We start from the raw sequence: 57,671 nt of genomic DNA, 5'->3' as shown, positions 1-57,671 counted from the left end.
TGCGCTTTAGTTAATTTTGAACCTGCTTTTTCACCTGCTACTAGTGCATCTGTTTTAGCCGATACACTACCCGATACTTTGGCGCCTAGTTGCTGTAAGCGTGCTTTAGCATCATTACGATTAAGTGTATTAAGCGTACCTGTAAGTACATAAGTAAGCCCTGCTAGCGGCTGTTCTTCCTCAGAAGGTGCACTTAGTGCTGGCCAATTTACGCCTTGCTCTATAAGCGCATTAACAACTGCTAAATTATGCTCTTCATCAAAAAAGCCACGAACATGAGCAGCTACTATTTCGCCTACATCGCTCACCTGCGTTAAACTATCAATGCTGGCATTTATTACATTTTCAAGGGATAGGAAGTGATTTGCTAAATTTTGTGCTGTTGCTTCACCGGCTTCACGAATACCCAAAGAGTATAAAAACTTAGCAAGCGTAGTGCCTTTAGCCTCTTCAAGCGCTGTTACCAAATTTTTAGCCGACTTAGGTCCCATGCGCTCAAGAGATTCAAAATGCCCTTGTTTTAATATAAACAAATCAGCCGGTGTTTTTATAAGCTCTCTATCGACTAGCTGATCAACAATTTTATCGCCAAGGCCATCTATATCTAGTGCCTTGCGCGAAGCAAAATGCTTAATAGCCTGCTTACGCTGCGCAGGACATACAAGCCCGCCAGTACAACGAGCTACAGCTTCGCCTTCTACTTTTTCAACATGGGAGTCACAAATTGGGCACGTTACAGGAAACTCTATATCGCGTGCATTATCAGGGCGGCGTTCAAGCACAACTTGAGTTATTTGCGGGATCACGTCTCCTGCGCGGCGAATAATAACTGTATCGCCCACTTTTACACCTAAACGAGCAATTTCATCGCCATTATGAAGTGTTGCATTTGATACTGTTACGCCACCTACAAAAACAGGCTCTAAGCGTGCAACCGGTGTAATAGCACCCGTACGTCCAACTTGAAATTCAACATCAAGTAATTGTGTTATTTCTTCTTGCGCTGGGAATTTATACGCAATAGCCCAGCGAGGAGCACGCGCTACAAAGCCTAAACGCTCTTGTAAGGTCTTTTGATTTATTTTTATTACTACGCCATCAATTTCATATTTAAGCTCACCACGGCGCGTTAAAATATCGCTGTAATACTCAAGCGCTGCTTGTGGGCCTTCGACTAGTTTTGTTTCAGGGCAAAGCGGTAACCCCCAATCAGTCAACTTTTCTAATTGCTGATAATGATCCTCAGGGATATTGCCATCAGCAACAAGCCCGGTACTGTAAGCGTAAAACATAAGTGGCCGTTTGGCGGTGATTTTAGAGTCGAGCTGACGTAAGCTACCCGCTGCGGCATTACGTGGGTTAACAAATACTTTTTCACCGCGTTTTTCTGCCTCAGTATTCAATTTATCAAAGCCAGCGCTGTCCATAAATACTTCGCCGCGAACTTCAAGCTCTTTTGGGTAATCACCACGTAGCTTGAGCGGTACATTACGAATAGTTTTAACATTTTGAGTAATGTTTTCACCAGTAAAACCATCACCTCGCGTAGCCGCTTGTACAAGCACACCATCTCGATAAATAATCGATACGGCTAATCCATCAAGTTTTGGCTCACAACAAAAAGTAAGCTCATCACTACTCATTAAACGCTCTTTTATACGGCGATTAAACGCAGTGAATTCTTCTTCACTAAACGCATTATCAAGCGATAACATGGGTACTTGGTGCGCTACTTGCTCAAATTTACTAAGTGCTGCACCGCCTACTTTTTGAGTAGGAGAATCAGCGGTTAAAAATTCTGGGTGCTGTGTTTCTAGTGCGCTTAGTTCGCGTAATAACCTATCGTATTCAGAATCAGGAATACTAGGGGTGTCGAGCACATAATAATTATAGTTGTGTTGCTCTAATGTAGTACGAAGATGATTAACTTGCTCACTAATGCTGCTAGACATTTAAACCTCAATAAACATAAAAAAAGCCACTTTGACGATTCACCGTCCAGTGGCTTATAAAAATATAATGTATGCGTTATTTACGCTGAAAAAGAACGGACCTGCTCAACATATTGTCTTACGCGATCTACCGTCATTTCATTTCGCTCAGCATCTAAAATTTGTGCACCAAATTCATCCGCTAATTTTTTAGCTGCGCTGTGCAACATATTAAATGCAGCTAAGCCATCGCCGTCGCAAGGTAATGTCATAAATAAGCTTACCCCAGCGGTACTAAATTGTTCCATATTATCAATATCGAACGTACCTGGGTTGTACATATTTACTAATCTAAATAAAACAGGGCCTTGACCAGCCGGATCTAAGTGGCGATTAAAAAAGCCTTCCTCAGAATATTTAAAACCTAAAGTGTTAACTGCTGGCAATAATTTACTACCTTGCATGCTAAGCTCTTCTGGCATTTGAATATGCACAATAACAAAGTCAGATATTTGGGCAGATGCTTCTTCAGCGCTTTGCTCTTTTGCTTCTAGGTCATCAACTATTTCTAAGTCATCTTCAATAGGAACTTCTGGGACACTCGTATCAATTTGCGGCTCATTTTCATCAAAGTTAAGCTCACCAAATTGCGGCTCGTCACGTTCGTTTTGCATAAGCTCTTTTGGCTCAGCCTCAGTACGAAACGGTTTAGATGAAGCTGGTGCGCTCTCTTGCAATGGCTCAACCCGTTCATTATCCGATATTTCTGGGCGGTCTTTTTTTCTAACAGACCACAATCCATGTATTAATAAACCACCAATGACAACTACACTGATAACGATTAAAACCCATCTTAATTGTTCGGCCATCCCCTCACCTTTTATTATTTGATATGCCTAAAGCCTGTATATTAATTAAAAACTAATACACTTGTTATAAAAATTTATACGTGTGCAAGTTGCACAGCTTGTTCTATATCTACAGCAACCATACGCGATACGCCAGGTTCTGCCATAGTAACACCCGTTAATCTACCTGCCATTTCCATCGCAATTTTATTATGACTAATATAAATAAACTGCACAGATTGTGACATTTCTTCAACCAAACGACAAAAACGCACAACGTTGGCATCATCTAATGGTGCATCTACTTCGTCCAGCATACAGAAAGGAGCTGGATTGAGCCTGAATATAGAAAACACTAATGATAATGCGGTCAGCGCTTTTTCTCCACCACTTAACAAATGAATTGTTGAATTTTTCTTTCCAGGTGGTCGTGCCATTATACTAACACCACTTTCGAGTAAATCGTCACTGGTTAATTCTAAATACGCGCTCCCGCCACCAAAAACTTTAGGAAAAAGCTCTGCAAAGTCTTCGTTAACTTGATCGAACGTCGCTTTAAAGCGTGTTTTAGTCTCACTATCAATTTTACGAATAGCCCCTTCAAGAGTACTTAACGCTTTGGTTAAGTCATCTAATTGATTATCAAGATAATCACTACGGGCTTTAGCTAAATCAAACTCTTCTATTGCCGCTAAATTTACCGCGCCTAATTTTTCTAACTGATTAGTAAATCCGGCTAACTGATTTTGCGCTGCACTTAAGTTCAATGAATCAGGTAATTCATCGAGTATTGCTTTTAAACTTTGCTTTAAATCTTCTAATGGTTCGAGGGCAAGCTGCGCTTTTATAAGTAAACTTTGTTCTTCAATTGTTAGCTTTTGATGTTGCTCTTGCAAGCCCACCAGCTCACCTTGTGAATTTTTAAGGCTTGCTTGCTTAGTGTTTAAGCTTTCTTTGGCTTGAACTAATTCTTTTTGAAGTAATACCAGCGCCTGTTCACCTTTTTGATGCTGCGCTAAAAGCTGCGTTATTTTATCGCTAAGCGCTTGCTCGGGTATAAGTAGTTCTTCTATTTCATTAAGTAATTCTTGTGCGCCTTCAGAGGCACTAACATGCTCTTGCTCTGCATGGCTGAGTTTAGTTTGGCTTAACTGCCATTCACTGCGTGCCTTTTGCTCAGTGAGCGTTGCCTTATGCGCTTGCGTTTTATATTGCTCAAGCATGCTTAATGCTTCGCTATAATTTTTATCACTTTGTGAGCGCAGGCTATTCGCAGCGTCTACCTCATCCGTTAAGCTAAGTTGTTGCTTATTTAAGACTTCAAATTGCGTAGTTTGTTCATCAAGCACGGTATTTAATTGCAAATGCTGAGTGGTTAACTGCTGCTTTTGCTGCTGTATTTTTTCAAGCTGCAGCTTAAATTGCGCTACTTGCTGCACAAGCATATCGCTTCGCGTACTACCTACCGCTATATTTTGCGCAAGTTCATGTATCGCTTCTTTTAGCTCGCTCTGCTCGTTAGTTAACTTTACTTGCTTGGCTGTATGTTCATCACGAGTCGATGTTATGTGCTTTAGCTCATCCTCGGCACTAGTTAACTGCTGAGCTTTATCCTGTAATTGCTTATGCTTTAAAAGTAATGAGTTTTCGGCATTGCGATCGGCGCTTACATGCCAATTTCGACCATATAATGCACCACTTTTATCCATAACGGCTGTATAAAAATCATCTTTTAGCAGGGTTAAATCACCGCTCTCGCTATAAGCAATACGCGTTAAATGTTCTGGATACACGCCGCTTGTTATGAATGCCGCTAAGCTATTTTCAGCAATGTGCTTAGTACTAATTGGCCACACACTATTATCAGCTTGCTGCTCACTTACATTTAAATGCTCTAGCGATTTAAGTGCTTGCTCTATTAAGGGCTCAAAGCCTTCTTCAACACTTAGCTGATTAAACAACACATTAATTTTTTCATTTTCTTCATCAAGCCCTAATGTACTTTTAAGCCCAGTTATACTGGCTTTTAACTCATTTATTGCTTGAGTAAGTGCTGAGTATTGCTTTTGTGAGTTATTAACACGCTCATTTTGTAATTCAAGCTTAGCACTGCACTGTGTATGCGCTGTTTGTTTAGCGGCCAGTTCTTGAGTTAATGTTTGTGTTTGCTGTGTTTGCTGCGTTAATTGTTGTTCTACATCGCTACTTTGTAAGTCAGTAAGCTGCGCATTTAACTGATCAATTTGCTCGTTAACGTGGCTTATTTGCTGCTGAGTTTGTTTAATGTGACTGCTATGCAGTTGCGCATTATTATTGAGTTGTTGCTGTTGCTCACACAAAGCTTGCCAGTGAGTGTTACGGCGCTGCTTCAGTGCTAATAATTCCTCAAGCTCATGCGTTAACTTCCTAACTTGCTCTTCGCACACTAGGCTGTTTTCACTTGCCTCTTGCAGGGCTTCATTTAGTTGCTCGCACACAATTTGCTGCTGCGTTTTAACTTCAGTGCTATGGGTTTGGCGTTGCTGTAATTTAATTAAATTTTGTTTAAGCGTTTGAGTTTGTTGCTTTACATTTATTTGCTGTTGCTCAGCGCGGGTAAGCTCGGTGTGTATTACATGTTGCTGATGTTGTGCATCGCTTAGTTTATCTTGCTGAGCTTGTACTTGCCCTTCTAAGCTTGCAAGTACATCGTCATGCCCTGAGTTAGCTGTTTTAAAAAACGAAATCTGATCGTTCAGCTTTTTAATTTGGACACTTTTTTCAAGCTGCTGCTGATGTAACTTTTGCCATTTTAAAACCGCAATTTGCCCTTTTAACGTTCGCTCTTGCGCTTTTAACTCGCGGTATTTTTTTGCATCAACTGACTGCACAGCGAGTTTATCTAACTGGCTTTGCAGCTCTTTACGCACATCGAGTAAACGTTCAAGGTTTTCGCGGGTGCTTTTTATACGAGTTTGTGTTTCGCGGCGGCGCTCTTTGTATTTAGAAACGCCAGCGGCTTCTTCTAAAAATACGCGCAGCTCTTGTGGTTTGCTTTCTATTAAGCGCGAGATCATGCCTTGTTCAATAATCGCGTAGCTTCGCGGACCAAGGCCAGTACCTAAAAATATATCGGTAATATCGCGCTTACGGCATTTACTACCATTTAAAAAATATAGTGACTGCCCGTCGCGCGTTACTAAACGCTTAATGGCAATTTGGTTTCTGTCGGCAAATGTATTTGAAGGATTACCTTTGTCGTTATCAAAAACAAGCTCTACGGAGGCCTGCGATATGGCTTTACGATTAGTTGAGCCATTAAAAATAACGTCGGTCATGGCATCGCCACGCAGATTTTTAGCAGAGCTTTCACCTAGCACCCATCGCACTGCATCAATAACGTTCGATTTGCCACAGCCATTAGGGCCTACAACACACGTCATTTGATCAGGAAATGGAATTTTAGTGGGCTCTACAAACGATTTAAAGCCCGCTAATTTAATAGTGCTTAAGCGCATCTTATTGTTATTACCAATTTATTATTGTTATTTGTCATAAACAATTTAACCCATAATTTACTAATAGATTAAGCTTGTCGTTTGAAGTTATCTAAAATAATACCGGTTGCCATTGCAACATTAAGCGACTCTGCTCCACCAAAAGCGGGAATGGTGATTTTATTGGTCACTAAATTTGCACATTCCTCGCGTATACCATGCGACTCACTGCCCATTAGTAAAACGCCTGAGCCCGTAAATTGGGTTTTATGTACACTTTGCCCATCTAAAAAAGCACCATAAACAGGTAGGTTTAAAGACTGTAAATACTCAGGTAAATCAACTTGGCTTACCGACACCCTTACAAATGAGCCCATTGTGGCGCTAATTGTTTTAGGGTTGTAAGCGTCAGCGCTGTCGGTGCTAGTTACTATATGTTTAATGCCGTACCAATCAGCCACTCTAATTATAGTGCCTAAATTACCTGGGTCTGACACGCCATCAAGCGCGAGTATTAAGCCATTGGCTTTAGGTAGCTCTGCATTTGGCATATCAACAATAGCAATAGCTGCATTATTACTCACTAATGTACTGGCTTTAGTAAGAGACTCTTCATCCGCTTCAATAAAATTAGCGTGCTGATATTTACCTTGGTACGTACTTATAAATTCATCAGTAGCAAAAATATTAACCGCATTTAATGGGCTGTTTAATAACTCAAGTACGTTTTTTTCACCCTGTACAAGGTATTGATTATATTGCTTTCGGTACTTTTTTTGGCCAAGTTGGCGAATAAGCTTGAGTTGGTTTTTTGAAATCATAACAGCCCCATAAAATTATCCGCCCAGTATAACAGATTTAGCAATCACTTCTGAACTTCAAAAATACAAAAGTGCTTATTAAGCGACATCTAAACTCGCTATTTTTTTAGCGCTTCTCTCAAAAGTGAGATTAATGCGCATAAACATCCCTTTAATGGTTTCTACTTGGCTACTTTCACCTGCTGCATCTACTAGCTCTGCGTATAAGGCGTCCGATTTATTTTTAAACTCATTACTACACTTACCTTTAGTAGCTAATAAAAAAGCATCTGCAAGGGATTGCTGCCAGCTAATAAGTTGCTTTAAATCCTTACCCGCTAGATTTGTACAAATTGACTGCAAGCGAATAGATGCATGCCCTACATTTAAAGCCGTTAAGGCTAAATCGGTAATAGCGCGTGAATGCGACCCTTGATCGTAGTTAGTTAAGCGCAGTAAGCGGTCAGACATTCTACGGTTATACCAAATAGCTGGTGTTCGCTGCTGATGTATTTGAAGCAAATCTTGATGAGTTGTTTTAAACACTCTATGCACAAGCAAGCGTACACTGGGCCCTGTTATTAAATGAAATACCCAAAACAAAATACTCACACCTGTAAAAATAGCCATGGCAGCGCTTAATGTATAGTCGATAGAAAACGCTAAGCTCATATCGGTGCTTGGACGCACTAAAATAGAAAACGGAATACAAAACCCTAAACCGTAAGGTAGTGTAGCTCTATCGCCAAGCAGTAGTAATCCTAAAAAGTAAGGGCCTGCTAGCACTAAAATTAAAATCTCTAATTGCCCACCACTTTGCGATAATAAATTAAGCGCGTAAAAAATAGTTACAATTGATGCGACCACTATGCCAATAAGTAGGCGCTTTATTACCACCTTTAACATGGCAAGCGGAATACGCGCTAACATGATTGAAAAAATTACCGGTAAAATCATGATCATTAATGCAGCTGACGAGCCTGTACTTATCCAAATGCATGCGCCAATAACAAAAACGAGACTCGTTCTAAGCCCTACAAAAATACCTGCTAGCGGGTCGCGATAAGTAAGCATACTTGGGGCATTTAGTAAGCTTTTGTCTCGCTCCTCAAGTGCCTTATAAGCTTTTAGTAAAACGGTTAACTCTGAGGCCACTTCTAACGCGAGTGACAGCATATGAGATTCAAAGGGAGAGTCTGTTTGGTTATCAGCTTTAAGGGCTGTTAAGTTTTTTCTGTATGTTTTTACTTCACCCGCGCAATACTCAAAACAATCTGACTTTGCAATATTGCATAAAACATCACTTAAGTTTTGCATTAGCTTGGTTAAGTCGGGGGTGATTAGCTCAGTGTGGCTGCGCTGTAAACGACCAAATATTTGTATTAAAGCAAGTAACGAGAGCACTTTTTGCGAAACTTGGTTAGCAGCGCGCGAACGACCAGGGCCTTTCGGGCCTTCGTACCTTACAGCACTTGAGTCTTCGTTTATTACGCCCAGTGTGGCCATAATTCCATCGATTTGCTGATGACGTTTTTCGTGGGTGCCTTTTGTGTCTATTTCGGTAACTAGGTAGTTAAGTGCTTGGTTAATAACAGAGCGAGCTTGAACCTGTAATGTCTCTTTAACTTTAACTGGCCAAAATAAATGGCTAACTAACCCCGCACAAATAGACCCAACCACTATCTCGCTCATACGCGATTGTGCTATATCAAACACAGCTTGGCTGCTTACTGTTGTTGGGTTTGCCATAACTAAAAGTACTATAATTTCGGCCGTTACAGCTGCCATTGCAAAAGCATAAACAAAATTAGCTTGGCGCACCATTGCCGAAAGCGCTGAATTTAACCCAAGCCACAATGCTAAAGTCCCAAGCGCTAAATAAGGGTAAGGCATAAGCTGAGTAAGCAGCAATATACCAAATAAGCCACCAATAATAGTGCCTACAATTTGGCAAATTGCTTTTTCTACAACTAAACCGCTTTCTGGCCGTAACTGCAAAAATATAGCTGATACTAGTGCCCAATAAGGCCTATCAAGATTGAGATACATAGCAACGCTTAACGACATTGCCATAGCAATAACGCCTTTTGTTGCAAAAATAATGGCCTGTTTTTTAGGAAAAAACAAATTCCTCAATACATCACCCAAGGCGTTCTCCCTACTGAGTATTGAGGTGTATTGTGGCGGTCATTCCGGCGCTAAGCTGAATATCCTCAGGCACCGAATCTAGTTTTATATCAACAGGAATTCGCTGTGATAAACGCACCCAGTTAAATGTTTGCTGTACCACGGGTAAAAGCTGTGTATTACTTTGCGTGTTTGTATTCGCAATGGCTTTACCCACACTAATTACATGCCCGGTTAAAGCCTTGCCACCGCTTAACAGTGATATTTTAGCTTTTTGATTGTCATGGATTAAAGGAATTTTAGTTTCTTCAAAGTAACCCGTAACGTAAAACGAATCTGATTTTACAATGGCAAATACCGATGTGCCTTGAGCTACGTAATTACCTTGGCGTAAGTTTAAGTTAATAATTTGTCCACTAACGGGGGCATACACTTTTGTTCTATCAAAGTTAAGTTGAGCTAATGCTTGATCTGTTTTTGCAAGCTCATAATTGGCTTTTGCTATTTTTGAATTAATGCGTGTTGACTCAAGCCCTTCTTCACTAATTGCTTGCTGAGTGTTTAAACCTTTTCGGCGAGCTAGTTTATGTTTTGCCAACTCCCAAGTGTATAAAGCATTTTCAGTAGTCGCTTTACTCCTATCAAGTGCCGCTTGGTAGCGTTTGTTGTCAACACTAAAAAGTAAGTCACCTTTTTTTATATTTTGACCATCTTTAATGTTTAGCCCAGTTACCCACCCCGACACATCGGGCGAAACGGTGACTATTTCAGCTCGAATACGGCCGTCTCGAGTCCAAGGAGTATGCATGTAATCAGTCCATACCCATCGTCCTGCAAATACAGCGGCTATAACAACGATTATGGTTAAAAGTATACGTAGATATTTTGTCATCTAATTTATCTTCCACTGAGTAGGTAAACGGTTAAGGCCAAATAACAAATAAATAAAGACACCTCAAACCAGGCCACCTTCCAAATACGGTCGTGCCAATCTAAACGATGTAATATAAAACGTGTAATGGCTGTTAAAATAAAAGCGATAGGAAAGTAAATAATCAAAGGGCTAAACTCTACCCCGCCTAAAACAACAGCTTGCAGCATAATAAAAATCCATATGTGTTTAAAAACGGTTAAAAGTTGAGTGCGATAAAGCAGATATCTAATTATATTAATTTTGTGCTTAATTTAAAATTAATAGTCACACAGTTTTAAGCCTACTGCTATTACTTATAGTCTTTTAATCAGCTACTTGCAAAACTGTGGTGTTATTATAAACATTGAATTTTGCACCAAATTTAGGTAAATTAACAAAAAAACAACATGGATATAATTTTAATGGAATCAATACACCCTACTACCCCCGAAGCAAACCCACCAGTAAATGAGCCAGCTGAACCCATTTTTAGCGGAAAAGTGCAGTTTAGTGGTAAAGGCGGTGAGTTTTTTGGCATTTGGATTGTAAATATATTACTGAGTGTTATTACCCTCGGCATATACTCAGCGTGGGCTAAAGTACGTACACATCGCTACTTTTACGGTCATACTCGCATAGATGGTCATAGCTTTGACTACCTAGCAACGCCAATTCAAATTTTAAAAGGCCGGATTTTAGCGGTTATTGTGTTTTTTATTTATACATTCTCTATTAGCTTTATGCCTATACTTGGCCTGTTTATTGCTATTGGTTTTATCTTTTTAATGCCATGGATTATTAACCAAGGTTTACGTTTTAATTTGCGTATGACGCGCCATCGTAATGTTCGCTTTGCTTTTAAAGGCAGTTATGGCGAAGCCTTTGTTAACTTTATACTGTTACCTATAGCAAGCATATTTACGCTTTATTTATTAATGCCTTATGTTATAAAGCGTATTGATAGCTATATCCATAGCAACATTAGTTACGGCGACAAACCACTTACTGTAAATCTAAAAGGCGAAACCTATTACCTAACAGCGCTAATTTGTTTTGTGGTCAGCTCTATCACCATGGTGGTATTTATGGGGATTTTAGGATTATTTGGCCTCAACTTATTAGATGTTGAAAATGCACAAAACTTAGAAAACTCCCCTGCTATGGTTATGCTTCCTATATTTATGATGATTGCCTACGTACTGATGATTGCAATAGTTTCAGCTGTATGGCACGCCGCTATTCGTAATCACATTTTCGATAACAGCCACTTTGAAGGCGTTGCTACATTTAAATCAGAGCTAAAACCAGTTCCTTTCGCTGTTTTACTACTCACTAATATGTTGGCTATTGTATTTTCTTTAGGGCTTGCATACCCATGGACAAAAGTACGTACATCAAAAATGCTTGCCGATGTAACTAACGTCACTATTTATCCTGGTGCATTGAATCTGATTGATACCGCGCAGGATCAGCAATCATCATTTGCTGAAGAAGCTGCAAACGTATTCGATATTGACCTTTCTTTAACTTAAGAGCTCACTATGCATGTAAAGGGACATTTTTTCCCCAAAGCATCGAGTAACTATCAAGTGTGTGTTGCAACTATTAGCGACACACACATTGAAGTTATCAACGATGAACGCGTTATAGCTCGCCACGCAATCTCAAGTCTAAAATTAAGTTCGGGGATGGCAGGACTTGCTGACGAACTAAACTTTGAAGATGGTAGTCGTTTTATTCCACTAGATGTAAGTTACAGATGGCCATTTAAAGAAAATAACCATCACGTAATGGAGCGTCTTGAAAAAAGTAAATGGGCCATTTTAGCCGCCGTAATTTTTACGCCACTTTTTATGTGGTTAGTACTTTATAAAGCGGTACCGGCCATTGCTGTTTACAGTGTTGATACCCTGCCACGTAATGTTGTGGAACAAATGGGTGAGCAGAGTTTTACCCTTATTAAAAAAATTGCGCTTGACCCAAGTGAGCTGCCAGAAGAGCAGCAAGCTAAAGTACAAGCACACTTTAAAGATATGCTTAATGCGTTATCGCTTGATCAATCAGTTTATAGATTATCGTTTTATAAATCAGACAGCTTTGGCGCTAATGCATTCGCACTGCCCCATGGTCGCATAGTCGTCACCGATGAGTTAGCCAATTTACTTGCCGATAAACCCAATGCGCTAAAAGCGGTATTGCTACACGAAATGGGCCATGTAGTCCACCAGCATAGCGTTCGTATTACAGCGCAATCTGCCGCAAGTACGATTGTGTTAGCGGTTGTATTTGGTGATTTAGAAGGGGTTGCAGAGGTTGCATTAGGTACAGGTGCATCGTTTGCTCAGCAAGGGTTTTCACGTAATATGGAACGTGAAGCCGATAGCTTTGCACTCATACAACTTGAACACTTAGGATATTCGAGCAATGATTTTGCTGATGCAATTGAAGCACTGCAAAGTGCACATACTAGCGAAAACGAACATCTCGAAAAAGTGAATAACTTATTAGAGTATTTATCTAGCCACCCAAGTGCACAAGAGCGTATTGATAATGCTAGGAAATAAATATAAAAAAGGACACACGTAACGTGTGCCCTTTTACATTTAGCTTTATTAGTACTTATTTTTATGTGTCCACAAATGCAGTAATTCGCTCGCAATGGTTGCAGCGGCAATTGCGGTAAGCTCGCTTTGGTCATACGAAGGTGAAACTTCTACCACATCCATACCTACCATGTTTATGCCTTTAAGCGCACGCAGTACTTTAAGTACTTTATCTGACGTTAAACCACCACACACAGGAGTGCCTGTACCAGGCGCAAACGCAGGGTCTAAACAATCTATATCAAAGGTTAAGTAAACAGGTAGGTCACCTACTCGTTCGAGTATTTGCGCTGCAATATCATTTGCATGTAAATCGTTAGCTTGCATTGCATCAATTACAGCAAACTCGTGTTTACTTTGATCAAAGTCGGTACGAATACCTATTTGTATACTGTGCTCAACATCTATCAGCCCTTCCATTGGAGCATGATAAAACATAGTGCCGTGATCAAATCGCGAGCCATTGCTATAGGTATCGGTGTGCGCATCAAAATGTACTAACGCCATTTTGCCATGTATTTTTGCATGAGCACGTAATAGCGGAAGCGTCACAAAGTGATCGCCCCCTAAACCTAATAGCGTTTTACCTTGACGAAGTATTTGCTCAGCAGCCATTTCTAGTTGCGCAGTAAAATACTCAGGATCGCCAACAGGGTAAGTAAAGTCCCCTGCGTCTGCCACTTTTAAGCGTTCAAATAACGGAAACGTCCATGGGTACTTAGTGTATTCCCATGCTAAATGAACCGACGCTCTGCGAATTGCATCAGGGCCTAAACGTGCGCCAGGGCGACCCGATGTTGCTAAATCAAACGGTAAGCCTAAAACCACTACGTCTGCATCAATTGCATTAATATTTTGCACCATAGGACGACGTAAAAACGTCATCCCATTTGAGTACAATGAGTGATCTGCGTGACCAAACAAAGTCGACATTGCTTATAACTCTTCTAAATAAGTGTAGCCATCAAGGCCGCTTTGCAATTCGTCTAAAACGCTTTGCTGTTCGTGTTTTTCAAGTTTAGTGCTTACTAAGTGCTCGTATGATTGCTGAAAACTCTCAACATCTAAATGTACATAGCGCATCATATCGGCAACCGTATCGCCTTGGTTTATCTCGGTAATACTAGCAACTCCTTGCTCATCCATATTAACAATCGCGCTGTGCGTATCGCCAAATAAGTTATGCATATCACCTAAAATCTCTTGATAAGCACCCACCAAGAAAAAGCCCATTAAGTATGGTTTATCAGCACTAAACTCTGGTACTGGTAATGTACTTTCAATACCTTGTCCATCTACGTAATGCTCAAGTGCACCGTCTGAATCACAAGTTATATCAAGTAATACAGCACGTTTTTTTGGTGCTTCAGTTAAGCCACTTAATGGCAATACCGGAAACACCTGATCAATACCCCATGCATCTGGAAGCGATTGAAACAACGAGAAGTTTACAAAAAACTTATCGGCTAAACGTACGTTTAACTCGTCGATAATAGGACGATGAAAACGATTTTTATTATCCATGTGCTTGTTAAGTTCATAACAAATACGAATATTAATTTGCTCAGCCCATGCACGCTGCGATAAATCGAGTAAACCTAGTGCAAATTGGTTATGCGCTTCAGCTAAATCACCTTGGCTGTCGTGATAAATTTCAATTAATGCACGGTCATTTGTTAAGTCAGTTAACTGTACAAACGACGCCCACATGTTTTTTAATAAAAGTGGTGCATCTGCTACTGGCGCGATTAAATCTTCTGGCGTGTAACTCTCAGTACCAATAACATTAGAAATAAGCACAGCATGATGCGCTGTAAGCGCACGACCCGACTCAGAAATAATAGTCGGCATTGGTTGCTCATATTGCTTACATGTATCACCAATGGTGTACACAATGTTATTTGCATATTCAGCTAAGCTGTAATTCATAGAGTTATGCGATTGGCTACGTGTGCCGTCGTAATCAACAGCTAATCCACCACCTACATCAAGGCAATCAATTTCTGCGCCTAACTTACGTAGCTCACAGTAAAAACGCGCCGCTTCGCTTACACCTAAACGTACGTCACGAATGTTCGCCATTTGTGACCCTAAGTGAAAATGTACTAGCTGAAGTAAATCAAGCTGGTTTGCGTCTTTTAAACGATTAACTACATGTAAAACTTGCGATGCAGATAGACCAAATTTTGATTTTTCGCCGCCACTCGCTTGCCATTTACCTTTACCTTGCGATGCTAAACGTACACGAATACCAATGCGTGGTTTTACGTTAAGCTCTTTTGCTTGGCTAAGTACCATGTCTAGCTCAGAAAGCTTTTCAAGTACGATATACACTTTATGACCTAGCTTTTCGCCAATAAGTGCTAAACGTACGTATTCTTTATCTTTGTAGCCGTTACATACAATAACCGCGCTGGTTTTTTCAGCCAGTGCTAGTACCGTAAGTAGTTCAGGCTTGCTGCCTGCTTCTAAACCAAGTTGCTTTTTTTCTACTTGTGCTTGGCTTGCTACTATTTCTTCAACCACTTCACGTTGTTGGTTTACTTTTATTGGGTAAACTAATAGGTAGTCTTTAGGGTAACCATAGTTTTCGATCGCAGTATTAAATGCGCCGCATAAGCTGTGTACACGATGGTGTAAAATTTGCGGAAAACGAACTAAAGCCGGTAGGCTTAAACCTTTGTCTTGTAGTTGTTTTGCGATATCTGTTAATGCAATGGTTTGCTCTGGGGCATGTGCCTTTGGCGCCACATACACATCACCTTGATCATTAATACCAAAAAAACCTTGGCTCCAATGACGAACATTGTAGCTCGTACGAGCTTGTTCTAGTGATGTTGTTTCTTTCATTTATCTTTCTCTTTTATTTGATGAATGCCAATAGTGAGTATCGGCTGATTGCGCGCATTAAAAGAAAAATAGGGATTCAAGTCCAACAAGTATTTTTACTCGTAACGAGTAATTTTTAAGATTATAAATACCAGCTTTATTGTAAAACCAGTGAGCCCTTAATTAATAAGGCTTCGGTACTAATTAGCTTTATGATTAAACAGGGTATAGCGGGTCATGATGGTTAATTTTACTACCAGAAGTATATAAATTATTGCTTAATTGCTTGTTACTTTGGTTATTGAGTCTGCTTTTGAAGATGTAGATCCAAGTTTGCGCCATGCTTCGTACTGTTCACTTTTGAGCCATGTAATACCTATATACTCTTCCCAATTAACAAAATTAAGAGTTCTATAGCGCTCATCTGCGCAGCCACCAGCGCCAAAGGCTACTCTGCAAAGCGTCAATGTAAGATACATGCCATCGTATTTAAGCCGTTTATTACTTTGAGCTTCTGGGCAGCCAGACAATAACCGAGTAGGTATATTCAAAATAATGCTTGCTGTTTTTATACTGCCTTCACTAGCAACTCGAGTGATAGACGAGCAACCTTGTAAATAAAATTCATTGTTATTAATAACAACATCAGGCGTTAATGGCTCCCACCAAGGCGTAGGTATCGAGGTAATAACATTGGTTTTTAAAGGATTTTTACTACAAGCAGTTATCACAACAAGGTAGCCAAAGAGTAAAAACAGTGATTTGTAAATATTCATAGTTGGCTTCCTATCTCTGCAGTTTAATTTATTTGAGTATAGGATATTTTAACAAAAGGAAATTGGACGAGATTAAACACTTTTAGGTGCAAAAATAATAATGGCCATACCCAGTAAAGCAACAGCTCCACCAATAACATCCCACATAGTGAGTTTTACGCCATCAACAACCCATAACCATAATAGCGCAACGCAAATATATACGCCGCCATAAGCTGCATATACACGACCTGCTGCATCAGGGTGGAGAGATAATAACCAAGCAAATAAAGCTAAACTTAAAGCACCAGGAATTAAAAGTAATATACTTTTATCCTCTTTAAGCCAAAGATAAGGAAGGTAACAGCCAATAATTTCGGCAAGAGCAGTTATGACAAATAGCGCGATAGTTTTTACTTCAAACATAACGTTCTCACGTAATTTAATTAGCTAAGTAACGTACAAATGTTGTTACTTAGCTATTTTACTTATTCAGCTAATGCCATTGCGGCAAGCTTCATTGTACTTTCAAACGACTTAGTACCCGCTATAAATAAACCATTGTGACAGAACACAGCGTCTTCAATACCTGTTTCATCTACAAAAGATTCATCAGATAGGCCTGACCATGTTTTAGGAAGCGATTTTCTATCTTCAAATGAGCCTGGCTCAACTGGCACTGTTTGTAATATCCACTGCCCTGAATGCGACGGATAAACCATGTATAACGCATCGCTTGATAAAATATGCACTGTTTTTTTCCATGGGGTGTATTTTTCAAGCACGATTACTCGAGCATCTTCTGCATTTTCAATTGCTTTAGCAACAATCGCTTTTGCATTAACACTACCGTGAGCTGAAGCGATAAAACGCGTTAGCATACGCGCTGCAAATTCAACAGCCTCATCAAAACAGGCATCAAAGTTACTTTCTTCTTCCCATGTAGGGTTAAACATTGAAATTGTTTGGCTCAGTGTTATGCCCTCAACTACGCCTTTTACATAACCGCAGTCAATGGCATCAATAGTCGATACTAAACCAGAGTCAACTCTATCTGCTACTGCTTGATTATCATTACAAAGCATTAAACCGTACTTTTTCCAAATTAAACCAAATGATGAAAAAGGAGTACCATTTTCACGCTCACCCGCACCACCGCATTGATGGTGATCAAATCGACCTGTATCTGGGTTATATTCGCCGCCTACATCAACAACAATATCAGCACTTTCTATAAGCGCTTTATCGCGAGTACGAACAAGCTTAAACGCTGGCAAAATATGTTTAAGTACCGCAATACTAAAAACGTCGTCTGCATGAAAATTACCATTGTGGGTTACTACTGTTATTTCGCTCATTGGTTTATCGCTACTATTAGAAAAGATAAAAATTCTCGCTTTGTAAGTTAATTACTAATTATCGAGACAGATTTTATACGAAGACAGGTGTTAAAAACAGTGAAGTATTTTTTGCTTATCTATAAAAAGAGTTTTTATAGTGATTAGTTTTAAGAATAACGTTTATTGCAAGGTAATAATGGGTGATTGTAGGGAAGGATATTTACGACACGTTAAACTTTAACATGCCGCATAGCTAGTTAACTTATTGGCTAAGCCCTAGTTCCATAAATACACTTTGTGGATTATCGACATATGAGCCAAAGCTGCCACAACGTTTAAAGCCTAAATTTTCATATAAACTGATCGATTTAATTTGCTTTGGGCCTGTTTCTAAACGTATTAACGGGATTTGCTTTTCACCAGCTTGATGCAATAAAATTTGCATAATACGTCTCGATAGCCCTTTACCACGATGGCTTGGTTTAACGTACAAACGTCTTATTTCGCCATAAGGTTGAGTATCAAATTTCTCTACAATCGCACCGCAGGCTATAATTCCCTCTTCGGTTTTTAAACCAATAGCATATACATTAGGTGAGGTTAATTCGTCTAACTCAAGAGACTGCGCGGTAGCAACAGGATATAAAGAGTTTATAAGTCGGTCTATATCATCAAATACATTGACTACATCGGGGTCATTAGGGTTCAAATCGACTAACTGCATAAAGCTTCCATTCATTGTTATAAGTTGATTAAGCTTTAAATAATATATTTAAGCGGGCGTAGCTTAGCACTGTTTAACAAAAAAATCTTTAGGGGAGACTGCATTGTGAAATTTCATCACTAAGAGCAATAAATAATCCAGTACCAAAATGAGCAGTTAGATTATTGCTATTAAATTGCGTTGAGCTTTAAGTAATGAGATTGTGAGGCTTATTTTTAGCGTTATGCCATTTTAAATAGCGATCCTTATCCATTGGTTTTGCGATTAAGTAACCTTGCATCGAATCAATATTCATTTTTTTAAGTAAATTGTACTGCTCAGCGGTTTCTACACCTTCTGCCACTACCGCTAAGTTTAAGCTTTTTCCTAAGCTGATAATTGTTTGCGCGATATTAAAACCAATGTCATTGTCTAAAATTTTATCAATGAAGCTCTTATCTATTTTTAGTTCTTTAACAGGAAACGCACTTAAATAAGCTAAGCAAGAATACCCAGTTCCAAAATCATCAATCGAAAACAAAAAGCCTGCAGCAATAAGCTCTTTCATTTGTTTAATTGTATATTCTATATCGTTTGAGATCATCGACTCGGTTATTTCTAACTTAATTTGTGAAGCTCGAATATCAAACTCGCTTATAGTACTAAACAGCTCCTTTTTTAAATTTGATGAATTAAACTGACTTTGGCTAATATTAATTGAAACACAGAACGAATCGTCAATAGCGCTGGCTTCTTTAAGTTCATTAATTAAAATACATATATCGCGTAATACTGCATTTTGTAGTTTTTGTATAAGTCCGTACTGCTCGGCTATAGGTATAAATTCATTTGGTGCTATCAGGCCTCTTTGCGGATGGTTCCATCTAATTAGCGCTTCAGCTCCAATAATATCTCCGCAAGTATTAACTTGTGGCTGAAAATAAGCACAAAACTCATCAGAAGCAATAGCTCTAACAATGTCGGTTTCAAGCTCAGTTTGCTTTTCCAGCAGAGTTTGCGACGCAGGATCGTAAAAACTACTGCTGTTTCCGCCTTTCTTTTTAGAGCGATACATAGCAGTATCGGCAAACTTTAATATATTATCAGTTTGTGCATTTACGCTGTCTATTAGGCAAATACCTATGCTGCAACTTACTTGAAAGGCAAGTTCGCCGACTTCAAAATTATCATGAAACACGCTCTGAATTTTTTTAGTCACGGATTCGCATTCATAAATTGCCTGCTTTGTATTTTCACCTATGTCTTCAAGTAAAATAATAAACTCATCGCCACCGGCTCTAGCCAACGTGTCTGAGCTTTTGATTATGGCGTTTAATCTTTTTGATAGCTCTACAAGTACTTCGTCTCCGGCACTGTGCCCCAACGAATCATTAATACGCTTAAAGTTATCTAGGTCTAAAAATAATAAAGCTCCAATATTTTTTATACTTTTTATGCTCTCTACGCACGTGTTTAACCTATCACTAAGCATTCTTCTATTTGGCAGATTGGTGAGTGGGTCATAAAATGCGAGCTTATGAACTTCTTGCTCTGCTTTTTTCCTTATTGAAATATCCCTGGCCATCCATACAATATGCCTTTTTGTCGGGTTCTCAGGGTGGTAATGATCTAAAGCAGCGGCTCGTCCTTCAAAAACTATACTCCCCTTCGGGACATTTAATTCATATTCAAAGATTTGCATATCGTTAGTCGACAACGTTTTTGCAATGACTGCCATTATCATTTGCGCATCTTTTTGAGGAAGTAAGCCTTTAACATTTTCACCAATAATATCTACCGTCGACTCAAGCAGTAACTCATTAGAGGTACCATAAACATCGGTATATACGCCCTCTTCGCTTAAAATAAGGATGAGATCGGGCATTACTTTGGTAAAGGCTTTAAATTTTTCATTACTGTGCTGTAAATTAGCGACAAGCTGTTTTGCCTTTTCAAATTCGTTACTTTTTTCAAGAGCGATACTTGAAAAGTGTACAAAAAAATCTATTAATTCTAAATCTTGTTTTGATGGAATTTTAGGGCTGCTATGGTAAATAGCAAAGGTGCCTAACAAATCAGCTTGAGTTGACATAATAGGCGTTGACCAACATGACTTAAGATCAAACTTTAACGCTAAGTCTTTAAAGTCCTCCCACAGTGGTGAAGTTTCAATATTTTCTACAATTATGCGCGATTTCGAAAATGCAGCAGTACCACATGAACCCACTTTTGGCCCTATATAAACTCCATTAAGCAAACCACAGTACTCTGGATGAATATTTGGGGCTGCACAATGAAAAAGCTGCTCGCCTTTAGCTGATAAAATGGAACACCTAGCAGATTCATCATCCATAATTTTTTCTATCGATAAACAAATTTCAGTAAGCACCTCATTTAAAGGTGCCCCTAATGCAATTTTAGATAAAATGCCTTGCTGGTGAGATAATAACTTTTTTAACCTGTCCGTACCCATTTTTACTTGCTCGCATTATTTATACATATTGATACAACAAAAGCCTCAAGCAGATGCTTTTTTACTATGGAGTAAAGTTCAGTATAGTCATGATTAGTAAGTTTATTATTTTATTAATAAAAAACTAATCTGACCTATTTTGATCAATCATAATTGCATATTACTAAACATCTGTAGTTACCATATAACCAAAATAGCAACATTAAAGCTAACACTTTGTTACCTAAAAATACTGTTTAAAATTACTCAGCTATTTATAACTGTCACTAATGGAAAATATTTTTGAAGTTACAGTGCAGATCACGCAAGGTATGGAATATTTTTTCAGGATTTAAATTAATTAGCCAAAAAGGGTTAAAGCGTTTTGTGCTTATCCCGCTTTTAATTAATATTTTACTATTTGATAGCTCGTTTTTTTATTTTTCTGGTTAAACGACTGTTTTAGCTACATAAATAACATACTACCCGAGTGGTTAAGCTGGCTAGAGTAGTTAATGTGGCCAATCGCAGTTTTGCGTCGTATTATTTGGCTGCAGCATGCTATTTACTATAATCACTAATTTTATTATACCAATCTGCTTATATAGGGGGTCTATTTAACGTTAAGAAAATTACGCTAGAACTAGGCAAAAATTTTTGTATCAAGTTATTCTAAATAAAAAACTTTTAACGACGTTGTAGTGCAATTTGATTCGTTAAATTGATCAAAGATTTATGCAGGTTGGTATTACAGCCCCATTCAATGCTTTATTAAGCGAAAAAGTTGAGCTTTATTTAACGGGCCAAAAAATTAGCGATGACGGCTTTTCTGAATTAGTTAAAGATGTACCTGGAATGCTTGCCCGTGAGTGAACAAAGCTGTGCTACTACCCTCTATGCACTATTTGCTTTTTTATATTACTTTGGGTTTTACCGGTCATTGGTCAAGTATTATGGGGTTTATTTACGTGTTGGATGTGTGCGGTGCAATACGAAGACTATGCGTTTGATAACCATAAAATTGACTTTAAGCAGATGAAAGACGATTTAAAAGCTAAGCAAGGTGTATCGTACGGATTTGGTTTTGCTGTTATGTTATTAACCGCTATACCATTTATAAACTTAATCGTTATGCCTATTTGCTGTGTGATTATGCTCACCGAGCCTTTAATTTTAATCCTTGCTTTAACCCTTATTGCTGGTGCTGCTGCACTGCAAAGTTTACTTGGTTTTGGCTTAGGGGTTATTGCTACGCCAATTTTAGTATTGATTTATCCTGCTTTTATACCCGCCCCTATTTTGCTTCTAGGACTAGGCTTATCGCTATTAAGTGCACTAAATAATAAAAAGAACATACAGATTAGTCGTATTAGCATTACTTTATGCGGGCGTTTTAGGTAGACGTTACCCTAGCTATAGCAGCGGTGTAACCAACTTAATAACCACTGATAACAAGCAAGCGTTAACCATTATTTGTAGTTCAAGGGTCGATTTAACTACCTCACTTCAAAGTGATAACAGTTATATGATTAGCGCTGAAAAAATTGAAAAAAACAAAAATCACTCAGTTAATCATGGGATCGGAATTGACGAAGATATTTGGCTAAAAATAAATTATCTCGGTGTGGGGTCTTGGTAGAAAACCCCGACCACTCTAGACTCGATGCCGGGGGCGCTAACCTATAAATAAGATTGATTACCTCACGTTGGGCAATCAATCCTTTATTTAGCTTTAATACCTATTGCTTATAAACCTTGCTCAGTAGCCATTTTTTTCGCAATTTGTGGGGCAGTCCAAAGTGATGGTAACAACACAAATGATACAGGTACGGCGGTTACTACAATAAACGACTGCAGTGCAGAAATACCACCTGAACCTATCGAAATTAATATTGCTGCCATAACCCCCATCATAATGCCCCAAAACACTCTAACGGGTGTTTGCGGATGATCGTTACCCGTCATTACCATAGATACAGAGTAGGTCATGGAGTCACCCGTGGTTGCTACAAATATTGTGGTTAAAATTAAAAACAACACCGATATAACAAAGCCCATAGGCAGCTGCTCAGTAATGGCCAACAGTGCAGCGGGTAAATTTAAGCCCGCAAAGGGTTCTGAAATAACACCCGGGTTTGCTAACTCAAAAAATATACCAGAACCACCCACTATCGTAAACCAAAAACAAGTAATAACAGGAGCAATTATTGAGATAAGCGTGATCATTTCGCGAATAGTACGGCCGCGTGAAATTCGTGCAACAAACATAGCCATTAAAGGTCCATAACCTAAAAACCAGCCCCAAAAGAATACCGTCCACCAGTCTAACCAGGCGGTATCGGCACGAAAAGTGGCCATAGGAATAAAGTTATTAATATAAAGCCCAAACGAATGAATATAGCTATCAAAAATAAAAGCTGTAGGCCCCATCAGCAAAATAAACAGCATTAACGCTACGGCTAAAATTACATTAAAGCGACTGAGTAATTGAATTCCTTTAGTGACGCCACTTACAGCAGATAGAGTATAAATTGCAATTAAACCAAATAAAATAGCCACTTGAGTGGTGTAAGTATCTGGAATACCAAATAGCTTTTCTAAACCAAAACTTACTTGCAACCCTAAAAAACCAATAGGGCCTACCGTGCCTGCTACTACAGCTATAACACAACACGAATCGACAATAGCACCAAATGCGCCTTTCATTACGCGATCGCCAAATACCGGATACAACAAAGTACGCGGCTTAAGCGGTAAACCTTTTTCGTAATGTAAATGCATATAAACTATGCCAGTAAGGCTGCCTAAAATAGCCCAGGCTAAAAACCCCCAATGCATAAAGCTTTGCGCTAAAGCATTAAATGCAGCCTCTTTAGTGCCTGACTCACCACCAAAAATTGGCGGCGGCGAAATAAAATGCGCCATGGGCTCAGCAGCAGCCCAAAACACCCCACCACCAGCAAGGAGTGTACACATAATAATGCTTATCCACTTAAAGGTGGTAATCTCTGGCTTTTTTAAACCACCTAATACCACTTTTCCGGTACGTCCAAAGGCTAAAAACAACCCAATTATAAAGGTCGAAAGCAATAATATTTGCCAAAAGGCACCAAACGTCTTAGTAGAAAAAGCAAAGGCGGTATTGCTCCAACTCGACATTAAATCAATATCATAAAGTGCTAGCACAGCAAATAGCACAAGGATGCCACCACTGATTAAAAATACCGGTATATCAACCCCAGCCAAATACTTTATTGTAGATGAATGCTCATCCTCATGTTGTTTTGTTACTCCAGTAGTGCTCATTTATCGTCTCTTGATGGATTTTTAGTTACCGACATAGCGACATACCACAACACCCACCCTAAATACGAAATGAAGCGACGCGAATCAAAAGGTTAAATTATCTTTCGATCTTACTTTATTTCGAGTTTAGAAAATGCCATAACAAATATCTTAACTGCCAACTTGTAAATATTTTACCCTTTTCAGCCACCTAATCCAACGGTACTCTAATTATTAATAGTGAATTTACACAATAGTAAAGCCTTGCTTACAGCTATTTTTAATAATAAACAAATATAAAACAACAATTTTGAAGGGGTTAGGAAAACAGAAATAGCAATATAAATAAAGAGATGGAAAGTACAGCGATAGAACAAGATACATAAGGCTAAGTATATTAATAGTCAAATGCATCATTAATCTCGCAATATATTTAATATGTATTGATAGTATTTTTGTAAAAATAACGAAGATAATATTTTGGGTAAATTTATTGATAGTTTCTAAATTATTAGCAACGCGTATAACACACATAAAAAAAGCGCTTAATAAGCGCTCTATTACTTTAATAAATACGATACTTACACTAATACTTGACGCGTGTTTGCTATAAAGTGATGTACTTCGCGCTCAATTTTAGGGTCAACAGGCTCATCTGGTCGACGATCATTCGGGCAAGGCATTTTTGGCGTAGTACCAAATAAGCGACAAATTAATGGGCGCTCGTCATATACAGTGCAGCCATTGGGGCCAAGATGCACACAATTGAACTCGTTTAACGCCGCTTCATGCTCCGCATCTGTTTTTACCGGTAAGCGCGACATTTCCTCTGAAGATGTTGTTACTGGCCCGCAGCAGTCGTGGCATCCTTTTACGCATTCAAACGCTGGAATATTAGCGCGCAATCGTAAAATTACTTCCTGATTTTTGTACATCACTATTTATACCCTTTATTTTTGCAACGCACTGACGCGGCAACTTTACTAATTTCTCCACAATGCATCAAAACGATGCCTAAGCCTAGAGTGGCTAGATCAGCTATAGTACGCTTTGCACTGCCCAAAAATCAAGCTAAGTTAGCGTTTAATTACGCCATAGTGTTAATATATACAGCTTGCAAACTAATTGTCGCTTATTAAGCTGGGAGGAGAAAATAGTAAACTGGCCGTTGTTATTATTTAACTTAAACACTTTGTTACCTAAAAATACTGTTTAAAATTACTCAGCTATTTATACTGTCACTAATGGTGAATATTTTTTGAGGTTACAGTGCAGATCACACAAGGTATGGAATATTTTTTTTCAGGATTTAAATTAATTAGCCAAAAGGGGTTAAAGCGTTTTGTACTTATCCCGCTTTTAATTAATATTTTGCTATTTGGTAGTTCGTTGTTTTTCTTATTTGGATGGTTAAGTGATAGCTTTAGCTATATCAATAACATGCTACCAGAGTGGTTAAGCTGGCTTGAATGGCTAATGTGGCCAATTGCAGTATTAGTCGTGCTATTTAGCTATAGTATGCTCTTTACAGTCATCACTAATTTTATTGCAGCCCCCTTTAATGCTTTATTAAGCGAAAAAGTTGAGCTTTATTTAACGGGTCAAAAAATTAATGATGACGGCTTTGCCGATTTATTAAAAGATGTGCCTAGAATGCTTGGCCGTGAGTGGACAAAATTATGTTATTACCTGCCTCGCGCAATTGGCTTTTTCATACTACTTTGGGTTTTACCTGTCATAGGCCAAATATTATGGGTTTTGTTTACCTGTTGGATGTACGCGGTGCAGTATGAAGACTATGCGTTTGATAACCATAAAATTAGCTTTAAGCAGATGAAAGACGATTTAAAATCTAAGCAAGGTTTATCATACGGGTTTGGTTTTGCCGTAATGCTACTAACCGCAATCCCGTTTATAAACTTAATAGTTATGCCTGTAGCTGTATGCGGTGCAACTCGTTTATGGGTTGATAATTACAGGCCTAAATACAGAAGTTAAAAGTAAAAATGGGTCCAGCGACCCATTTTTGTTACCACATAAAAATGCTAGCTATACAAATTTTGTGGCACCTTAGTAACGTTTAAATGAACGGTTATTTCCTCACGATCATGATATAGATGCTTAGCTTGTAACTCGTAATTGATACCTTGTTTCTCAAGCTCTTTTCTGATCATCGAAAGGCATTCATAAACACTATCAAAGCGCTTTTTCATAGGTAGCTTTAAGTTAAATATAAACTCTTTTGCGTATGCATTTACTGCCCAGTCAATCATTAGCGTAGTCACTTTGGTTGGTTTTTCTACCATATCGCACACTAACCAAGTAACATTTCTTTTTTCTGGGCGATATTTAAAACCGTCGACTCTAAAGTGTTTAACTTGCCCGGTTTGCATTAAATCGTCGTTCATTGGGCCATTATCAATCGCGCTTACAAACATACCACGGCGTACAAGCTGATAAGTCCAACCACCTGGGCATGCGCCTAAATCAACACTGCGCATACCTGCAGCCACGCGTGATTCACGTTGTTGCTCAGGAATAAATACATTAAATGCTTCATCTAATTTTAACGTTGAACGACTAGGTGCATCGCTTGGCATACGAAGGCGTAAAATACCCATGAAAAATGGAGAATTATTAAAGCTATACGAGTAACCAACGTAAGCCGTATTGTTTGTTAAAAACATAACATGCATTACTGGGCGGTTTGCTTTTGGCTCGCGCAGTACAGTATTTTGTTTTTCGAGGGCTTTTTTAAGCGGTGTTGAGATTTTTTTACAGAACGTTAAAAGCTCTTTGCCTTCATTTGTATCTGGCGTTTCTACGCGTAGCTCTGAGCATAATGTATAGTCTTTAGCAGCTTCGACTACTGCGCTTACACGGTCTTCCACTGGCATATTTTCGAGTAATGTACCGGCAAACCATTGGCGTGCAAACACCATGTTTTTAAAATCGACCTTTTTGATTATTTCGTCGCTGTGATGCGCTTCAAAACATTCGTAAACAACATAACCTGTATTTGGTTTTGCTTTTACATACCCTGCAAAACCTTGCTCTGCAGCATGAAACGTTATTTCAGCAGCGGCATCGTTTTCAAAACCACTACGACAAAAAATCACAACACTAGACATATTAACCCTTAAACTCTTTAAAACTTAAATCGTGCAACTTGCACTAAAATAACAATCCAACCAATAATAAAGCACAACCCACCAAGTGGTGTTATCGGCCCTAGCCACTTCATTCCTGTTAGAGCGAGTAAATATAAACTGCCACTAAAAAGTAGTGTGCCCGTTATAAAAAAGCCACCAGCCCAACTTAGGTTTATACCCCATTTAATTAAAATAGCCACCGCAATCAATGCAAGTCCATGCACCATTTGATACTCAGCAGCTGTTTTAAAAACCCCTAATGAATACTCCGATAAACGGCTTTTTAAACCATGGGCAGCAAATGCACCTAACATAACCGAAAGCATACAAAAAATACTGCCGGCCATTAAAAATAATTTTATCATTTAACCTCCTAATCGAATTTTAACACTTCTCAATTTGTTGCTTAATAAATTCAACAGCCCTTAATGCTGCTGTTTCTCTATTTTGCAGTTCAGTTACGCCACTTTTTTTACGTGGTTTTAATGAATGGTCGCCATCAGTCAGCCATGTGAGTAAAGGCTGTTTTGGCATTTGCATAGTAAGTAGTTCTTCACGTGTACCAAATGTATCTCGCTCGCCCTGTAATACTAAAAAAGGACAAATAATATCAGCAAAATGGTCGGTGCGTAGTTTTTCTGGCTTACCCGGCGGATGAAATGGATACCCAAATGCAACAACACCTTTAACGGGCTGCTCAGTGGTACATGCGAGCATTGATGCCATGCGCCCACCCATCGATTTACCGCCTATAAACAAGGGTAAGTTTGGCTCTACTTGCGTAAGTACTTGCTCATAATGATTAAGCAGTTTTGGCGCTCGTTCAGGAGGCCTGCGTTTATTGGTTTGTTTAGCAATTTGCATATATTCAAAATCAAATAAACCAACATCAACACCTTGCTCGCTTATTAATTTTGCCATATGTTGCATAAAGTCAGAATCGCTACCGGCGCCTGCCCCATGCGCAAATATAAACTGTGCAATTGCAGGTCGTGCCGTGCTTTTAAACCATTCAATCATTATTAATACTCATATTCCTGCTCATGCTCTACTAAGCTCAACATCCACTCTTTAAACGAGACTATTTTACCAAGCTCTGTTTGCGATTCACGTAGCACTAAATAATACGCATTTTTGCTTTCTAGGCTGTGATTAAATGGAATAACCAATCGCCCTGCATCTATATCAGGCTTTGCTAAAACACTATTACCAATTGCTACACCTTGCCCGTGTACAGCAGCTTGTAACACCATTGATGAGTGACTAAATATAGGGCCTTGGTTAACTTGAACATTACGCACACCTGCGGTTTTCATCCATGTTTTCCAGTTTTTACGTGTAGTGTCGTGCAATAAAGTGTGATGCGCTAAATCACTAGGTTGATCAAGCGGCTTTGGCCCGCTCAATAACATAGGGCTGCAAAGTGGTACTAAATATTCGGTATGAAGTTTATATGCCTGAACACCATTCCAATGGCCTCGGCCATAATAAATAGCAACGTCTACGTCATCAGTCAGTGAGTTTTCATCTTGGTCTTGCGCTTTTATTCGCACGTCTATTTCTGGATGTAACTCATTAAATAAACTCAAACGAGGCACTAACCACTGAATAGCAAAGCTTGGCGTTAAACTTACTGTTAGTGAGCCTTTAGCACCACGCGCTAATAGCTTTTCAGTTGCATCAATAAGCTGAGTGAAAATCTCTTTAATATCTAAAAAATAGCCTTGGCCTTCTTCAGTTAATAGTAAAGAGCGATTTTTACGTAAAAACAACTTCAAACCTAAATGCTCTTCAAGTGTTTTTATTTGATGGCTCACTGCCGCCTGCGTTACATAAAGCTCTTCTGCAGCCTTAGTAAAACTTAAATGACGCGCAGCCGCTTCAAAAGCTTTTAATGCGTTTAATGGAGGTACTCGTCTTGACATAATAACCAAGCTTAGAATTAGTTTTTCTTATGCGTGAGATTATATACATCATATAAGTTTGTGTATATTAAAGGCATAAAAAAAGCGACTTAAGTCGCTTTTTAATAAACATTATGCTGAGTTATAAGTCGCTTGCACTTGTATCAAGTGGTGCAAAGCTTTTAATTAAATCATCAACCGCTTTCATTTGCGTTAAGTAACCTTCTAACTTGCTAAGCGCTAGTGCACATGGGCCATCACATTTAGCTTCATTAGGGTTAGGATGCGCTTCAATAAATAAACCAGCTATGCCTAAAGCCATACCACTGCGAGCAAGCTCTGCAGCTTGTGCACGACGACCATCTGCAGAATCAGCTCGGCCACCAGGGCGTTGAAGTGCATGCGTTGCATCAAAAATTACAGGCGCCATGGCTTTCATATCATCCATACCCAGCATATCAACCACTAAATTATTGTAACCAAAGCTAGAACCACGTTCACAAAGTGCGATGTTGTTATTACCCGCTTCATTAAATTTAGTAATGATATGGCGCATCTCGTGTGGCGCTAAAAACTGTGGTTTTTTCACGTTAATAATTGCACCCGTTTTAGCCATCGCCACAACTAAATCTGTTTGACGTGCTAAAAAGGCGGGTAACTGAATAACATCAACTACTTCAGCCACTGGTGCTGCTTGATGTGGTTCGTGTACGTCAGTAATAAGAGGAATATTAAACGTGTTTTTAATCTCTTCGAATATTTTTAACCCTTCTTCCATACCAGGACCACGGTACGAATTGATTGAAGAACGGTTAGCTTTATCGAATGATGCTTTAAATACATAAGGAATATTTAATTTAGTCGTCACTTCTACGTAATGCTCTGCAACACGCATAGCTAAGTCGCGAGATTCTAATACGTTAATACCGCCAAACAATACAAATGGTTTGTTGTTTGCCAGTTCAATTTCATTAATTTTAATAATTTGGTCTTTCATTTAAATTCCTTAAGGTGCAACTGCTTGCATCATTAATCCACAAATATAAGCCATATAAGTACCCACGCCGTAACCTAATACAGCTAGCAGAACACCAACAGGTGCTAATGACGGGTGAAACGCTGATGCTACAACAGGTGCAGACGCTGCGCCGCCTACATTAGCCTGAGAGCCTACGGCCATATAAAATAACGGTGCTTTAATAAGTTTAGCTACTACTAACATTATGCTTGCATGCACTAACATCCAAATTGCGCCAACTAAAAATAACCCTGGGTTATTAAAAATAGCCGTTACGTTCATGTGCAAACCAATTGATGCGACTAAAATATACAAAAAGCTAGAGGCTACTTTAGAAGCGCCAAACGCTTCTATTTGCCTTACTTTAGTAAACGATAAGCCTATACCTATCGTTGTTGATATAACTATTAGCCAAAAGAACTTACTGTTTAAGCTGTATTCTTTTGCCCACTCATAGGTAGTGCCAAAGTACGGGCCTAAAAAGTCAGCGCAAAAATGCGCTAAACCGGTTATACCAAATGCTATTGCAAGCAACATCATGTAATCGTTAAGAGTAGGTATGCGCGCGTGTTCAGCGTGATAGGCTTCAACGCGTTTTTTTAAATCTTCAATTGCGCTTGTATCGGCGCCAGTAGCAGCATCAATTTTTTTATGATTTGCTGCCAATAACAATAAAACAGCCATCCAAATATTAGCAACTATTACATCGACTGTAATCATTACAGAAAATATATCACCGCCAACTTCAAACATTTCTTTCATTGATGCTTGGTTAGCACCGCCGCCAATCCAGCTACCCGCAACGGTTGTCATACCGCGCCATACTGCATCAGGTCCATGCCCGCCAACAATACTTGGATCAAATGCACTCACTACTAAAATAGCTAATGGGCCGCCAATAACAATCCCGAGTGTACCCACTAAAAACATAATAAGTGCTTTAGGGCCTAAGTTAATAATGGCTTTTAAATCAATACTTATTGTAAGAAGTATTAAACAGGCAGGCAGTAAATAGCGCGAAGCCACATAGTAAACATTGGATTTATTACCATCTACAATACCAAAAGTATTTAATAACGAGGGTAAAAAGTAACACAGTAGTAAAGCTGGTACGTATTTGTAAAATCGTTTTAAAGCTGGACGCTCACTGTTTGAAGTTTTAAAAATAAACCCCAAAATAACAGCAAGTAAACCAAGCACAACGGCATCATTAGTAATTAATGCACTTTGAGTTTCAACCATAATTATTCCTATTCTTAATGGTGCGTTTTATTATTATCTTCTAGTTCTTCAATTTGGTGCTGAATTATCTCTATTGCAGGATCATCCGGACACTCATCTACAAAAAACTGTAAATCATCACGTGCCATTTTAGGGCAACCGAGCTGATTTAATAAGTAACCTCTGTCGCGTCTCTCATACGGGTCGTCGCCTATTAGCTCCATTAGCATCTCTACACAGGTCAAAGCGTGACCAAATTTATTTTCGCTAATGAAAGACCATTTTTGCTGAGCTAAAAATAGCTTATATACTTCATCATCAAAAATGAGTTCGAGTGGCTCTTGCTCTTGGCCATCATCTTCATCTGCATTTTCAGGGATGATATACCAGCTTTGTTGTCCACTACTTGGCTCTATTATGTAACCTTCTTCATCACTAATCGCCACATGTACGCCAACATCACCTTGTGTAAGACTAAGATTCGCGTCAAAGTTAGCTTGCTGTAAAAAGTGACAAAGTATAACTGCCAGTGTTGTAGGTGAACCACTGCGCATAGAAAGCGTATAGCTTAGTGTATTTAATTTATATTCAGGCACTTTTAAGCCTGAGGCACTAAATAGCCAATCGCTGTAAAACATATCTAATAATTTTTCGAGACGATCGTGCTCATCACTCACTTTTAAACACAGCGCTGAAATTTGCTGTTCAAAGTCAGTTAAAATTTCATAACATGGTGTTAAATCTATCTGAGGGTCCCATTTTGACTCTGCTTTAATACAGCGATAAATCGCTGGAGGTGTAAATTCATCGTAAGCATCATCAAGATAAGATTCATCGTGTTCGTCAAACCCGAGGGTAGTCATTAATACTGCAACATTTTAGAAAACGAAAGCGTAGTTTACCTAACTTTAAAGCTATATACCAATATAGAGATGTTTTTGAATATTTTCTGAGAGGGAGTCGTATTTGAGCTTCACAAAGAATTATAAAGCTCAAATAGTTAGATATTACTTAAAGCAAAAAAGCTGATTTAGACGTCGCCAAATAGCCTATAGCCAAAATAACAGCAGTGTTAACTAAAACGAAAGCAACTTTAGCAGTCATTTTAGTTTGTCTGGCGCTTTTAGCCCCAATACCAATATATATAATCACTAAAACTATTTTTTCTAATAGCCAATATTGTTCAAACGGGTTTATTTTAGCCATAAATATAAGTGTAAGTGCAGACACTAACAACAACGTATCTATGCTGTGACTGCCAATCATTACCACTTTATTTTTCGCTAATTTACCACTACCCATTCGCGAAAATGCGCGAACATAAAATAAAATCACACTTAACATCGCAATTGCCATGTGTGAGTGCTTTACTGCTAAATAATCCATATGCCCCTGTACTTCTGTTTTATAAAAATCTAATCAGGAAAACGGTTAAAAGCCGCCTCTACTTATCAATAAGTTTTACTGTGTTGTCTCATTTCAGACTGAAGTTGTACGTTTTCAAACGCAAGCTGTACATTTTGCGAGAAAATTTTAATTAAATGTCGCTGTATATCAGTTAAATCTTTTGGGATCCCTGATATAAACAGTATTGAGTTATGATTATACTTGCTGCTGCAATACGCAAATAAGTAGTTTTCTTTATAAATAATACTTTTTTCATTAAGGGCCTGATGGTATGCACTTAACTGCTCGATTTGTAGCACAGCATCAAGCTCTTTACCTTCACTTTTTTCGAAATCGCCAGTGCCAGAACACACAATTAATTTTTTATTATTTCCACTTCCTGGGTTCTGCGCAACCAAAGTGCTCGCATATACTGCTCGATCAGTAACGCCAAGTAAAGATGTTAACTGCTGCATAACCCCTTCAATAAAATGCTCTATTGAATGCGCAGAAAAAATATCACGAGACGCTATAATTATTTTTTCAAGCCCTTCGCGTGACTGCTCTATCGAAATAATATCGCGGTACGAGCGTAGACTCGACATAATAACAGTAAATAGTTTTTGAGCAGTAAGCTCTGTTTTTGATTTATAATCGTTAATATCGTAATTAATAATTACTTGACGCTCAGGAGCCTGTCCAGGTTGCCCTGTTCTTAAAATAATTCGTATATGATTATTCTTAGCCTCTTCGCGAATAAACCTAGCAACTTGTAGGCCGGCATCATCGGTTTCCATTACTACATCAAGTAGCACAATCGCTGCATCGGTATGCTCTTTTATAAGCTCTTTGGCTTCAGCACCCGAATAAGCACTGATAAATTCTAAGCGTTTATTTTGAAACTCAAAATCACTCAACGCTAGTTTTGTAACGGCATGAACTTCAGGTTCGTCATCAACAATTAATACTTTCCAGGTACCGTGTTCAATCTCATCGATTGTCTCTTCTGGCTCATCTGAAAATAAAAAATCACCCATCATAATCGAAATTCCTTCATGGCATTATGTAACGCACTAGCAAGCAATTATTATTATTTAGGGCCACTGTGCAAACGTTACACGGTCATTATTACCAAGGTCTTTCACTGTTTTAATATTAACGAATGCCATTTTTTTAAAAAAATGACGAACAGCTTCACCTTGCTCAAAACCGTGTTCTATTAAAAGATAGCCACTAGATAACAAATAGTCACGTGATTGTGTAATTATTTGTTTAATATCAGACATTCCGCAGTCATCAGCCACTAATGCCGACAAAGGCTCAAAGCGCACATCGCCCTGATTCAAGTGTATATCACTGCTTTCAATATAAGGGGGATTGGTGACAATTAGGTTAAACTTTTCACCGTGCAACTCGCTAAACCAATTACTTTGCTTAACGCGCACGTTATTAATTGCCAGTCGCTGCTGATTACGTGTAGCAAGTGCAACAGCATCGCTTACTCTATCTACAGCCGTAATTTGCCAGTTAGGCATTTCACTGCCCAGTGCTAATGCAATTGCACCAGTACCTGTGCCTAAGTCAAGTACCTTCGCTGTAGCGGGTAGCGCTACTTCAAGTGCTTGTTCTACTAACGTTTCGGTATCTGGTCGCGGTATTAAGGTTGTTGCGTTAACTTCAAGCGATAAACTCCAAAACTCACGCTGCCCCGTAATATGTGCAACGGGCTCACCGTTTAAACGTCTTTGGCAAAAGTTATCAAATTGCTGTTGTTGCTCAGCATTAAGCTCATGCTCTGGCCAAGTAAAAAGGTAACTGTGAGGTTTTTGAAGAATATGTAAAAGTAAAACTTGTGCATCTAATTTAGCACTTTCGCTGCTAGGTGCTAATAAATTAGCGCCTGCAGCAATTGCTTGTTCAAGAGTGTGGCTCACGACTACTCGTCGCCCATAGCCGCTAATAAGTCAGCTTGATGCTCTTGCATTAGTGGGTCAATAACGCAGCTTAAATCACCTGCTACCACTTCATTCAAACGATAAAGTGTTAAATTAATACGGTGATCGGTAATACGACCTTGTGGGTAGTTATAAGTACGAATACGTTCAGAACGATCACCACTACCTACTAAATCACGACGCTCAGATGCTTCTGCCGCATGGCGTTTTTCATCTTCAGCCTGTTGCAAACGTGCTGCAAGTACCGACATAGCTTTAGCCCGGTTTTTATGCTGTGAACGCTGATCCTGACACTCAACCACAACACCGGTAGGTATATGTGTAAGTCGAATAGCAGAATCTGTTTTATTAACGTGCTGACCACCTGCGCCCGATGCACGAAATGTATCAACTTTTAAATCTGCGGTATTAATTTGTATCGCTTCAGCTTCTGGTACTTCCGCCATTACCGCAACAGTACACGCAGAGGTATGAACGCGCCCTTGTGACTCAGTTTCTGGCACACGTTGAACGCGGTGTACACCAGATTCAAACTTTAATTGCCCGTAAACGCCTTCACCACTAATATTCGCAATAACTTCTTTGTAACCACCGTGTTCACCTTCATTGGTGCTCACAACTTCTACTTTCCACTTTTTAGTTTCTGCGTAGCGGCTGTACATACGAAATAAGTCACCAGCAAAAATAGCCGCTTCATCACCGCCTGTTCCTGCACGTACTTCAACAAACACGTTGTTGTTATCGCGCGGATCTTTTGGCAACATTAATACTTGAATTTGATCTTCAATTACCAAAATTTGTGCTTTAGCTTCTTTGTATTCTTCTTGCGCCATTTCACGCATTTCAGGGTCAGAATCTTTAAGCATTTCTTCTGCACTGGCTAAATCGTCTTGCGTTTCTTTGTAGGTTAAAAACGTTTTTACAATCTCTTCAAGCTCAGAGTATTCTTTTGAAAGCCCACGAAAACGATTTTGATCACTAATGACCGACGGGTCGCTTAGCAGCGCTTGTACTTCTTCGTAACGCTCTACTAAGGTTTCTAATTTATTATAAACAGACTCTTTCATTTAACGGTTATTCCTGATCAATACCTAACATTTTTTTCAACTGGTTTAGCTGCGCCACTTCACCTTTTTTCGCTGCGTCTTGTATTGCACGGGTAGGCGCGTGCATTAAGCGATTGGTTAATTTATTGGCGAGCTCTAATATAATTTTTTCTGCATCTTTACCTGTATTTAGCTGACTAACAGCTCGCTCAACAAGTTCTGACTTAATTGTTTGTACATCATTTCGATAATGGCGGATTAAATCTACCGAATCGAGTGAACGCATCCACATTGCAAATTCTTTGGTGCGCTCAGTAATAATTATTTGTGCTTGCTCAGCAGCTTGCTCTCGCGCTGCCATATTCTCGCTTACAATGGTTTGTAAGTCATCAACGGAATATAAATAGGCAGCATCTAGCTCCCCTACTTGGCTTTCTATATCGCGTGGAACCGCAATATCTATAAATAGCATAGGCTTGTGACGGCGCTGCTTAAGCGCTTGTTCAACAACCCCTTTACCAATAATAGGCAAAGTACTGGCTGTAGAACTAATCACTATATCGGCTTTATGTAAACGCTCTGGCAATTGCGCTAAAGCAATTACATCCGCCGACACCTCGTCAGCTAAGCTTCGAGCTCGCTCAATAGTTCGGTTCGCAACGGTGATATTTTGTGGCTCATTTTGATATAAATGTTTAGCAACTAACTCTATGGTTTCGCCGGCGCCAATTAATAATACGTTTGTTTTATCGAGCTTACCGTAAATATGCTTCGCTAAATTAACAGCCGCAAATGCAACCGATACAGCGCTTGCGCCAATATTTGTTTCGGTTCTAACTTGTTTCGCCACCGAAAATGTTTTTTGAAACAATCTATCAAAAGTAACACCTACAGCATCGTGGGTTTTAGCGCTAAAAAACGATTGCTTTATTTGCCCTAAAATTTGCGGTTCGCCTAACACAAGAGAATCCAACCCACACGCTACGCGCATTAGGTGGTTAATGGCGTCATTACCTTCATGACAGTATATATTGCTGCTCAGTTCATGTTCATCCAAACCATGGAAACTGGCAAGCCAAGTCAACAGTGTTTGGGAATTTTGCTGAGCGAGGCTACAATAGATCTCGGTTCGATTGCAGGTAGACACAATAACCGCTTCATTAAAGTCGGCATGGCCGCTTAATTGTTGCAACGCCTCTGAAATTTGCTCAGGCGAAAAGGCCACTTTTTCACGTAATTCTACGGATGCGGTTTTGTGATTTATACCTAGTGCTATTATGGTCATATTTGCCAAATATTGCTGAGCCCTACTTCAAAGGCGGTAATTTTACCAAAAATCAGCGGAATATGGAAAGTAAGGAACAACATTTGATTCGACAATATTTGATTTTATTCATGTTTTTTTTGTTTTTAGGTGGCTGTGCTCATCAAATTGATACAAAAACAACACTTTATGATGATTGGAAACCACGTTTAGCTGCTCAAAAAACTTGGCAGGTCGAGGGTAAACTCGCGTTTATTAGCCCAAAAGAGCGTCAATCTGCAAACTTAAATTGGCAGCAAACAACAAATTCCAATAATTTAATACTGACTACTTTTATTGGTACTCGTATTTTGTCGCTTAAACAAACAGCAAATGGTGCTGAATTAGAATTTGACGGCGATGAGTACTTTGATACTAACGCTTCAGAGCTTTTAAAGCGTTTAACGGGTTTTACACTCCCTGTTGATAATGCCGATAATTGGCTTAAAGGGACTATTGATGACCAAAGTTTAGTTGTTGATGAGTTAGGCCGCGCAAAGCAAGTATTATGGTTTGATAATACAGGCAAAAAATGGCAAATAGATTATGGCACTTACGTACAAAATGCAGGTTACTGGTTACCAACCAAACTAACGTTAAAGCATCAACAAATAAAAATTAAGATTCAACTCTACGATTGGCAGTTTAAATAAGCATGAATAACAAAACCTCTTTTTCACTTATTGCTCCGGCAAAACTCAATTTATTTTTACATATAAATGCGCGCCGAGAAGATGGCTATCACGAACTTGAAACCTTATTTACTTTTTTAAATTTTGGTGATGAGTTGTACTTTGAGTTGACAACGGATGGCAGCATTTCTATCGATGGTGATACTAAAGGCATACCCTTAACTGATAATCTCATCTATAAAGCGGCACTTTTATTACAAACTTACTGTAAAATCCCTTTAGGTGTAAAAATAAATTTAATTAAACGCTTACCGATGGGAGGAGGTGTTGGAGGTGGTTCATCCGATGCTGCAAGTACTTTATTAGCACTCAATAAATTATGGAAATTAGAACTAAATTTGGAAACCCTAGCCCAATTAGGGCTTAAATTAGGCGCTGATGTTCCGGTGTTCATACAAGGTCAAAGCGCCATAGCACATGGTATTGGTGAGAAATTGCACCACGTAGAACTTGAACAAAAATGGTACTGTGTTGTGCATCCAAATCAACATGTAAGTACGGCTAAAATATTTACACATCCCGATTTAAAACGCGACACACCAAAAATAATAGGCGATTGGAAACACCATATTTTAACCAACGATTGTGAGCCTTTAGTTAAAAAGCTTTGCCCCGAGGTTGAAAAAACCCTCCAGTGGTTGCTAAAATACGCACCGTCGAAGATGACCGGAACAGGTTCATGTTGTTTTGTCGAATTTGCTAGTCAAGTTCAAGCACAAGATGTACTTGAAAATCTCCCCCATACTTGGCAGGGTTTTGTGGCTTCAAGCGCAAATGTCTCACCTGCTCATACGGAGTTAACCGCCATTTTCGATCAATGAAGTAACGTACAAGTAATCATAAGTTAACTTGCAGTGGTATTTATTACTGCTCGTTAGTCCAAATATTCAGTGCCTGAGGAACCCTACCGTGCCTGACATGAAGCTCTTCGCTGGTAACGCAACACCTGAGTTAGCTCAAAAAGTTGCAAAACGTTTATATATTGAATTAGGCGATGCTGTTGTTGGCCGTTTTAGCGACGGTGAGATCAGTGTTCAAATAAATGAAAACGTTCGTGGCTCGGATGTTTTTATCTTGCAATCAACCTGTGCCCCTACAAACGATAACTTAATGGAGCTTATCGTTATGGTTGATGCTCTACGTCGTGCGTCTGCAGGTCGTATTACTGCCGTCATTCCTTATTTTGGTTATGCGCGCCAAGACCGTCGTGTGCGTTCTGCTCGTGTTCCAATTACCGCTAAAGTTGTTGCCGATTTCTTATCAAGTGTGGGTGTTGACCGTGTTCTTACGGTTGATTTACATGCGGAACAAATCCAAGGCTTCTTTGATGTACCAGTAGACAACGTATTTGGCAGCCCTGTATTACTTGAAGATATGAAAGAACGCGACTTTGAAGACGTCGTTGTTGTATCTCCAGATATTGGTGGTGTTGTACGTGCGCGTGCAATAGCAAAACTACTAAACGATACCGATTTAGCTATTATTGATAAACGTCGCCCACAAGCAAACGTTTCTCAAGTAATGCATATTATTGGTGACGTTGAAGGCCGTGATTGTATTATCGTTGATGATATGATTGATACCGGTGGTACGTTATGTAAAGCCGCTGAAGCACTTAAAGAACATGGCGCTAAGCGTGTATTTGCATACGCAACGCACCCTATTCTTTCAGGTAAAGCAGCAGAGAACCTACGTGACTCAATGATTGACGAAGTAATTGTAACTGACTCAATTCCGCTATCTGACGAGCTTAAAGCCCTTGATAAAATAAAGGTACTTACGCTTGCTGACATGTTAGCAGAGACTATTCGTCGTATTAGTAACGAAGAATCTATCTCAGCGATGTTTGAACACTAAGATTAAACATTCCTGAGTATAAAAGCGCCTTTTGGCGCTTTTTTTGTAAGCGATGTTTATTTTGTCTGAGCGTGGTGGTATGATAGCGCGCCTTTTGGCTAGGGACCTTGGTCGCAAAGGCCCTACACATTTAAATAACTGGAGACATCATGTCTAACAAAACTTATACGTATAACGCTGAACTTCGCGTAGAAACTGGTACTGGTGCGAGCCGCCGCCTACGTCGCGAAGACAAAGTTCCTGCAATCCTTTACGGAGCTGACAAAGAAGCTTTATCTCTTACTTTTGCTCATAAAGATATGATCAAAGCGCAAGAAGACGAAGGTTTCTACACGCATATCCTTACGCTTAACGTAGATGGCGAAGCTGTTGAAGTAATCTTAAAAGATATCCAACGTCACCCATTCAAACCTAAGCTTACTCACCTTGATTTCCAACGTGTAGATGCTACTCATAAATTTCAAACTAAAGTTCCTCTTCACTTCATCGGTGAAGATATTGTAACTAAAGCTGGCGCAACTGTTGTTCACCAGTTAACTGAAGTTGAAATCTCGTGTCTTCCAAAAGCACTTCCAGAATTCATTGAAGTAGATGTGTCTAAGTTTGTTGTTGGCGATTCTGTTCATATTTCTGACCTTACTTTCCCTAAAGGCGTAAGCTCTGTAGATTTAGGTAAAGGCGAAGGCCATGATCAGTCTATCCTGACTATCAAAGCAAACAAAGCAGCTCCAGTTGAAGACGACGCTGCAGCAGCAGAATAATTTTTAAGGTCTCGCAACCTTGAATTCTATTCAAATGCTTGTGGGCCTGGCTAATCCAGGCCCCGAATACGCAAACACACGCCACAATGCAGGTGCTTGGTTCATCGAGCAAATCGCTGCACGCTACAACTGCACTCTAAAACACGATCCTAAATATCACGGCCTTACTGGCAAAGTGATAATTCAAGGCCAAGAATTCAAATTATTGATCCCCACTACTTACATGAATTTAAGTGGTAAAGCGGTCAGTAGTTTAGCTAATTTTTTCAAAATCCCTGTCGAGGACATTTTAGTTGCCCATGACGAATTGGATTTAGACCCAGGTGTTGCCAAATTAAAAAAAGGCGGCGGACATGGCGGTCATAATGGTTTAAAAGACATTATTGCAAAAATGGCAAATCAAAAAGACTTTATGCGTTTACGCATAGGTGTAGGTCATCCGGGGCATCGTGAAATGGTAACTGGTTGGGTGCTTGGAAAAGCGGCCAAAGTAGACCAAGAAAAAATGGATGCTGCTGTTGATGAAGCAGTTCGTTGTATGGAAATACTTGCAAAAGATGGTGTGTTAAAAGCACAAAACAGACTACATTCGTTTAAACCCTAATAACTTGGGTTACAAGCACATCGTTTAAACGAATCTAAACAAGGTATCTTACTATGGGTTTTAAATGTGGCATCGTTGGCTTGCCTAACGTTGGTAAATCAACGCTTTTCAATGCACTAACTAAAGCGGGTATTGAAGCCGCTAACTTTCCTTTTTGTACCATTGAGCCTAATACAGGTGTGGTACCTGTGCCAGATCCTCGTCTAGACGAACTTGCTAAAATTGTTAATCCTCAACGAGTTCTTACCACTAGTATGGAATTTGTAGACATTGCTGGCTTAGTAAAAGGCGCATCTAAAGGTGAAGGCCTTGGTAACCAGTTTTTAGCTAACATTCGTGAAACCGATGCAATTGGCCACGTAGTTCGCTGTTTTGAAGATGAAAACATCATCCACGTAGCAGGCACTATTGACCCTGCTGACGATATTGACGTAATCAACACTGAGTTAGTGCTTGCTGATATGGATAGTGCTGAAAAAGCCCTTTTCCGTAATTCAAAAAAAGCTAAAGGTGGCGATAAAGACGCTAAAGAGCAAAATGCTGTACTTGAAAAAGTAAAAGTGCATCTTGACGAAGGCTTAACTTTACGTGGTCTAGCACTAACTAAAGAAGAAAAAGCAGCAATTAGCTCTATAAACTTCTTAACGATTAAACCAACAATGTATATTGCAAACGTTGCTGAAGATGGTTTTGAAAATAACCCATACCTTGATCGTGTACGCGCTATTGCCGCAGCTGAAGATGCGATTGTTGTTCCTGTATGTGCCGCTATCGAATCTGAACTTTCAGAATTAGATGACGAGGATAAGCTTGAGTTTATGGCTGATCTTGGCCTAGAAGAGCCAGGCCTTAACCTTGTTATTCGTGGTGGTTATGAATTACTACAATTACAAACTTACTTTACAGCTGGCGTAAAAGAAGTACGCGCATGGACAATCCCTGTAGGTGCAACAGCACCACAAGCAGCGGGTAAAATCCATACCGACTTCGAGCGTGGCTTTATTCGTGCGCAAACTATTGCTTTTGACGACTTTGTTGCCTTTAAAGGTGAGAGTGGCGCAAAAGAAGCAGGTAAGATGCGTCAAGAAGGTAAAGAGTACATTGTTAAAGATGGCGATGTAATGAACTTCTTGTTCAACGTATAAGTACAAATTAAACCAATTTAACTTGGTAATAATTTTTAAAGGCTCGTTTTTACGAGCCTTTTTTGTATTTAAGTATTATAAAAATAATAATTGAGCACAATCAGGGCCTGTTGACCTTTTAGGATTGAAATTTGTTCAATCTAGGGGCTATTTAATCGCGGCGCGAGGTTTGTAACCTAGTGGGCTAAGTAAAAACCGAGCAACAAAGAGTAAATTGCCCCTAGGCAGAACCCTTCGGGCAGCGCATGTTTGGCATTTATGCTGCGTTATCGCCTATTTATGGGGAATAACCACACTACATAGGCTCTGCCTTGTCTAAATACCAAACACACTGCTGTAAATTTAACCTCAAAAGATAAACAGGCCCTAATCATCTTTGTAATATCACTCAATTAAAGAAGTACAGGGTTAATTAAGATTCTGCGTATTTAAGGCAGCTAAAAAAACAGCATTTTTATTAAAATTTAGCCTGTTAGCTTAATTTTCCTGCAAACAAACACAGTTAAGTGTTTTTTTGCAAAAAAGGTGTTGACGAATTTGGGTCATATCAGCATAATACGCCCCGCACTCAGCGATGAAGTGCTAACAAAAAAAGATGGCTAAGTAGCTCAGCTGGTTAGAGCACATCACTCATAATGATGGGGTCACAGGTTCAAATCCCGTCTTAGCCACCATTTATTTTTTTGTTGCTCAATGAAGAGTTTAAAATAGCTACCTGTACTTTATTGTACAAACGATGCGGGAGTGGCGGAATTGGTAGACGCGCTGGATTTAGGTTCCAGTAACTTCGGTTGTGAGAGTTCAAGTCTCTCTTTCCGCACCATTTCTTGATAAGAATTAAAACTATCAATTGTTATTGTTGGGATATCGCCAAGCGGTAAGGCACCAGGTTTTGATCCTGGCATTCCCAGGTTCAAATCCTGGTATCCCAGCCAACAATGGCTAAGTAGCTCAGCTGGTTAGAGCACATCACTCATAATGATGGGGTCACAGGTTCAAATCCCGTCTTAGCCACCATTTCTTTTTTAGAAATGGCTCTGCAAGAGTTAAATTGCACTCAATGAAGAGTTTAAAATAACTACCTGTACTTTATTGTACAAACGATGCGGGAGTGGCGGAATTGGTAGACGCGCTGGATTTAGGTTCCAGTAACTTCGGTTGTGAGAGTTCAAGTCTCTCTTTCCGCACCATTTCTTGATAAGAAATAAAACTATCAAATAATTCTTTGTTGGGATATCGCCAAGCGGTAAGGCACCAGGTTTTGATCCTGGCATTCCCAGGTTCAAATCCTGGTATCCCAGCCAACTTCTTCTACCAAGGAAAGTTGGATAAAAGAATAACTCTTGCTTAGAGTTTAAACTGGCAAATTAGTGATGCGGGAGTGGCGGAATTGGTAGACGCGCTGGATTTAGGTTCCAGTAACTTAGGTTGTGAGAGTTCAAGTCTCTCCTTCCGCACCATGTTCTTATAAGAACTAAAATTATAAATAATTCTTTGTTGGGATATCGCCAAGCGGTAAGGCACCAGGTTTTGATCCTGGCATTCCCAGGTTCAAATCCTGGTATCCCAGCCAACTTCTTCTACCAAGGAAAGTTGGATAAAAGAATAGCTCTGCTTAGAGTTTAAATTAGCAAATTAGTGATGCGGGAGTGGCGGAATTGGTAGACGCGCTGGATTTAGGTTCCAGTAACTTAGGTTGTGAGAGTTCAAGTCTCTCCTTCCGCACCATGTTCTTATTAAGAACTAAAACTAATTCAAATTTATAGTTGGGATATCGCCAAGCGGTAAGGCACCAGGTTTTGATCCTGGCATTCCCAGGTTCAAATCCTGGTATCCCAGCCAATTTGATTCCCTTGTCTAAAACTTCTCAATACTCATTAAATTCAACTTACTTTTTCTGCATTTAAATAAACACTTATAAATTCATCTATTGTTATCGGTTTACTATATAAATACCCTTGCAAATAATCACAGTTCATACCTAATAGCGCTTGCTCTACCTCTTTTGTTTCTATTCCTTCAGCTACTACATCGCAATTTAATCGACTCGCTAAAAATAATGTAGACTCAACAATGGCATAATCTGGTGGGTTAATGAGCATATCTTTGATAAACGACTGATCAATTTTTATTTGATTAATTGGCAGCTCTCTTAATAACGACAATGATGAAAAGCCAGTACCAAAGTCATCAACACTAAATTTAAACCCGCGCATACTCAACTGCTGCATCATTTTTCTTGCAGCCGGAATATTTGTCATCATTGCACCTTCAGTAATTTCAAATATTAGTGAGTCACTTAAAGTAGGATCGGTTGTAAGTAGGTTAATTATAAAATCGTAAAACTCACTACTCTCAATATCTTTAGTCGATAAATTGACATGTATAGTACCGATGAAGCCAAACAGTTTGAGTTTTCTAATATGATTAACCGCTTCTTGTACAACCCATTTCGATAACACAAAAATAAGCCCTGTACGCTCAGCTACGGTTATAAACTTTTCAGGGCTAATAAAGCTGCCATCATCTTGCGGCCATCGGATAAGCGCTTCTAGGCCATGTAATTGTAAATCTTTAGAGTCCATTATGGGTTGTAAATAAAGCTCAAACTCATCTTTATGTAATGCCACTTTAATTTTGGCTGATAAATCAAAAAAGTCCTCCGCTCTTTTACCTATTGCAGATGAGTAATTTACTAAAGGTTGAAATGTTTTTTTAGCTTCATGCAGTGCCAAGTCGGCTTTTTTTAATAACTGATCGGGTAATCGGCTATCATGAGGAAAACGACTTACGCCTATACTTAATTGTATTTTAACTATTTGCTCATGTGTACAAAATGGAGTTTTAACAGCTGAATTTATAATGTTTACACAGTAATCCATACTTTCATCCGCATCGGTATGCAGTAAAAATGCAAACTCATCACCTCCTATTCGATATAATTTAGCAATGCCGCACAAGTCTTTGCTTAGTTTATTGGCGAACGCTGCTAATAGTTGATCGCCACATTGATGACCAAACGCATCATTAATTTGTTTAAAATTATTTAAGTCGATATAGAACAATGCAAATGAAGAAGGGTATTCCACTTGTTTACTTAAGGACTTAAAAAATTTATCGCGGTTGGGTAAGGTTGTTAAGTTATCGTGCTCTGTTTGATATTTTTGATACTGGGTTGCTTGCTCTATTTTAACAATACTTTTTAAACTCAGTTTAATCACTAAATAAACAAACCCTGCTCCACCAAATAGCAACATAGCGACCATATTCATCACAACAGGTGCAATAGCGTAGTTAGAAAAGTAATAAAGTACCCACCAATAGCCAAAAATAAAGCTAATAATGGCGCATAACAATATAGTCCACGCTAACTGCGCTGTTTTTTTACATACTTTAATCGTTGTTTTTAGGCTAGCTACAAGTAATAGCACACCTAACATAATCATTACTGTAAAAAAATTATCCACACACAGGCTCTTTAAAGTTATTTAATTGCAATTTAGTGAAGTGACACCGTTAAATTAAAACCGTGTTCGATATAGCGAACCACTACCTGCCCATCTAAAAAACAGACATAAAAAAAGGCTCATAAATGAGCCTTTTTAATATCTACTTTAAATTTAGCCTAAATCACCGCTAATTGCGTATTTTAAAACCCAGTTTTTTATTGGCCCCGTATTATTCGCCATTTTTAAAAACTGGCTACGTGCCCATTTAAGTGGCGTAATTTGATTAGAAAACCCAAAGTAACACGCGTCCATCATGCTCATCATTAACAAATTGGCTTTACGGCGAGCTCGCTCATATTCTTTAAGCTTTAGCGGGCAACCAACATCATCTGCATCATTTAAAATGTCAGCAAGTGCCACTACGTCCTGAAAACCTAAATTAACGCCCTGCCCTGCAAGGGGATTAATTGTATGTGCAGCGTCGCCCACTAAAACCAAGCGCCCTTGCGAATAATTATTAGCGTGTTGACGAGTAAGCGGAAATATCGCATGGGTCTGTACTTCAAAGTCTCCAGCAAGTTCTGGGAACTTATTCAGTATGTGTGTTTTTAACTGAGTTCGGTTTAGCCCTTTAAATGCTTGCAATGTATTTGCATCGTCGTACCAAATTAAATTAGCGTACGGTGCCTGCATTGGTAAAAATGCTAATGGCCCGGTTGGTGTAAACTGTTGCCATGTTTTAATTTGTTGCGGGGCATCAAGTTTAATTAATACCCCCATGCAATGCTGTTGGTACTGCCAACCCGTAATACCAATATTAGCTTTAGCACGCAGTTGCGATTGCCCGCCATCGGCGGCAATTACTAGATCAGCTGTATAGGTTTGATCTCCATACACAAGCGTAATTAAATCATCCGTTTGCTCTATTTTAGTTACCGGCAATGATTGCTCAACAACCTCAATCTTATAATGCCCAAATTGCTGCCACAAACTTGCTTGAATTAAACTATTTTCAATCAAGTGGCCTAAATGTGTCGTGTTTATGTCGGCGCAATCAAATAATAAATTGTCACCACCGCGCTCAAAAGCCTCTAATTGTTGATAAGGTGCTATGCGGTTTTGCCTTAAAAGAGGCATTGACCCTAATTCATCAAGTAAATTTTCTGAAAAACGATTAATAGCCGACACTCTAATATCCACCTTATCGCTACTAAGAATGTGTGATGGGTCTATAAGGTGTTTTTCGATTATGCGCACGCCAAAGCCTTGTTGAGCCAGCTTTATCGCCATAGCCGCGCCAACCATGCCCCCGCCCACTACTATCACATTATTTTTGGTCATGTTTTTCATCATTTTATTATTACTTGAGTCTGTTTTGATTGTATCAAAATTAATTTGTTTTATACCAGAGGATATCCCTAACAGCACATTAAACTCGCCCTGTATTGATTTGAGATCACAAACATGAAAACTATACTTGGATCTGGGCGGGTATCCAGCTAAAATACGCCTCCTTTAAGTGAGCATGCTTGCTCCTTAATCCTGTTTCTAGCACATTTTTGTGCCACTATCGAATTGAACACGAGGCAATATTTCAATGAGCAAAAAGCTGCATATTAAAACCTGGGGTTGTCAGATGAACGAATACGACTCTCAGAAAATGGCTGAACTTTTAGATGCCACCAACGGCTACCAGCTAACTGATGATGCAACAGATGCCGACGTAATCTTACTTAACACCTGTTCAATTCGTGAAAAAGCGCAAGAAAAAGTATTTCACCAGTTAGGTCGTTGGAAGTTGTTAAAAGACGACAAGCCAGACTTAATAATTGGTGTAGGTGGTTGTGTTGCCTCACAAGAAGGTGACTCTATTCGCCAACGCGCACCATTTGTAGATGTTATTTTTGGCCCGCAAACATTGCACCGTTTACCAGAAATGATTAAACAAGTGCAAGGCAACAAAGGCTCATCGGTTGTTGATATTTCATTCCCAGAGATTGAAAAGTTTGACCGTTTACCAGAGCCAAAAGCCGATGGCCCATCTGCATTTGTATCAATTATGGAAGGCTGTTCTAAGTACTGTACTTTTTGTGTTGTACCATATACTCGCGGTGAAGAAGTTAGCCGCCCAGTAGATGACGTACTACTTGAAATTGCACAACTTGCAGAGCAAAACGTACGTGAAGTAAACCTACTTGGCCAAAACGTAAATGCATACCGCGGTGACACGCACGATGGCGAAATTTGTTACTTCTCAGATTTAATTCGTCTTATTGCAGCTATTGATGGTATTGACCGTATCCGTTACACCACATCGCACCCGGTAGAATTTACGCCTGATATCATCGACGTTTACGCCGATGTACCAGAGCTTGTAGATCACTTACATCTACCAGTACAAAGTGGTTCAGATCGTATATTAAACCTAATGAAACGTGGCCATACGGCAATTGAATACAAATCGACTATTCGTAAGTTACGTAAAATTCGTCCTAACTTAAGCATGTCGTCAGATTTCATTATTGGTTTCCCAGGCGAAAGCCAAGAAGACTTTGAAGCAACCATGAAGCTTATTAGCGACATTGGTTTTGATATGAGCTTTAGCTTTATTTACAGTGCACGCCCAGGTACACCAGCGGCAGATTTACCAGATGACGTAACAGAGCAAGAGAAAAAAGAACGCTTATACTTACTACAAAACCGTATTACACAAATGGCGCAGCAAATTAGCCGCCAAATGTTCGATACAGAGCAACGTATACTTGTTGAAGGTCCTTCTAAAAAGAACCCAATGGAATTACGTGGCCGTACCGAAAATAACCGTGTAGTAAATTTTGTTGGCCCACACACAGTGATCGGACAGTTTGTTGACGTACGTATTACCGAAGCACTACCTAATTCTTTACGTGGTGACTTAATTCGTACAGAATCAGAAATGAACTTACGACGTGAAATCGCGCCTTCAGCTATTTTAACTAAAGCTGCAGCTGCAGAGCCAAAACCAGACACTGTTAACGAAATTGGCGTAGCTACTTTCGTTCCTTAGTCAAAATTATTAGCGCCAGTTAATACTGGCGCAGTACTATAGGAAGCAATTTTGAGTAATCAGTTAAAAACGTTAGAGATTTATTTAGAACCTGCCGATAACAAACGCCTTTCTTCTTTATGTGGCCCGTTTGACGAAAACATCAAACAAATTGAACGCCATCTGGCTGTTGAAATAATTCACCGTGACAACTTTTTTAAAGTAACCGGTAAATTACACAACTGCGCCGGCGCTGTAGAAATCTTAAAAAACCTTTATGTTGATACTCAGCCAGTACGTGGTGTGTTAGGCGAAATAGAACCCGACGCCGTTCATTTAGCTATTACCGAATCAAAAGCCCTAGAGCAAGACGCATCAAGCAGCGCTTATGGCAAAGATATGGTGATTAAAACACGCCGTGGTGTAATTAAACCACGTAACGATAACCAAGGTGTTTATGTGGCTAATATTTTACACCACGACATTACCTTTGGTATTGGCCCTGCTGGTACTGGTAAAACCTACCTTGCCGTTGCTGCCGCCGTTGACGCCCTTGAGCGCCAAGAAATACGCCGTATATTATTAACGCGTCCTGCTGTAGAAGCGGGCGAAAAGCTTGGCTTTTTACCCGGCGATTTAAGTCAAAAAATAGACCCATACCTGCGCCCTCTTTACGACGCGCTTTTTGAAATGCTAGGTTTTGAAAAAGTAGAAAAGCTCATCGAAAAAAATATCATTGAAGTCGCACCGCTTGCTTACATGCGCGGACGTACTTTAAACGATGCATTTATTATTTTAGATGAAAGCCAAAATACCACCGCCGAGCAAATGAAAATGTTTTTAACTCGCATAGGGTTTAACTCAAAAGCGGTTATTACAGGCGATATTACACAGGTTGATTTACCACGTGGTACACGCTCAGGCCTTCGCCATGCAATGGAAGTACTTGATGGTGTAAACGAAATTAGCTTTAACTACTTTAAAGCCCAAGACGTAGTACGCCACCCTGTTGTAGCACGCATAGTTGAAGCCTACGAGCGTAACGACGAAAGCGAGCGACTAAAGCGCATTGAAAAGCAAAATGCAAAAGACGCACTTGCTGCTCTTCAACAGCCTACTACTAAAGAGTAATACTTTGACAACCGAACTTGATTTACAAATAGCGTGTGAGTTTGACAACCTCCCAAGCGAAGAGCAATTTGCACTGTGGGCCGACAAAGCCCTTAGCCAATATCGTGATGAGTCAGAGCTCAGTATTGTTATTAGCGACGAAGCGCAATCGCAACAGCTTAATAACGACTATCGTGGTAAAAATAAACCGACCAACGTACTGTCGTTCGAATTTGAAGCACCACCAGGAATAGATATTCCCTTGGTTGGTGATTTAATTATTTGCCCAGCCATTGTATTAGCTGAAGCAATTGAGCAAGAGAAGTCATTTCATGACCACTTTGCTCATATGGTTATTCACGGATGCTTGCATTTGCTTGGATTTGACCATATAAAGAGTGACGATGCTTTAGAGATGGAAAGCATAGAAAAGCAATTACTTGCAGAGCTGAACATAGCAGACCCATACCGGGACGATATTTAAATTAACGGAGCAATTAGACGCAATGAGCGACGGTAACTCGCAATCTAGCCAGGGTTCTTCTGGCAAAACGTGGTTGGGCAGAATAGCTCAAATGTTGCAAGGGGAACCCCAGAATAGAGAAGAGCTGGTCGAAGTTATTGCCGATGCGCAAGAACGAGACGTAATCGATCCAGAAACAAAAGAGATGATAGAAGGTGTGCTTGGCGTGTCTGAGCTTAAAGTGCGAGACATAATGGTTCCGCGCTCACAAATGATCACTCTTGAGATCGACAAACCGCTTGAAGAGCTAATTCCAATGATGGTTGACTCAACTCACTCACGCTTTCCGGTGGTGATTGAAGATAAAGATCATGTAGAAGGTTTTTTGCTCGCTAAAGATTTATTGCCACTGATCTTAAATAAAGACGAGCACTTACCATCAATACGCGATTATTTACGCCCAGCAATGGTAGTACCTGAAAGCAAACGTGTTGATACACTGCTAAACGAATTTCGTCAGCAACGCTACCATATGGCTGTTGTTATTGACGAATACGGCGGCGTATCGGGCTTAGTAACGATTGAAGATATTCTTGAAATAATTGTTGGCGAAATCGAAGATGAGCACGACGAAGAAGAAGAACATCAAGATATTCGTCGACTTGCTAAACATGTTCACGTAGTGCAAGCACTCACACCTGTAGATGACTTTAACGAGCATTTTAAAACAGGCTACAGCACAGACGAAGCCGATACTATTGGTGGAACTGTACTGCACGCATTTGGCCACATGCCAAGCCGTGGGGAAACGATTGACATAGAAGGTTACCAATTTAAAGTAACCAACGCCGACAATCGTCGTATTTTGCAACTGCAAGTCACCGTTCCTAAGGATGATGATAACGACAGTGAAGAAACTGCTAACTAGACTTACCCTATTAGCAAAAGATAAAAAAGCATGGCTCGCACTGGTTGCGGGCCTTGTTTTAACTTTTGGCTATGCCCCCTTTGAAATTTGGCCCATTGTATTTATTAGCCTTGGTGCCATAATTTTTTGCATTAACCCTAATAATACCGGTAAAGCACACGCAAAAACCGCTGCTAAATATGGCTTTATATTTGGTCTAGGTTGGTTTGGTGCAGGTATAAGCTGGGTCCATGTTTCTATTGCCACCTTTGGCGGTATGCCGCTTATAGCGTCGCTCTCGTTAATGGCTTTTTTGTGCTCATACTTAGCGTTATTTCCAGCCCTTGCCTTTTGGGCAACCACACGCTTTGCCACTGGCCCTAAAAGCTTTGGTGCATTACTCATTGCTTGCTTTGCAATTAGTGAGTATTTACGTGGTACCGTACTTACCGGTTTCCCGTGGTTAAGTTTTGGCTATACACAAACCGACGGACCACTCAGGCTGCTTGCCCCTTATATTGGCGAGTTTGGCTTAACCCTCGTGTGTATAGCAATTGGTTTTTCACTTTATCGCTTAACCCAAAAAGATTTTAAAACCCCTGTTGTTACGGCCATTGCTGTTGCGCTCATTTTTACAGGCGCAAATACCACAGGCAGTATTCATTACACAGATAAAAACATGTCGGTATTACTCGTTCAAGGAAACATACAACAACACCTGCGCTTTGAGCCAAGTGAGTTTTGGACCACCATGAGCAAATACCAAGACATGACGCGCCCTCACTGGGATGCCGACTTAATAGTATGGCCAGAAGCCGCAGTGCCCGAAATAGAAATGCTTGCTGATTCCTACCTAGCCAATTTAGACAGTGCAGCCTCGTTTAATAAAACCGCCCTTGTAACCGGTATTGTTGACTACCAACGCGATACTAAAAACATATTCAATACACTTATTGTGGTCGGTAATAAAGAACGCGACGACGAGCATGGGCATTACCGTTACCTAGATAAAAACCGCTATCAAAAACACCAGCTATTACCTATTGGCGAATTTGTACCGTTTCAAGATTTACTGCGCCCTATTGCCCCGTTATTCGATTTACCTATGTCGTCGTTTACGCGTGGCGATAAAGTACAAAACAACTTACGCGCCAATGGCTTTAACCTACTACCCGCTATTTGCTACGAAATTGTTTTTGCCGATTTAGTACGCGGTAATTACAAAAGCGACTCCGACCTACTCTTTACTGTAAGTAACGATGCCTGGTTTGGCGACTCCATTGGGCCTTTGCAACATATGCAAATAGCCCGTATGCGCGCGCTCGAACTACAACGCCCTCTAGTGCGTGTTACTAACAATGGTGTAAGCGCCGTATACGACCCTATAAGCCACACACAACAAACCATGCCTCAGTTTGAAGCTACCATATTAAAAGCCAACATTAAGCTTATAAAAGGCGATAGCGTGTACAGCCAGTATGGAAACATGTTTGTGTGGGGATTTGTGTTGTTGATGGGAGTTATTGGGTTTGGGGCTAGGTTCAGAAAATAAGTTAATACTGATCGCTGTTGAAGTTCAGCTCTCAGTATTAAATTAGAAGTCAAAGCTCAAAATTTATGATGCTAACCTCACCCATACACTACTGTATACTGCTATGAATCCGATAAACATTGGACTATATAACTCTAAAAAGTCACGTTGACGAAATTGTTCCAGAAACCAGTGAGAAAACATAATACCGAGTGCGAATAAATACTGAAATTTATCTTTCGAGTCTATTAAATAAAACTTATATAGACGTGGGTTGCCATGCTCGTCATATTCAGTAAGGTCGATATAAGCATTAAAAAATAACCTTACTTTAAGGTCATAGTCTAAATAGCTATGACTGCTGTGTTTGTATTTATCATCATTAAGATATATTTTTTTTGGTTTAAGCAAATCAGGGATAAATCCATCAACTACATCATTGTAACTGTCATACCTTCTAAAAAACTTATTATCCAAAACTCTTGTAGCGAATTGTTTTTTATAATTATCTGTATAGAAGTGAGATATAGAATTATATCGGAGTAATAAATATCCAATCGATAACAGTAAAAGAGTATTAATACCTGTAGGGTTAGTAAATGTAATTTTAAAAATAAAAGTATTTGCCTCTGTAACCTTCGCGCCTGAGAAAGTAAGGGCTAATAACACTGATGAAATAATTACTAGCGTTTTTTTACAACTTGCTAAAGCAGTATCGATAGGCGGAGCTAAATTTAAATCTGCATTAATTGCTTTGTTTAACTCTTTCACAGGTTCAATCACTTAACTACGCTCCATTTTTTTGTTTAATAATAAAGGTGACTTTAGCTTTAAGCTTAAATAAATTAAAGATCATTAACACTTCATAACTGCAATAATTTTCTCAACCCATAATACCAGCTAAGCGCAGCGACTGTGCCATGAGTTTCACCTTCAAAGTAACGTTGATTTATATGTAAATTATTACTTGAATGCATTTTTAATCTTTTAGCAAACTCTAAGCCCCATTGGTAATTTGTTTTGCCAATCTCACCAAACGCTTCGGCATTATTTGCAAAGGTAAAATACACATTACCTTTAAGCAGCTTATTTATTAGTTGCTTCTCATCAAAATAACGATTGAGATAGTTATTATCCCAAAGATACGTGGCATCAATAATTAAGTAATCTGTAAATAGCGCATGGTTGATAAGCAATACATAGCTGGCAAACAAGCCACCGAAAGACTCGCCAATTAAAACTCGTTTATTTGATGTGCGATATTTTTTATTAATGAGTGGAATGAGTTCCTTTTCAAAAAAGGCGCTGTAATTTGCGGCGTTGCCAATATTTTCAAACTTTTCGAGTAGCTGACCGTTAAATGTCCAATCTACATTTGTAGGGGTAAAGTCGCGCTCTCTTATCGCATTTTTACTGTTAGGAATAGCAACAATAATAGCTTCTTGTATTTGCTGCTCTAGCCGCTCTGTACTGAGCGCTTCCACCAGTCCAGCAACTGCTTTTAAATGGGTTGGGTCACCATCAAGCAAGTAAATCACAGGATATACTTGATTCGGGTTTTCACTGTAGCTTAGCGGTAAATAAACACTATAATTACGCTGTTCATTTAAAATAGTAGATTTTAGCTGATAGGTTTTGGCTAAAATAATAGACTCTGAGGCATTTACATTTACTGTAAAAAATAAATATAAAAATATTATTGATAAGACTTTCATACATATCCTTGTATTAATAACAAACCAAGAAGAAACGTCTGGCTTTCTTTCAACAATCAAAACACCGCTTTTATTGCTATTCCTTAATTCGCGACGCTAACTTTTTATATATCGCATCTTTATCGCGCTTACCAATTGCAAGTACATAAACCACAACTTCGTTGTCAATAACTTCGTAAGCTAAGCGATACCCTGCCGTACGCAATTTTATTTTGTAAACATTATCAAAGCCTCGCAACTTGGATGCAGGCACATGTGGGTTGTCTAAGCGCTCAGTAAGTTTCTTTTTAAACTGACTTTTAAGTGGGGCCGCTAGCTTCCCCCATTCCTTTAACGCCGCAGGTAAAAACTTTAACTTATAAGTCATCTATACTAACTTCAACCGCTTGAGATAAATCACCTCTGCGGCTCTCAACAACTTTAGTTAGTTCATAATCATCCAGTTGTTCCATAATTAGCTCATACATTGGTGCAGGTACTAAGTAAGCAGCAGGCTTGTTATGATTTAATATGGCTATTGCAGCGCCATCTGCTTCATTTAAAAGCGCTGTTGGATTTTTTTTAAGTTCTGAAATACTTGCCGAACAATCAGCTAAAACTTGTCTCATGAAACACCTAAAAAGAACTAAATTAAGCCCTAATTTTAGACCTTTTTTTATTTATAGCTATTCTTTTTTATAATCTTGTTAGTTTTTATTACTCTTTCACTGCATCTACAACGGTTTCAACATCCACAACTTGATTCAAGTTACCTTTAATAACCACTGTCGCCGATATTTTATCTTGAATGGCTTGTCTGTTTGGATCCCAGTATATCTGCAGGAACCCTAATAGCCCGGTTGCAAAGCCTGCGCCGTAGCCGCCATAGCGACCAAAACAATCTAATAAACCTAATGGCTCACCGCTTAGGGCGACCACGCGAATATTACATGCTTTTTTACCTGGTGTTTGCCCGCGCCAAAGTAACGAGAACAACGTAAAGTAAACAGCAGCCCAGCCAAACCCTAAGCCTAGGTCTTGAATAATGCCTTTGCTCCACTGCAAAATACTGTTAGTAGTTGTTTGTGCTGGCTTTTCTTCTATTAACTGTGCCGGTTGTATTTCGTTATTTTCACTGAGCACTAATAGCTGTAAAAATACGGTAGCAAGTTGTGGGCTTTGTAGGTCATTCATTTTTGCTAATTTGGGTACTTCCCCTATTAAATTATCAAGCGCATTTTGCTGGCAAGGTTGATCACAGCTTTCATCGGCTGTTTGCGCTAAATAAGTATTTACCCGTTGCTTTTCTGTGGCGGTAAGCTGAATTTCATCTTGTATTTTTACGCCCTGAACAGCTAGACCTTGATCAGCGTTATCGTCTTCTAGGTAATCTATGCCAATTGAAAGCACAGTAAGTGCGCTTACAAATAAAAAACTTGCTGCAAAAATTTTTAGGGTTCTTCGCCAAAACGACGACATTTTAGGTAAGTACTGTTGCGCAGTGCCTTTATAAAAAGCCATTGCAGCGACAAATGCGATTAAAGCCGCACTGAGCTTGGCTGCTAAAAATATAAGTGCAACATCAATTATAATCGCTAATGCACGCCTACTTGGTGTAGCTAAAGGCAAGCCTAGTAATGCACTGTCAATTTTAAAGGCGTAGGGGGTAACAACTTCTCGGGTTTCAGAATTTGATAATTCTAATTGTTCTATCTCTTTGGCTTTCATTATTTTTCTTGTTATTAAAATAGGTAACCCGGTTAACTTACGCGTTTTTTATTTTTTGCTCAAGGTAAACCTAAAGTAAATAAAACAACGACAACTCCTAACTGTTAGTGAACTAAATGTAATTTAATTACTCATAACAGCACTAATAAGTTGAGGATTTAATGTGAGTAAAGGGAATGCATGGCCGTGGGTCATCTCGTTATGTATACACGCTATAGTGTTGTACTTTTTGTTTTCGCAATCTATTAACGTTGCGCCGCCAAAGGAGGAAAAAAGCGCAATAATACAGGCCTATGTTACGGTTAATTTAGCAAGCCTACCTAAGCCAAGCTCAATTGTTACAACAACTAATGCGCCTGATATAAAACCTGTAAATACTAAAACTGATGCACCAAATGCAGCGACCTCTAACACTACACCTATAAAAAAAGATTCTACAAAAGCCAAAGTAAAGGTGACTAAAAAAACGCAAGCCAAAACCACCACGTTACCACAGGCACAAACTGAGCTTAAAAAAGAGCCTGTAAAACCTGTTGAACCCCAGTTAGCCGCGCCTTCAGAGCCTACAACAAAAGTTTCTCAAACATTTAAAAAGCTAAATCCATACGCGCCGCTATTTGGCTCTCCTGTAAATAATATGACTCATAAAAAAATGGTCTCCTTTGGTGAAGATAAAAGCTCTGAAAATGATGAGATAAACAATAATCCCACTATTAAAACGCCAGTAAAATCTGCTAATTCAGAAGTTATTAGCCAAAATACAGCAGGCACACGACGATTAGAAAAATTTAACGGTAAATGCTATTTAATTGATACTTCAACCGTATTTGGTAGTAATGGCATGCCTCAAGGTAGCGGTAAACCCTGTCCTGAGGATAAAACTGATAAAGAAATTATGTTTGAAAAAATCATGGAAAAATGGAGCCGTAAAAATAATTAGCTTTAAATAAGTGAACAAATAATATGTTTATCCGTATTGGTAAGCTTAAAGTACTTAGGAGTAAACCATGATCACCAAACAACTATCATCACTTTTTGTATTTAATTTATTAGTTGTAAGTGCACAAGCTAATGCAAACCAGCGCTGGTACGTTGTTAACGACTCAGTAATGGGCGGTGTATCTAATAGCCAATTCACACAAACTCAAGAAAGTTTGCTGTTTACAGGCAATGTTTCGCTTGATAATAACGGCGGTTTTGCATCAATACGTACAGAGCTAAATACACAAAGCCAAAATACTAAAGCTATAGCACTGCGTGTTAAAGGCGATGGACAAACCTATCAGCTTAGACTCAGAACTACCAATTACCTTGATGGCGCAGCGTACACCCACTCATTTAAAACAGTAAAAAATGAATGGGTAGATATAAACTTTGCTCCGAGTGATTTTACTTTAACGTATCGCGGTCGCGTGCTTGAGCAACAACCGATTATTGATTTTGATGACATAAAACAGCTAGGCTTTATGATTGCAGGCAAGCAAGAAGGTAGGTTTAAACTTGAAGTGGGTAAAATTGAGTTTAAAAGCTAGCCCACCGAGGGCGTTCAGAATTCTGTGTCAGCCTAAATTGCTAAATATCTAGCACACCATCTAACCTACCTTCGAAGTGGATGGCCAATTGCGACAATGTCAGATTCCAGTTATGGATTGGCATTG

50 protein-coding genes, 10 tRNA genes and 2 pseudogenes (1 of these 62 running past the window's edge) are annotated in these 57,671 nt (G+C 39.3%); 27 read left to right on the top strand and 35 right to left on the bottom strand.

The window, feature by feature from the left end; genetic code table 11:
• The 7 genes from ligA to I6F49_RS12995 all read right to left on the bottom strand — a co-directional run.
• A protein-coding gene (gene ligA / locus I6F49_RS13025) for an NAD-dependent DNA ligase LigA (protein WP_166419100.1) crosses the window boundary here: on the bottom strand, positions 1-1,952 show its 5' portion. 67 nt of this gene lie to the left of the window's left edge; the window shows 1,952 of its 2,019 coding nt (coding positions 1-1,952); the start codon lies at positions 1,950-1,952; its stop codon lies off the left edge, out of view.
• A gap of 80 nt (positions 1,953-2,032) precedes the next feature.
• Entirely contained in the window at positions 2,033-2,800 is a 768-nt protein-coding gene (zipA, locus tag I6F49_RS13020; protein ID WP_197180875.1) for a cell division protein ZipA, read from the bottom strand.
• 74 nt (positions 2,801-2,874) lie between these two features.
• Complete coding sequence (locus I6F49_RS13015; RefSeq protein WP_197180873.1) at positions 2,875-6,276, bottom strand: chromosome segregation SMC family protein; 3,402 nt, start codon at positions 6,274-6,276, stop codon at positions 2,875-2,877.
• 68 nt (positions 6,277-6,344) lie between these two features.
• Positions 6,345-7,076: an RNA methyltransferase gene (locus I6F49_RS13010; RefSeq protein ID WP_197180871.1), complete on the bottom strand. Its 732-nt coding sequence runs from the start codon at positions 7,074-7,076 to the stop codon at positions 6,345-6,347.
• Between the two features lie 78 nt (positions 7,077-7,154).
• Entirely contained in the window at positions 7,155-9,203 is a 2,049-nt protein-coding gene (locus I6F49_RS13005; protein ID WP_197180869.1) for an FUSC family protein, read from the bottom strand.
• Positions 9,204-9,213: 10 nt separating this feature from the next.
• Positions 9,214-10,074 (bottom strand): efflux RND transporter periplasmic adaptor subunit, encoded by an 861-nt coding sequence (locus tag I6F49_RS13000; RefSeq protein WP_197180867.1) that lies wholly within the window; start codon positions 10,072-10,074, stop codon positions 9,214-9,216.
• Between the two features lie 5 nt (positions 10,075-10,079).
• Positions 10,080-10,283: a DUF1656 domain-containing protein gene (locus I6F49_RS12995; RefSeq protein WP_024600681.1), complete on the bottom strand. Its 204-nt coding sequence runs from the start codon at positions 10,281-10,283 to the stop codon at positions 10,080-10,082.
• A 234-nt stretch (positions 10,284-10,517) separates the two neighbouring features.
• On the opposite strand from I6F49_RS12995, the gene I6F49_RS12990 reads away from it, so the two are divergent.
• Together I6F49_RS12990 and I6F49_RS12985 are read left to right on the top strand one after the other, a co-directional pair.
• Positions 10,518-11,627, top strand: a complete 1,110-nt coding sequence (locus I6F49_RS12990) for a YjgN family protein (RefSeq protein WP_197180865.1) — start codon at positions 10,518-10,520, stop codon at positions 11,625-11,627.
• A 9-nt stretch (positions 11,628-11,636) separates the two neighbouring features.
• The gene (locus I6F49_RS12985) at positions 11,637-12,659 is read left to right on the top strand and encodes a M48 family metallopeptidase (RefSeq protein ID WP_197180864.1); all 1,023 of its coding nucleotides are present in this window, start codon (positions 11,637-11,639) and stop codon (positions 12,657-12,659) included.
• A 48-nt stretch (positions 12,660-12,707) separates the two neighbouring features.
• On the opposite strand, the gene speB is transcribed toward I6F49_RS12985, so the two are convergent.
• From speB to I6F49_RS12950, 7 genes are all read right to left on the bottom strand, one after another.
• Complete coding sequence (speB, locus tag I6F49_RS12980; RefSeq protein WP_197180862.1) at positions 12,708-13,631, bottom strand: agmatinase; 924 nt, start codon at positions 13,629-13,631, stop codon at positions 12,708-12,710.
• A 3-nt stretch (positions 13,632-13,634) separates the two neighbouring features.
• Positions 13,635-15,548 carry a biosynthetic arginine decarboxylase gene (gene speA, locus I6F49_RS12975; protein ID WP_197180860.1) on the bottom strand — a complete coding sequence of 638 codons (1,914 nt, stop codon included), beginning with the start codon at positions 15,546-15,548 and terminating at the stop codon, positions 13,635-13,637.
• A 257-nt stretch (positions 15,549-15,805) separates the two neighbouring features.
• Positions 15,806-16,303: a hypothetical protein gene (locus I6F49_RS12970; RefSeq protein ID WP_197180858.1), complete on the bottom strand. Its 498-nt coding sequence runs from the start codon at positions 16,301-16,303 to the stop codon at positions 15,806-15,808.
• A gap of 72 nt (positions 16,304-16,375) precedes the next feature.
• Positions 16,376-16,708 (bottom strand): YnfA family protein, encoded by a 333-nt coding sequence (locus tag I6F49_RS12965; RefSeq protein ID WP_197180856.1) that lies wholly within the window; start codon positions 16,706-16,708, stop codon positions 16,376-16,378.
• A gap of 62 nt (positions 16,709-16,770) precedes the next feature.
• A complete protein-coding gene (locus tag I6F49_RS12960) occupies positions 16,771-17,640 on the bottom strand; it encodes an MYG1 family protein (protein WP_197180854.1) in 870 nt (289 codons plus the stop codon).
• A 244-nt stretch (positions 17,641-17,884) separates the two neighbouring features.
• Positions 17,885-18,346 (bottom strand): GNAT family N-acetyltransferase, encoded by a 462-nt coding sequence (locus tag I6F49_RS12955; RefSeq protein ID WP_166419114.1) that lies wholly within the window; start codon positions 18,344-18,346, stop codon positions 17,885-17,887.
• A gap of 187 nt (positions 18,347-18,533) precedes the next feature.
• Positions 18,534-20,798 carry a sensor domain-containing phosphodiesterase gene (locus I6F49_RS12950; RefSeq protein ID WP_166419115.1) on the bottom strand — a complete coding sequence of 755 codons (2,265 nt, stop codon included), beginning with the start codon at positions 20,796-20,798 and terminating at the stop codon, positions 18,534-18,536.
• Between the two features lie 726 nt (positions 20,799-21,524).
• On the opposite strand from I6F49_RS12950, the pseudogene cysZ (I6F49_RS12945) reads away from it, so the two are divergent.
• Positions 21,525-21,917: pseudogene (gene cysZ / locus I6F49_RS12945) on the top strand (sulfate transporter CysZ); the annotation flags it as partial.
• Between the two features lie 606 nt (positions 21,918-22,523).
• Here cysZ (I6F49_RS12945) and I6F49_RS12940 read toward each other — a convergent pair.
• Complete coding sequence (locus I6F49_RS12940) at positions 22,524-24,083, bottom strand: BCCT family transporter (RefSeq protein WP_197180852.1); 1,560 nt, start codon at positions 24,081-24,083, stop codon at positions 22,524-22,526.
• Positions 24,084-24,643: 560 nt separating this feature from the next.
• Positions 24,644-24,997, bottom strand: coding sequence for a YkgJ family cysteine cluster protein (locus I6F49_RS12935; protein ID WP_165728894.1), 354 nt, complete (start codon positions 24,995-24,997; stop codon positions 24,644-24,646).
• Between the two features lie 352 nt (positions 24,998-25,349).
• Here I6F49_RS12935 and cysZ (I6F49_RS12930) point away from each other — a divergent pair, with 352 nt between their 5' ends.
• Positions 25,350-26,060 (top strand): sulfate transporter CysZ, encoded by a 711-nt coding sequence (cysZ, locus tag I6F49_RS12930; RefSeq protein ID WP_197180877.1) that lies wholly within the window; start codon positions 25,350-25,352, stop codon positions 26,058-26,060.
• Positions 26,061-26,107: 47 nt separating this feature from the next.
• Here the strand turns inward: cysZ (I6F49_RS12930) and rlmM are convergent, their stop codons facing one another.
• From rlmM to hemA, 12 genes and pseudogenes are all read right to left on the bottom strand, one after another.
• On the bottom strand, positions 26,108-27,193 hold the full coding sequence (gene rlmM, locus I6F49_RS12925; RefSeq protein WP_197180850.1) for a 23S rRNA (cytidine(2498)-2'-O)-methyltransferase RlmM: 1,086 nt from the start codon (positions 27,191-27,193) through the stop codon (positions 26,108-26,110).
• Positions 27,194-27,210: 17 nt separating this feature from the next.
• Positions 27,211-27,579 carry a DUF423 domain-containing protein gene (locus I6F49_RS12920; RefSeq protein ID WP_166419119.1) on the bottom strand — a complete coding sequence of 123 codons (369 nt, stop codon included), beginning with the start codon at positions 27,577-27,579 and terminating at the stop codon, positions 27,211-27,213.
• Positions 27,580-27,598: 19 nt separating this feature from the next.
• Positions 27,599-28,234, bottom strand: coding sequence for an alpha/beta family hydrolase (locus I6F49_RS12915; RefSeq protein WP_197180848.1), 636 nt, complete (start codon positions 28,232-28,234; stop codon positions 27,599-27,601).
• A 2-nt stretch (positions 28,235-28,236) separates the two neighbouring features.
• The gene (locus I6F49_RS12910) at positions 28,237-29,139 is read right to left on the bottom strand and encodes a transcriptional regulator GcvA (protein ID WP_166419121.1); all 903 of its coding nucleotides are present in this window, start codon (positions 29,137-29,139) and stop codon (positions 28,237-28,239) included.
• 121 nt (positions 29,140-29,260) lie between these two features.
• Complete coding sequence (gene kdsA, locus I6F49_RS12905; RefSeq protein WP_166419122.1) at positions 29,261-30,115, bottom strand: 3-deoxy-8-phosphooctulonate synthase; 855 nt, start codon at positions 30,113-30,115, stop codon at positions 29,261-29,263.
• A gap of 9 nt (positions 30,116-30,124) precedes the next feature.
• Entirely contained in the window at positions 30,125-31,378 is a 1,254-nt protein-coding gene (locus I6F49_RS12900) for a DUF819 family protein (RefSeq protein ID WP_197180846.1), read from the bottom strand.
• Positions 31,379-31,392: 14 nt separating this feature from the next.
• Positions 31,393-32,220, bottom strand: coding sequence for a tetratricopeptide repeat protein (locus I6F49_RS12895; protein WP_197180844.1), 828 nt, complete (start codon positions 32,218-32,220; stop codon positions 31,393-31,395).
• A 148-nt stretch (positions 32,221-32,368) separates the two neighbouring features.
• Positions 32,369-32,743, bottom strand: coding sequence for a SirB2 family protein (locus tag I6F49_RS12890; RefSeq protein WP_197180842.1), 375 nt, complete (start codon positions 32,741-32,743; stop codon positions 32,369-32,371).
• Positions 32,744-32,832: 89 nt separating this feature from the next.
• Positions 32,833-33,783: pseudogene (locus I6F49_RS12885) on the bottom strand (DUF3369 domain-containing protein); the annotation flags it as partial.
• Positions 33,784-33,837: 54 nt separating this feature from the next.
• On the bottom strand, positions 33,838-34,677 hold the full coding sequence (gene prmC / locus I6F49_RS12880) for a peptide chain release factor N(5)-glutamine methyltransferase (RefSeq protein WP_197180840.1): 840 nt from the start codon (positions 34,675-34,677) through the stop codon (positions 33,838-33,840).
• A gap of 2 nt (positions 34,678-34,679) precedes the next feature.
• A complete protein-coding gene (gene prfA, locus I6F49_RS12875; protein ID WP_007583962.1) occupies positions 34,680-35,765 on the bottom strand; it encodes a peptide chain release factor 1 in 1,086 nt (361 codons plus the stop codon).
• A 7-nt stretch (positions 35,766-35,772) separates the two neighbouring features.
• Positions 35,773-37,029, bottom strand: a complete 1,257-nt coding sequence (hemA, locus tag I6F49_RS12870; protein ID WP_197180838.1) for a glutamyl-tRNA reductase — start codon at positions 37,027-37,029, stop codon at positions 35,773-35,775.
• 83 nt (positions 37,030-37,112) lie between these two features.
• Between hemA and lolB the strand changes: the two genes are divergently transcribed.
• The 16 genes from lolB to I6F49_RS12790 all read left to right on the top strand — a co-directional run bounded on the left by lolB (position 37,113) and on the right by I6F49_RS12790 (position 43,948).
• Positions 37,113-37,700 carry a lipoprotein insertase outer membrane protein LolB gene (gene lolB, locus I6F49_RS12865; RefSeq protein ID WP_197180836.1) on the top strand — a complete coding sequence of 196 codons (588 nt, stop codon included), beginning with the start codon at positions 37,113-37,115 and terminating at the stop codon, positions 37,698-37,700.
• A 2-nt stretch (positions 37,701-37,702) separates the two neighbouring features.
• Positions 37,703-38,560, top strand: a complete 858-nt coding sequence (gene ispE, locus I6F49_RS12860; RefSeq protein ID WP_197180834.1) for a 4-(cytidine 5'-diphospho)-2-C-methyl-D-erythritol kinase — start codon at positions 37,703-37,705, stop codon at positions 38,558-38,560.
• A gap of 88 nt (positions 38,561-38,648) precedes the next feature.
• Positions 38,649-39,596: a ribose-phosphate pyrophosphokinase gene (locus tag I6F49_RS12855; RefSeq protein WP_007583957.1), complete on the top strand. Its 948-nt coding sequence runs from the start codon at positions 38,649-38,651 to the stop codon at positions 39,594-39,596.
• A gap of 149 nt (positions 39,597-39,745) precedes the next feature.
• The gene (locus tag I6F49_RS12850; protein WP_166419130.1) at positions 39,746-40,357 is read left to right on the top strand and encodes a 50S ribosomal protein L25/general stress protein Ctc; all 612 of its coding nucleotides are present in this window, start codon (positions 39,746-39,748) and stop codon (positions 40,355-40,357) included.
• 19 nt (positions 40,358-40,376) lie between these two features.
• Positions 40,377-40,961 (top strand): aminoacyl-tRNA hydrolase, encoded by a 585-nt coding sequence (gene pth, locus I6F49_RS12845; protein WP_166419131.1) that lies wholly within the window; start codon positions 40,377-40,379, stop codon positions 40,959-40,961.
• A gap of 53 nt (positions 40,962-41,014) precedes the next feature.
• The gene (gene ychF / locus I6F49_RS12840; RefSeq protein WP_007583951.1) at positions 41,015-42,106 is read left to right on the top strand and encodes a redox-regulated ATPase YchF; all 1,092 of its coding nucleotides are present in this window, start codon (positions 41,015-41,017) and stop codon (positions 42,104-42,106) included.
• A 597-nt stretch (positions 42,107-42,703) separates the two neighbouring features.
• A tRNA-Met gene (locus tag I6F49_RS12835) sits at positions 42,704-42,780 on the top strand.
• A gap of 64 nt (positions 42,781-42,844) precedes the next feature.
• A tRNA-Leu gene (locus I6F49_RS12830) sits at positions 42,845-42,929 on the top strand.
• Positions 42,930-42,966: 37 nt separating this feature from the next.
• Positions 42,967-43,041: transfer RNA gene (locus tag I6F49_RS12825), tRNA-Gln, on the top strand.
• A gap of 5 nt (positions 43,042-43,046) precedes the next feature.
• Positions 43,047-43,123: transfer RNA gene (locus tag I6F49_RS12820), tRNA-Met, on the top strand.
• Between the two features lie 88 nt (positions 43,124-43,211).
• Positions 43,212-43,296, top strand: a tRNA-Leu gene (locus tag I6F49_RS12815).
• Positions 43,297-43,335: 39 nt separating this feature from the next.
• Positions 43,336-43,410 (top strand) — tRNA-Gln (locus I6F49_RS12810).
• A 71-nt stretch (positions 43,411-43,481) separates the two neighbouring features.
• Positions 43,482-43,566: transfer RNA gene (locus tag I6F49_RS12805), tRNA-Leu, on the top strand.
• A gap of 38 nt (positions 43,567-43,604) precedes the next feature.
• Positions 43,605-43,679: transfer RNA gene (locus I6F49_RS12800), tRNA-Gln, on the top strand.
• Positions 43,680-43,749: 70 nt separating this feature from the next.
• Positions 43,750-43,834 (top strand) — tRNA-Leu (locus I6F49_RS12795).
• 39 nt (positions 43,835-43,873) lie between these two features.
• Positions 43,874-43,948, top strand: a tRNA-Gln gene (locus I6F49_RS12790).
• 41 nt (positions 43,949-43,989) lie between these two features.
• Here the strand turns inward: I6F49_RS12790 and I6F49_RS12785 are convergent.
• Both I6F49_RS12785 and I6F49_RS12780 read right to left on the bottom strand, forming a co-directional pair.
• Positions 43,990-45,573: a putative bifunctional diguanylate cyclase/phosphodiesterase gene (locus I6F49_RS12785; protein WP_197180832.1), complete on the bottom strand. Its 1,584-nt coding sequence runs from the start codon at positions 45,571-45,573 to the stop codon at positions 43,990-43,992.
• Between the two features lie 153 nt (positions 45,574-45,726).
• A complete protein-coding gene (locus I6F49_RS12780; RefSeq protein WP_197180830.1) occupies positions 45,727-46,983 on the bottom strand; it encodes an FAD-dependent monooxygenase in 1,257 nt (418 codons plus the stop codon).
• A gap of 169 nt (positions 46,984-47,152) precedes the next feature.
• Between I6F49_RS12780 and miaB the strand changes: the two genes are divergently transcribed.
• The 5 genes from miaB to lnt are packed head-to-tail and all read left to right on the top strand — an operon-like array spanning position 47,153 to position 52,612.
• Positions 47,153-48,601: a tRNA (N6-isopentenyl adenosine(37)-C2)-methylthiotransferase MiaB gene (gene miaB / locus I6F49_RS12775; RefSeq protein ID WP_165728902.1), complete on the top strand. Its 1,449-nt coding sequence runs from the start codon at positions 47,153-47,155 to the stop codon at positions 48,599-48,601.
• Positions 48,602-48,652: 51 nt separating this feature from the next.
• A complete protein-coding gene (locus tag I6F49_RS12770; protein WP_165728903.1) occupies positions 48,653-49,711 on the top strand; it encodes a PhoH family protein in 1,059 nt (352 codons plus the stop codon).
• Between the two features lie 4 nt (positions 49,712-49,715).
• Complete coding sequence (gene ybeY / locus I6F49_RS12765) at positions 49,716-50,174, top strand: rRNA maturation RNase YbeY (RefSeq protein WP_002958542.1); 459 nt, start codon at positions 49,716-49,718, stop codon at positions 50,172-50,174.
• Between the two features lie 22 nt (positions 50,175-50,196).
• Positions 50,197-51,081, top strand: coding sequence for a CNNM family magnesium/cobalt transport protein CorC (gene corC, locus I6F49_RS12760; RefSeq protein ID WP_165728904.1), 885 nt, complete (start codon positions 50,197-50,199; stop codon positions 51,079-51,081).
• Positions 51,062-52,612 (top strand): apolipoprotein N-acyltransferase, encoded by a 1,551-nt coding sequence (lnt, locus tag I6F49_RS12755; protein WP_197176554.1) that lies wholly within the window; start codon positions 51,062-51,064, stop codon positions 52,610-52,612. Before corC ends, lnt begins: the two co-directional genes overlap by 20 nt.
• A gap of 63 nt (positions 52,613-52,675) precedes the next feature.
• On the opposite strand, the gene I6F49_RS12750 is transcribed toward lnt, so the two are convergent.
• The 5 genes from I6F49_RS12750 to I6F49_RS12730 all read right to left on the bottom strand — a co-directional run bounded on the left by I6F49_RS12750 (position 52,676) and on the right by I6F49_RS12730 (position 56,013).
• Positions 52,676-53,374 carry a hypothetical protein gene (locus tag I6F49_RS12750; RefSeq protein WP_197176553.1) on the bottom strand — a complete coding sequence of 233 codons (699 nt, stop codon included), beginning with the start codon at positions 53,372-53,374 and terminating at the stop codon, positions 52,676-52,678.
• Positions 53,375-53,454: 80 nt separating this feature from the next.
• The gene (locus I6F49_RS12745; RefSeq protein ID WP_197176552.1) at positions 53,455-54,306 is read right to left on the bottom strand and encodes an alpha/beta hydrolase; all 852 of its coding nucleotides are present in this window, start codon (positions 54,304-54,306) and stop codon (positions 53,455-53,457) included.
• A 76-nt stretch (positions 54,307-54,382) separates the two neighbouring features.
• Entirely contained in the window at positions 54,383-54,673 is a 291-nt protein-coding gene (locus tag I6F49_RS12740) for a type II toxin-antitoxin system RelE family toxin (RefSeq protein ID WP_197176551.1), read from the bottom strand.
• Entirely contained in the window at positions 54,663-54,914 is a 252-nt protein-coding gene (locus I6F49_RS12735) for a type II toxin-antitoxin system Phd/YefM family antitoxin (protein ID WP_033029102.1), read from the bottom strand. Before I6F49_RS12735 ends, I6F49_RS12740 begins: the two co-directional genes overlap by 11 nt.
• Before the next feature lie 88 nt (positions 54,915-55,002).
• Positions 55,003-56,013 (bottom strand): RDD family protein, encoded by a 1,011-nt coding sequence (locus I6F49_RS12730; protein ID WP_197176550.1) that lies wholly within the window; start codon positions 56,011-56,013, stop codon positions 55,003-55,005.
• 163 nt (positions 56,014-56,176) lie between these two features.
• On the opposite strand from I6F49_RS12730, the gene I6F49_RS12725 reads away from it, so the two are divergent.
• Positions 56,177-56,953 (top strand): hypothetical protein, encoded by a 777-nt coding sequence (locus tag I6F49_RS12725; protein ID WP_197176549.1) that lies wholly within the window; start codon positions 56,177-56,179, stop codon positions 56,951-56,953.
• A gap of 67 nt (positions 56,954-57,020) precedes the next feature.
• Positions 57,021-57,545: a CIA30 family protein gene (locus I6F49_RS12720; protein ID WP_197159981.1), complete on the top strand. Its 525-nt coding sequence runs from the start codon at positions 57,021-57,023 to the stop codon at positions 57,543-57,545.
• Positions 57,546-57,671: the final 126 nt, after the last annotated feature.

Source organism: Pseudoalteromonas sp. SWN166 (assembly GCF_015864485.1).
Taxonomy (GTDB): Bacteria; Pseudomonadota; Gammaproteobacteria; order Enterobacterales; family Alteromonadaceae; genus Pseudoalteromonas.
This window is presented reverse-complemented; position numbering and strand designations above follow the sequence as displayed.

Bases quoted from the DNA above. Each gene is read 5' to 3' on its own strand.
- I6F49_RS12895 (WP_197180844.1), bottom strand. From the start codon at position 32,220: ATGACTACCCTCGGGTTTGACGAACACGATGAATCTTATCTTGATGAT.
- I6F49_RS12910 (WP_166419121.1), bottom strand. From the start codon at position 29,139: ATGTCAAGACGAGTACCTCCATTAAACGCATTAAAAGCTTTTGAAGCG.
- I6F49_RS13010 (WP_197180871.1), bottom strand. From the start codon at position 7,076: ATGATTTCAAAAAACCAACTCAAGCTTATTCGCCAACTTGGCCAAAAA.
- I6F49_RS12955 (WP_166419114.1), bottom strand. From the start codon at position 18,346: ATGCAGTTAGTCGATTTGAACCCTAATGACCCCGATGTAGTCAATGTA.
- I6F49_RS12735 (WP_033029102.1), bottom strand. From the start codon at position 54,914: ATGAGACAAGTTTTAGCTGATTGTTCGGCAAGTATTTCAGAACTTAAA.
- I6F49_RS12950 (WP_166419115.1), bottom strand. From the start codon at position 20,798: ATGGGTACGGACAGGTTAAAAAAGTTATTATCTCACCAGCAAGGCATT.
- ispE (WP_197180834.1), top strand. From the start codon at position 37,703: ATGAATAACAAAACCTCTTTTTCACTTATTGCTCCGGCAAAACTCAAT.
- I6F49_RS12985 (WP_197180864.1), top strand. From the start codon at position 11,637: ATGCATGTAAAGGGACATTTTTTCCCCAAAGCATCGAGTAACTATCAA.
- corC (WP_165728904.1), top strand. From the start codon at position 50,197: ATGAGCGACGGTAACTCGCAATCTAGCCAGGGTTCTTCTGGCAAAACG.
- I6F49_RS12960 (WP_197180854.1), bottom strand. From the start codon at position 17,640: ATGAGCGAAATAACAGTAGTAACCCACAATGGTAATTTTCATGCAGAC.
- I6F49_RS12740 (WP_197176551.1), bottom strand. From the start codon at position 54,673: ATGACTTATAAGTTAAAGTTTTTACCTGCGGCGTTAAAGGAATGGGGG.
- I6F49_RS13000 (WP_197180867.1), bottom strand. From the start codon at position 10,074: ATGACAAAATATCTACGTATACTTTTAACCATAATCGTTGTTATAGCC.
- I6F49_RS12730 (WP_197176550.1), bottom strand. From the start codon at position 56,013: ATGAAAGCCAAAGAGATAGAACAATTAGAATTATCAAATTCTGAAACC.
- I6F49_RS12995 (WP_024600681.1), bottom strand. From the start codon at position 10,283: ATGCTGCAAGCTGTTGTTTTAGGCGGGGTAGAGTTTAGCCCTTTGATT.
- hemA (WP_197180838.1), bottom strand. From the start codon at position 37,029: ATGACCATAATAGCACTAGGTATAAATCACAAAACCGCATCCGTAGAA.
- I6F49_RS12970 (WP_197180858.1), bottom strand. From the start codon at position 16,303: ATGAATATTTACAAATCACTGTTTTTACTCTTTGGCTACCTTGTTGTG.
- I6F49_RS12965 (WP_197180856.1), bottom strand. From the start codon at position 16,708: ATGTTTGAAGTAAAAACTATCGCGCTATTTGTCATAACTGCTCTTGCC.
- I6F49_RS12900 (WP_197180846.1), bottom strand. From the start codon at position 31,378: ATGGTTGAAACTCAAAGTGCATTAATTACTAATGATGCCGTTGTGCTT.
- I6F49_RS12850 (WP_166419130.1), top strand. From the start codon at position 39,746: ATGTCTAACAAAACTTATACGTATAACGCTGAACTTCGCGTAGAAACT.
- speB (WP_197180862.1), bottom strand. From the start codon at position 13,631: ATGTCGACTTTGTTTGGTCACGCAGATCACTCATTGTACTCAAATGGG.
- I6F49_RS12920 (WP_166419119.1), bottom strand. From the start codon at position 27,579: ATGATAAAATTATTTTTAATGGCCGGCAGTATTTTTTGTATGCTTTCG.
- rlmM (WP_197180850.1), bottom strand. From the start codon at position 27,193: ATGTCTAGTGTTGTGATTTTTTGTCGTAGTGGTTTTGAAAACGATGCC.
- speA (WP_197180860.1), bottom strand. From the start codon at position 15,548: ATGAAAGAAACAACATCACTAGAACAAGCTCGTACGAGCTACAATGTT.
- kdsA (WP_166419122.1), bottom strand. From the start codon at position 30,115: ATGAAAGACCAAATTATTAAAATTAATGAAATTGAACTGGCAAACAAC.
- I6F49_RS12990 (WP_197180865.1), top strand. From the start codon at position 10,518: ATGGAATCAATACACCCTACTACCCCCGAAGCAAACCCACCAGTAAAT.
- I6F49_RS12940 (WP_197180852.1), bottom strand. From the start codon at position 24,083: ATGAGCACTACTGGAGTAACAAAACAACATGAGGATGAGCATTCATCT.
- I6F49_RS12720 (WP_197159981.1), top strand. From the start codon at position 57,021: ATGATCACCAAACAACTATCATCACTTTTTGTATTTAATTTATTAGTT.
- prfA (WP_007583962.1), bottom strand. From the start codon at position 35,765: ATGAAAGAGTCTGTTTATAATAAATTAGAAACCTTAGTAGAGCGTTAC.
- I6F49_RS12915 (WP_197180848.1), bottom strand. From the start codon at position 28,234: ATGATTGAATGGTTTAAAAGCACGGCACGACCTGCAATTGCACAGTTT.
- ychF (WP_007583951.1), top strand. From the start codon at position 41,015: ATGGGTTTTAAATGTGGCATCGTTGGCTTGCCTAACGTTGGTAAATCA.
- zipA (WP_197180875.1), bottom strand. From the start codon at position 2,800: ATGGCCGAACAATTAAGATGGGTTTTAATCGTTATCAGTGTAGTTGTC.
- I6F49_RS12935 (WP_165728894.1), bottom strand. From the start codon at position 24,997: ATGTACAAAAATCAGGAAGTAATTTTACGATTGCGCGCTAATATTCCA.
- I6F49_RS13015 (WP_197180873.1), bottom strand. From the start codon at position 6,276: ATGCGCTTAAGCACTATTAAATTAGCGGGCTTTAAATCGTTTGTAGAG.
- I6F49_RS12890 (WP_197180842.1), bottom strand. From the start codon at position 32,743: ATGGATTATTTAGCAGTAAAGCACTCACACATGGCAATTGCGATGTTA.
- cysZ (WP_197180877.1), top strand. From the start codon at position 25,350: ATGGAATATTTTTTTTCAGGATTTAAATTAATTAGCCAAAAGGGGTTA.
- I6F49_RS12745 (WP_197176552.1), bottom strand. From the start codon at position 54,306: ATGAAAGTCTTATCAATAATATTTTTATATTTATTTTTTACAGTAAAT.
- miaB (WP_165728902.1), top strand. From the start codon at position 47,153: ATGAGCAAAAAGCTGCATATTAAAACCTGGGGTTGTCAGATGAACGAA.